Here is a 56,130-nt window from a genome sequence, read left to right as displayed (position 1 = left end):
CAACGTTTCCTTATAAATAGATCTCCAGAGGTTTTTCAGCACTTGCACCTTGCGTAGATATAAAAATAAGAAAGGAAAGTATTTAAAGCTTTTCTGTAAAGCTTATAAAAGCTAGGCTCGCCATCTTCTGTGGATAACTCGATTCAGCCCTTGTTTTACCTGCTGTACAGAGAATGACAACTACGGTGGAAAACAGTGTTCAGCCTGTGCTGCGCTGTCGGATAACCTGTGTGTGAAAGGTCGCTTTATCCACAGGCCGGTTATCCACCGAGTTTCGCCCCCACTTGTGCAGTGACCTTAACCCCGGTTATCCACAGAGCTTATGCACAGACCACTGGTCGCCTTTTTTGCGTATGAAACGGTGATTCTTCTTGGTCGATGAACCACCTTCGTGTGGATAAGTCGGCGTCTGGTCGCTACAATGGCCGCTTGTTTTTGCCTCACCGGCTTTCAACTTAGGGGATATCCGTGTCAGTGGAACTTTGGCAGCAGTGCGTGGAGCTTCTGCGCGATGAGCTGCCTGCCCAACAATTCAACACTTGGATCCGTCCACTACAGGTCGAAGCCGAAGGCGACGAGTTGCGTGTGTATGCACCCAATCGTTTTGTTCTGGACTGGGTCAACGAAAAGTACCTGGGGCGTGTTCTCGAATTGCTCGATGAGCACGGCAATGGCATGGCGCCTGCGCTTTCCTTATTAATAGGCAGCAAACGCAGTTCGGCACCCCGTGCCGCGCCAAACGCTCCCCTGGCTGCTGCGGCTTCCCAGGCCCAGGCTGCTCAAGCACCCGTCAGTCCGCCGCCGGCACCTGCCGCCGTGTCGACCAAGCGTGCGACGCAAAAAGTGGCTGAAGTCTCCGAGGAAGAACCTTCCCGTGACAGCTTCGACCCGATGGCCGGAGCCAGTTCGCAACAGGCACCTGTGCGCGCCGAGCAACGTACCGTGCAGGTCGAAGGTGCGCTCAAGCACACCAGTTACCTGAACCGCACCTTTACCTTCGAGAATTTCGTTGAAGGTAAATCCAACCAGCTGGCGCGCGCCGCCGCCTGGCAGGTGGCAGACAACCCCAAGCACGGTTACAACCCACTCTTCCTTTATGGTGGTGTCGGCCTGGGTAAAACCCACTTGATGCACGCTGTGGGTAACCATCTATTAAAGAAGAACCCGAATGCCAAGGTGGTGTACCTGCATTCCGAGCGTTTCGTGGCGGACATGGTCAAGGCCCTGCAACTGAACGCGATCAACGAGTTCAAACGCTTCTACCGTTCGGTGGATGCGTTGCTGATCGATGACATTCAGTTCTTCGCCCGCAAGGAGCGTTCCCAGGAAGAGTTTTTCCACACCTTCAACGCCTTGCTCGAAGGTGGGCAGCAGGTCATTCTCACCAGTGACCGCTACCCGAAGGAAATCGAAGGCCTTGAAGAACGCCTCAAATCCCGTTTTGGCTGGGGCCTGACCGTAGCGGTCGAGCCGCCGGAGCTGGAAACCCGCGTGGCGATCCTGATGAAGAAGGCCGATCAGGCCAAAGTCGAGTTGCCTCACGACGCCGCGTTCTTCATTGCCCAACGCATTCGCTCCAACGTCCGTGAGCTGGAAGGCGCGCTCAAGCGCGTGATCGCCCACTCGCACTTCATGGGCCGCGATATCACCATCGAGCTGATTCGCGAATCCCTTAAGGACTTGTTGGCGTTGCAGGATAAACTGGTCTCTGTGGATAACATTCAGCGCACTGTCGCCGAGTACTACAAGATCAAGATCTCCGACTTGCTGTCCAAACGCCGTTCGCGTTCGGTCGCTCGTCCGCGTCAGGTCGCCATGGCGTTGTCCAAGGAACTGACCAACCACAGCCTGCCGGAAATCGGCGATGTGTTTGGCGGCCGCGACCATACGACGGTCTTGCACGCGTGCCGCAAGATCAACGAACTTAAGGAATCCGACGCGGACATCCGCGAGGACTACAAGAACCTGCTGCGTACACTGACCACTTGATGAACACCAGCGCAGCTAATTAAGGCAAGGGACTAGACCATGCATTTCACCATTCAACGCGAAGCCCTGTTGAAACCCCTGCAACTGGTCGCAGGCGTCGTCGAACGCCGACAGACCTTGCCGGTACTTTCCAACGTGCTGCTGGTTGTCGAAGGCCAGCAATTGTCGCTGACCGGTACCGACCTGGAAGTCGAGCTGGTCGGTCGTGTTCAACTCGAAGAGCCGGCGGATCCGGGCTCCATCACCGTGCCGGCGCGCAAGCTGATGGACATCTGCAAAAGCCTGCCGAACGATGCGCTGATCGACATCAAGGTCGACGAGCAGAAGCTTGTGGTCAAGGCTGGCCGTAGCCGCTTCACCCTGTCGACACTGCCGGCCAACGACTTCCCTACCGTTGAAGAAGGCCCGGGTTCGCTGACCTGCAGCCTGGAGCAAAGCAAGCTGCGTCGTCTGATCGAACGCACCAGCTTCGCCATGGCCCAGCAGGACGTGCGTTACTACCTCAACGGCATGCTGCTGGAAGTTTCCGCGGGTGTGATCCGCGCGGTAGCCACCGACGGCCACCGTCTGGCCATGTGCTCGATGCAGGCCGACATCGGCCAGCCGGATCGTCACCAGGTCATCGTGCCGCGCAAAGGTATCCTCGAACTGGCTCGCCTGCTCACCGAGCCGGACGGCAATGTCAGCATCGTGCTGGGTCAGCATCACATCCGCGCCACCACCGGTGAGTTCACCTTCACCTCGAAGCTGGTTGACGGAAAATTCCCGGACTACGAGCGAGTTCTGCCTAAGGGTGGCGACAAGCTGGTTCTTGGTGATCGTCAGGCTCTGCGCGAAGCGTTCAGCCGTACCGCCATTCTGTCCAACGAGAAGTACCGTGGTATCCGTCTGCAACTGGCCAGCGGTCAGCTGAAGATCCAGGCGAACAACCCGGAGCAGGAAGAAGCGGAAGAAGAAGTGGGCGTTGAATACAACGGCGGCTCTCTGGAAATCGGCTTCAACGTGAGCTACCTGCTCGACGTACTGGGCGTGATGACCACCGAGCAGGTTCGTCTGATCCTGTCCGACTCCAACAGCAGCGCGCTGGTGCAGGAATCGGATAACGACGACTCGGCCTACGTTGTCATGCCGATGCGTCTGTAATCATGTTCAGCAGAAGCTAGATGTCCTTAAGTCGCGTCTCGGTCACCGCGGTGCGCAATCTGCACCCGGTGACCTTCTCCCCCTCCCCCCGCATCAATATTCTTTACGGCGCCAACGGCAGCGGCAAAACCAGTGTTCTGGAAGCCATCCATCTGCTGGGGCTTGCCCGTTCGTTTCGCAGCACCCGTCTGTTGCCGGTCATTCAATACGAACAGCTTGCCTGTACGGTATTTGGCCAGGTTGAACTGGCGGAGGGCGGGCATAGCGCCTTGGGTATTTCCCGGGATCGCCAAGGGGAATTCCAGATCCGTATCGATGGGCAGAACGCTCGCAGCGCCGCGCAACTGGCCGAGATCTTGCCACTGCAACTGATCAATCCGGATAGCTTTCGATTGCTGGAAGGCGCGCCGAAGATTCGCCGACAGTTTCTCGACTGGGGTGTGTTCCACGTGGAACCGCGCTTCATGTCAACCTGGCAGCGCTTGCAGAAGGCCCTGCGCCAGAGAAACTCTTGGCTGCGGCATGGTACACTTGACGCCGTTTCGCAAGCGGTTTGGGACAGGGAACTGTGCCAGGCCAGCGCTGAAATCGATGAATACCGCCGCGCTTATATCAAAGCCTTGAAACCAGTCTTTGAACAAACCTTGAGCGAACTGGTTGAGCTTGAAGGCTTGACGCTCAGCTATTACCGCGGCTGGGACAAGGACCGTGAACTGAGTGCTGTGCTCGCCGGGTCTCTTCAGCGGGACCAGCAAATGGGACATACCCAGGCCGGACCACAACGCGCTGATTTGCGGCTCAGACTGGGCGCGCACAACGCCGCGGACATCTTGTCCCGAGGCCAGCAGAAGTTGGTGGTTTGCGCATTACGGATTGCCCAAGGGCACTTGGTCAGCCAGGCTCGACGCGGTCAGTGTATTTATCTGGTGGATGACTTGCCGTCCGAACTGGACGAGCACCACCGTCGCGCCCTTTGCCGCTTGTTGGAAGACTTACGCTGCCAGGTATTTATCACCTGTGTAGATCACGAATTATTGAGGGAAGGCTGGCAGACGGAAACGCCAGTCGCTCTGTTCCACGTGGAACAGGGCCGTATCACCCAGACCCACGACCATCGGGAGTGAAGGCATTGAGCGAAGAAAATACGTACGACTCAACGAGCATTAAAGTGCTGAAAGGCCTGGATGCCGTACGCAAACGTCCCGGTATGTATATTGGCGACACCGACGATGGCAGCGGTCTGCACCACATGGTGTTCGAGGTGGTCGACAACTCGATCGACGAAGCGCTCGCCGGCTACTGCGACGACATCAGCATCATCATCCACCCGGATGAGTCCATCACCGTTCGCGACAACGGCCGTGGCATCCCGGTAGACGTACACAAGGAAGAAGGCGTTTCGGCAGCCGAGGTCATCATGACCGTGCTGCACGCCGGCGGTAAATTCGACGACAACTCCTACAAGGTTTCCGGCGGTCTGCACGGTGTGGGTGTGTCGGTAGTTAACGCCCTGTCGGAAGAGCTGGTCCTGACCGTTCGCCGTAGCGGCAAGATCTGGGAACAGACTTACGTCCACGGTGTTCCGCAAGAGCCGATGAAAATCGTTGGCGACAGTGAAACCACCGGTACACAGATCCACTTCAAGGCTTCCAGCGAAACCTTCAAGAACATCCACTTCAGCTGGGACATCCTGGCCAAGCGGATTCGTGAACTGTCCTTCCTCAACTCCGGTGTCGGTATCGTCCTCAAGGACGAGCGCAGCGGCAAGGAAGAACTGTTCAAATACGAAGGCGGCCTGCGTGCGTTCGTTGAATACCTGAACACCAACAAGACCCCGGTCAATCAGGTGTTCCACTTCAACGTCCAGCGTGAAGACGGCATCGGTGTGGAAATTGCCCTGCAGTGGAACGACAGCTTCAACGAGAACCTGTTGTGCTTCACCAACAACATTCCACAGCGCGACGGCGGTACTCACCTGGTGGGTTTCCGTTCCGCATTGACGCGTAACCTGAACACCTACATCGAAGCAGAAGGCCTGGCGAAGAAGCACAAAGTCGCCACCACCGGTGACGATGCCCGTGAAGGCCTGACCGCGATCATTTCGGTGAAGGTGCCGGATCCGAAGTTCAGCTCCCAGACCAAAGACAAGTTGGTGTCTTCCGAAGTGAAGACCGCGGTCGAACAGGAAATGGGCAAGTACTTCTCCGACTTCCTGCTGGAAAACCCGAACGAAGCCAAGCTGGTCGTCGGCAAGATGATCGACGCGGCCCGTGCCCGTGAAGCGGCACGTAAAGCCCGTGAGATGACCCGCCGCAAAGGCGCGCTGGACATCGCCGGCCTGCCGGGCAAACTGGCCGACTGCCAGGAAAAAGACCCTGCCCTGTCTGAACTGTACCTCGTGGAAGGTGACTCCGCGGGCGGCTCTGCCAAGCAGGGACGTAACCGCAAGACCCAGGCGATTCTGCCCCTCAAGGGTAAAATCCTGAACGTCGAGAAGGCACGCTTCGACAAGATGATCTCTTCCCAGGAAGTGGGCACCTTGATCACTGCGCTGGGCTGCGGCATCGGTCGCGAAGAGTACAACATCGACAAGTTGCGCTATCACAACATCATCATCATGACCGATGCTGACGTCGACGGTTCGCACATCCGTACCCTGCTGCTGACCTTCTTCTTCCGTCAGCTGCCGGAGCTGATCGAGCGTGGCTACATCTACATCGCTCAGCCGCCGTTGTACAAAGTGAAGAAAGGCAAGCAAGAGCAATACATCAAAGACGACGACGCCATGGAAGAGTACATGACGCAGTCGGCCCTGGAAGATGCGAGCCTGCACTTGAACGAGGATGCACCGGGTATCTCCGGCGAAGCCCTCGAGCGTCTGGTGAATGACTTCCGTCTGGTGATGAAGACCCTCAAGCGTCTGTCGCGCCTGTACCCACAGGAACTGACCGAGCACTTCATCTACCTGCCGGCTGTCAGCATGGATCAGTTGTCCGATCATGCAGCGATGCAGGACTGGCTGGCCCAGTATGAAGTGCGTCTGCGTACTGTCGAGAAGTCGGGTCTGGTCTACAAGGCAAGCCTGCGTGAAGACCGTGAGCGTGGCGTGTGGCTGCCAGAGGTCGAACTGATCTCCCACGGCCTGTCGAACTACGTCACGTTCAACCGCGACTTCTTCGGCAGCAACGACTACAAGACCGTTGTTTCCCTGGGCGCTCAACTGAGCACCCTGCTCGACGATGGCGCGTACATCCAGCGTGGCGAACGCCGTAAGTCGGTCACCGAGTTCAAGGAAGCCCTGGACTGGCTGATGGCTGAAAGCACCAAGCGCCACACCATCCAGCGATACAAAGGTCTGGGCGAGATGAACCCGGATCAGCTGTGGGAAACCACCATGGACCCAAGCGTGCGTCGCATGCTGAAAGTGACCATCGAAGACGCCATTGGCGCGGACCAGATCTTCAACACCCTGATGGGTGATGCGGTCGAACCACGTCGTGACTTCATCGAAAGCAATGCCCTGGCGGTGTCCAACCTGGACTTCTGATCCCGGTCGACCCCAACGAAAAGGCCAATGCATTTGCATTGGCCTTTTTTTGCCCGCGTTTTACTCGCTCGCCGGTGCCACACTCTCCAACCGATACCCATAAATCGTCAGCAACTGCCAACCGCGATCCGCCGTCAGCCCAAGCTTGTTGCGCAGGCGATAGATGTGAGTATCGAGCGGCCGGGACGAGGACACTTCTTCATCGGGCCAGAATCGTTCGTACAGGTAATCCCGCGACCAGGCGCTGCCCATCGCGCAGCTGAAGATCGAACTGTTCAGCCAATACCGACGCTTTTCTTCCGCCCAAGGTATCGATGGCGTGGGGTTGGGATTATCGATGGTCAAAGCCGTTGTGGATGGGCATAAAAAAACCGGCTATATCCGCCGGTTTTTTTACGTCCAAAAAAAACTTATGCACGTTTTTATGGTTTTTATCATTCTAAGAAATATGTAAAAAAATCATAATGTTACGTACAAAAAACGACGCTTTTCAATGAAACGGTACACAGGTTATCCACAGAATCTCAGACAACCACCTGATCGTTTGAAACCGGCGCTTGCGGAGCCGGTGGCAGTGAGCCCATTTCCCGTTGCATCTGCTCGTTCCACGCCTGGACCCGGTCGTTCAATTCAGCAATGGCTCGTGGTCCGGTGCCTGCGGCATACATTGGCTCACCAATGATCACAGTGATGACGCCCTGCTTCTTCGCCCAACCGGTTTTCGGCCAGAACTTGCCTGCGTTGTGCGCAATCGGCAGCACCGGCAATTCGGCGTTGACCGCCAAGGCACTGCCACCGCGCGAGAACTTTCCGACGGTGCCGAAAGGAACGCGCGTGCCTTCGGGGAAGATCAGCACCCAGACATTGTCCTTGAGCAACTCATCACCTTTTTGAGCCACATGCTTGAGTGCTGCTTTCGGGTTGTCGCGATCGATGGCGATCGGTCGCAGCATGGCCATGGCCCAACCGAAGAACGGCACATAGAGCAACTCACGTTTGAGCACCTGGCTCAGCGGTGAGAAGTAGGCGGAGAGAAAAAACGTCTCCCAGGTACTCTGATGGTTCGATTGAATCACGCACGGCCGTTCAGGTACGTTCTCGGCGCCCTTCACTTCGTAGCGAATACCAAGGAACACTTTGCTCAGCCACAGGGCACAACGGCACCAATACACGTTGATGAAGCGATAACGTGCCTTGAAGGGCAGAAACGGTGCGATAAAAAAACTCAGGCTGCACCACAGCAATGAGCTGGTGCCCAGCAGCAGGTAAAAGAGGAAGGTTCTGATGGCCTGCAATATCGACATGGTGACGTTTACCGTTGCGGGAATTGCCCGCCTGTATAAAGCGCACTCCTGATGGGTCCTTTATCAGGAATTTCAGAAGCACTCTAATTGTGGATAAGTTCTGCGGCAATCGCCGCCAGATCGTCAAAAATCAATGTGCCAACCGGAAGGGTCTTGCCCAAAGTCTTTTCGCCTTTCCCGGTCTTTACCAAAACTGGCTGTGAATCGACGGCTTTGGCGGCTTCCAGGTCACCAAGGCTGTCGCCGACGAACCAGAGATCGGTCAGCGACACGTTGTAATGAGCGGCGATGCTTTTCAACATCCCGGGTTTCGGCTTGCGGCAATCGCAGCCTTCGTCCGGCCCATGCGGGCAGTAGACGATCAGGCCGACTTCACCACCCTGCTCCGCCACCAACGCGCGCAAGCGCTCGTGCATGGCATTGAGGGTGGAAAGGTCGTAGTAGCCGCGAGCGATGCCCGACTGGTTGGTAGCGACGGCTACCGTCCAGCCAGCCTTGCTCAACTGCGCGATGGCTTCGATCGAACCGGGGAGCGGAATCCACTCCTCCACCGACTTGATGTAAGCGTCGGAGTCGTAATTGATCACTCCGTCCCGATCGAGAATCAGCAGTTTCAACAGCAGTCCCTCAACCCAGCAGCGAAATGTCGGCGACGCCGAGGAACAACCCACGCAGACGTGCCAGCAACGCATAACGGTTGGCGCGGACCTTTGCGTCCTCCGCATTGACCATCACGGCTTCGAAGAACGCATCCACCGGCTCGCGCAAGGCGGCCAGACGTGCCAGCGATTCGCTGTACTGACGGGTCGCAGCCATTGGCTGCACCGCTTGATCCGCTTGCTGGATCGCCGAGTACAGGGAGAACTCGGCGGCGTTGTCGAAGTACTTGGCTTCGACGGTGGTCGGCATGCTGCCTTCGAGTTTGCTCAGCAGGTTCGATACGCGCTTGTTCACCGCGGCCAGTGCAGCGGCTTCCGGCAATTTGCGGAACGCTTCCACCGCTTGTACGCGCTGATCGAAATCCAGGGCCGAACCCGGTTTCAGGGCACGTACCGACAGGTAGGTGGCAACATCCACGCCTTCGTCTTCGTAACGGGCACGCAGACGGTCGAAGATGAACTCCAGCACCGAATCAGCCAGGCCGGCAGCCTTGACCTTGCTGCCGAACGAGTTGACGGCGAAGGCCACGGCGTCGGTCAGGTCGAGGTCGAGCTTCTTGTCGATCAGGATCCGCAGCACGCCGAGCGCGGCACGGCGCAGAGCATACGGGTCTTTGCTACCGGTGGGCAGCATGCCGACACCGAAGATCCCGACCAGGGTGTCGAGCTTGTCGGCGATCGCCACGGCCGCACCGGTCAGGGTGGTCGGCAGTTCAGCGCCGGCACCGCGCGGCATGTATTGCTCATTCAGCGCCAGCGCGACATCTTCCGGCTCGCCATCGTTGAGGGCGTAGTAGTAACCGGCGACACCTTGCATCTCCGGGAACTCACCGACCATCTCGGTCGCCAGATCACACTTGGACAGCAGGCCGGCACGCGCCGCCCATTGAGCGTTACCACCAATGTGTGGAGCGATGAACGCGGCCAGCCTGGATACGCGTTCGGCCTTGTCGTAGACGCTGCCGAGTTTTTCCTGGAACACCACGTTTTGCAGGCGCAGGTTGAAGTCTTCGAGCTTTTGCTTCTTGTCTTGCTTGAAGAAGAACTCGGCGTCGGTCAGGCGTGGGCGAACCACTTTCTCGTTACCGGCGATGATCTGCTGTGGGTCCTTGCTCTCGATGTTGGCCACGGTAATGAAACGTGGCAGCAACTTGCCGTCGGCGTCCAGCAGGCAGAAGTACTTCTGGTTGTCCTGCATGGTGGTGATCAGGGCTTCCTGCGGCACGTCGAGGAAGCGCTCCTCGAACGAGCACACCAGCGGCACCGGCCATTCGACCAGCGCGGTCACTTCATCGAGCAGCGCTGGAGGAACGATTGCCGTGCCTTCCTGACGGGTGGCCAGCTCTTCGGTGCGCTTGCTGATGATCTCGCGACGCTCGTTGGCGTCGGCCAAAACGTAGGCGGCACGCAGGTCGGCCAGGTAGCTGGACGGCGAACCGATGCGCACGTTTTCCGGGTGATGGAAGCGGTGGCCACGGGAGTCACGGCCGGCCTTCTGGGCGAGGATGGTGCAGTCGATGACCTGGTCACCGAGCAGCATCACCAGCCATTGGGTCGGACGAACGAATTCTTCCTTGCGCGCGCCCCAACGCATGCGTTTCGGGATCGGCAGGTCGTTCAGCGAATCTTCGACGATGGTCGGCAGCAGGCTCGCAGTCGCCTTGCCGGCGATGCTCTGGCTGTAGCGCAGTTTCGGGCCGCTCTGATCGATTTCGCTCAGCTCGACGCCGCACTTCTTGGCGAAGCCCAATGCTGCCTGGGTCGGGTTGCCTTCAGCATCGAACGCGGCCTGACGCGGCGGGCCGTCGAGGTTGATGCTGCGATCCGGCTGCTGGGTGGCCAGTGCGGTGATCAGCACGGCCAGGCGGCGCGGAGCGGCATAAACGGTTTTGCTCTCGTAGTTCAGGCCGGCAGCTTGCAGGCCCTTGTCGATACCGGCGAGGAACGCCTCGGCCAGGGTGTTCAGGGCTTTGGGTGGCAGTTCTTCAGTGCCCAGTTCAACCAGAAAATCCAGAGCACTCATTGTGCAGCCTCCAGCTTGGCCAGTACTTCATCACGCAGGTCCGGGGTCGCCATCGGGAAGCCCAGCTTGGCGCGAGCCAGCAGGTAGGCTTGCGCAACGGAACGCGCCAGGGTGCGTACACGCAGGATGTATTGCTGACGCGCGGTCACCGAGATCGCCCGGCGCGCATCCAGCAGGTTGAAGGTGTGAGAAGCCTTCAACACCATTTCGTAGCTCGGCAACGGCAGCGGCTGGTCGAGTTCGATCAGGCGCTTGGCTTCGCTTTCGTAGAAATCGAACAGTTCGAACAGCTTGTCGACATTGGCGTGTTCGAAGTTGTAGGTGGACTGCTCCACTTCATTCTGGTGGAACACGTCGCCGTAGGTCACTTTGCCGAACGGACCGTCAGCCCACACCAGGTCGTAGACCGAGTCCACGCCTTGCAGGTACATGGCCAGACGTTCGAGGCCGTAGGTGATCTCGCCGGTCACTGGGTAGCACTCGATGCCGCCCGCTTGCTGGAAGTAGGTGAACTGGGTCACTTCCATGCCGTTGAGCCAGACTTCCCAGCCCAGACCCCAGGCGCCGAGGGTCGGCGATTCCCAGTTGTCTTCGACGAAGCGAATGTCGTGGACCAGCGGGTCCAGGCCAACGTGCTTGAGAGAGCCCAGGTACAGTTCCTGGAAGTTGTCCGGGTTCGGCTTCAGGACCACCTGGAACTGGTAGTAGTGCTGCAGACGGTTCGGGTTTTCACCGTAACGGCCGTCAGTCGGACGGCGGCTTGGCTGCACGTAGGCGGCGTTCCAGGTTTCCGGGCCGATGGCGCGCAGGAATGTTGCGGTGTGGAAAGTGCCGGCGCCTACTTCCATATCGTAGGGCTGAAGTACCACACAACCTTGCTCGGCCCAGTATTGCTGGAGGGCGAGGATCAAGTCTTGGAAGGTACGCACGGCTGGCGTAGGCTGGCTCACGAAATTCACCTGTTTCTTGGGCTGCGATTTAAAGAGCGGGAGTATACCCGATTCATTGCTGCGCACGCCCCCTGGAGCCTTATGCCACGCTGCTTTTGGTGTTCCGAAGATCCGCTGTACATGGCTTATCACGATCAGGAGTGGGGCACGCCGCTACGGGATGCGCAGGGATTGTTCGAGTTGCTTTTGCTCGAAGGGTTCCAGGCCGGGCTTTCCTGGATCACCGTGCTGCGCAAGCGCGAGCGTTATCGCGAAGTTTTGTTCGGCTTCGACGTGCAGCGCGTGGCGCAGATGAGCGATGCCGAAATCGACGAGCTGATGCTCGATCCCGGCATCATCCGCAACCGACTCAAGCTCAACGCGGCCCGGCGCAATGCCCAGGCCTGGCTGGCGCTGGAGGATCCGGTGGCGTTTCTGTGGTCATTCGTCGGCGGCACGCCTGTGATCAATCATTTCAAGGATCGCAGTGAAGTCCCGGCCGTGACGCCGACTGCCGTGGAAATGAGCAAAGGCTTGAAAAAGGCCGGTTTCACGTTCGTCGGGCCGACCATCTGCTACGCGCTGATGCAGGCCTCGGGCATGGTCATGGATCACACCCGCGATTGCGACCGCTACGCGCAGCTGGCGAACGGCGGTTAGAATGGCCGCCTCGCGCACAGCACAAGATCAGGAGTGACCTGTGGATAAGTTTAAAGGCGCCTTGCTGGTAGGCGCTCTGCGGCTGTTTGCCCTGCTTCCGTGGTGGGCCGTGCAGGCCGTGGGCTCGGCGATTGGCTGGGTCATGTGGAAAACCCCGAACCGTTCCCGCGACGTGGTACGGATCAATCTGTCCAAGTGCTTTCCGGACATGGACCCCGCCGAGCGTGAACGCCTGGTGGGCCAGAGCCTGAAAGACATCGGCAAGTCCCTGACCGAGAGTGCTTGCGCCTGGATATGGCCGGCCCAGCGCTCCATCGACCTGGTGCGCGAAGTCGAAGGCCTCGACGTATTGAAGGACGCCCTTGCCTCCGGCAAAGGCGTGGTCGGCATTACCAGCCACCTGGGCAACTGGGAAGTGCTCAATCACTTCTATTGCAGCCAGTGCAAACCGATCATTTTCTACCGTCCGCCGAAATTGAAGGCAGTGGATGAATTGCTGCAAAAGCAGCGGGTGCAGTTGGGTAACAAGGTCGCTGCTTCCACCAAGGAAGGCATCCTCAGTGTCATCAAGGAAGTGCGCAAAGGTGGTGCAGTGGGCATTCCCGCTGACCCGGAACCGTCCGAATCCGCCGGGATCTTCGTGCCGTTCTTCGCCACTCAGGCACTGACCAGCAAGTTCGTACCGAACATGTTGGCCGGCGGCAAAGCAGTTGGCGTATTCCTGCACGCCCTGCGCCTGCCGGACGGTTCGGGCTACAAAGTGATCCTTGAAGCCGCGCCAGAGGCCATGTACAGCACCGATACGGCAGAGTCCTGTGCGGCCATGAGCCAAGTGGTCGAGCGCTATGTGCGGGCGTACCCGAGCCAGTACATGTGGAGCATGAAGCGCTTCAAGAAGCGCCCACCAGGTGAAGAGCGTTGGTACTGACTTACTTGGCACACTCTGTGGATAACCTGTAGGAGCGAGCTTGCTCGCGATGGACGTTAACGATGATGTGGGCTGCCAGGTTGAACGCGGCGCCCTGGCATCCATCGCGAGCAAGCTCGCTCCTACACGTATCCACAACCGTTCATCAGGGCGCAAAAAGATGTCCGAACACCGCAAATCATTTCGCATCAAGATCAGTCACGAAAGCATCGGCGATTGCCTGGGCCAGACGCGCAACCTGTCGACCACCGGCGTCTACGTCAAGCATCCGAAACTGTCGGCGCTGCCCAGGGGGGCGGTGGTTTACGGACAGGTGCAGGATTTACCCACAGGCGCGCCGCGGGTGCGCATGGAAGTGGTGCAGGTGGACGCCGAGGGCATCGGTTTGCGTTATCTCTGAGTCAGTGCGCCTGACGCTCGAGCTTCTTCAGGAACACCGTCATTTCCTTCTCGGCCTGCTTGTCGCCATGGGCGCGAGCGGCTTCCAGGCCTTGCTCCCAGGCTTGGCGCGCGGCCGTAACGTCCGCCAGTGCCAGATGGGCCTTGCCCAGTAGTTTCCACGCCGCCGAATACTTCGGATCGAATTCGACGCAGCGCTGGAAATGCTCCGCCGCCTTGGCGTTTTCCCCCAGATCCAGATAGCCCTTGCCCAGGCCGAAGCGCAGCAAAGCGTTATCCACACCCTTGGCGAGCATTTTTTCCAGGGATTCGATCATCGTTGGATTCCTTGCCTGAGGCATGTCAGGGGTTGATTTACTGTAGGGGCGAGCTTGCTCGCGATGAACCTGAAAGCGACGCGGGGTGTCTGGTTTCCAGCATTATCGTTGACGACCATCGCGAGCAGGGCTCGCTCCTACTAAAGGCAGGCCCCGGATCAGAAGAAGCTCAGCCCCACATGGAACAACTTCTCTACATCGCGAATATGCTTTTTATCCACAAGGAACAGAATCACATGGTCGCCCGCTTCGATCACGGTGTCGTCGTGGGCGATGATTACCTCTTCGTCGCGGATGATTGCACCGATGGTGGTGCCCGGCGGCAGGCCAATGTTCTCGATGGACTTGCCGATCACCTTGCTCGATTTCGCATCGCCATGGGCAATCGCCTCGATGGCCTCCGCCGCACCCCGGCGCAGTGAATGCACGCTGACGATGTCGCCCCGGCGCACGTGGGCCAGCAATGTGCCGATGGTCGCCAGTTGCGGGCTGATGGCGATGTCGATGTCGCCGCCCTGGATCAGATCGACATAAGCCGGGTTGTTGATGATGGACATCACCTTCTTCGCGCCCAGGCGCTTGGCCAGCAACGACGACATGATGTTGGCTTCGTCGTCGTTGGTCAGGGCCAGGAAAAGGTCAGCGTCGGCGATGTTCTCTTCCATCAGCAGGTCGCGGTCCGAAGCGCTGCCCTGCAACACCACCGTGCTGTCCAGTGTGTCGGAGAGATGACGGCAGCGTACAGGGTTCATCTCGATGATTTTCACCTGATAACGGCTTTCGATGGCCTCGGCCAGACGCTCGCCAATCTGCCCGCCACCGGCGATGACGATGCGTTTATAGGTTTCGTCGAGACGGCGCATTTCGCTCATCACCGCACGAATGTTCGCCTTGGCGGCGATAAAAAATACTTCGTCGTCGGCTTCGATCACCGTGTCGCCCTGGGGCAGGATCGGCCGGTCACGACGGAAAATCGCCGCAACGCGGGTTTCCACGTTCGGCATGTGTTCACGCAACTGCCGCAGTTGCTGGCCCACCAGCGGCCCGCCGTAGTACGCCCGCACCGCCACCAATTGCGCCTTGCCTTCGGCGAAGTCGATCACCTGCAAGGCACCGGGGTGCTGGATCAGGCGCTTGATGTAGTTGGTGACCACTTGTTCCGGGCTGATCAGCACGTCCACCGGAATCGCTTCGTTCTGGAACAACTGCTCTTCGCGGGTCAGGTACGCGGCTTCGCGAACCCGGGCGATCTTGGTCGGGGTGTGGAACAGGGTATGGGCGACCTGACAGGCGACCATGTTGGTTTCGTCGCTGTTGGTCACCGCGACCAGCATGTCGGCGTCATCGGCTCCAGCCTGGCGCAACACGGTCGGGAACGAGCCACGACCTTGTACCGTGCGGATGTCCAGGCGGTCACCAAGGTCGCGCAGGCGCTCGCCATCGGTGTCGACCACAGTAATATCGTTGGCTTCGCTGGCCAGGTGTTCCGCCAGCGAACCGCCGACCTGCCCTGCACCAAGGATGATGATTTTCATCCAGTCACTCCATTGAATCCATTTAACCGCGCGCGGCGGCGATCTTGATCAGCTTGGCGTAGTAGAAGCCATCGTGGCCACCTTCCTGGGCCAGCAACTGGCGACCATGGGGCTGCTTGATGCCGGCCGCCGTGGCGAGGTCCAGTTCACGAGCACCCGACGTGCGGGCGAGGAAGGCTTCGATGACCTCGGTGTTCTCGGTCGGCAGCGTGGAACAGGTGGCGTACAGCAGGATGCCGCCGACCTCCAGGGTTTTCCACATGGCATCGAGCAACTCGCCCTGCAGCAGCGCCAGCGCGGCGATGTCGTCGGGTTGGCGGGTCAGTTTGATATCCGGGTGACGACGAATCACACCGGTGGCCGAACATGGCGCGTCCAGCAGGATGCGCTGGAACGGCTTGCCGTCCCACCACGCCTGAGTGTCGCGGCCGTCGGCGGCAATCAGTTCGGCGCTCAGTTTCAGGCGTTCGAGGTTTTCCCGCACCCGCACCAGCCGCTTGGCTTCCAGGTCTACCGCCACGACGCCGGCCAGTTTTGGCTCGGCTTCGAGGATGTGGCAGGTCTTGCCACCTGGTGCACAGCAAGCGTCGAGCACCCGTTGGCCCGGCGCGAGGTCGAGCAGATCGGCAGCCAGTTGCGCGGCTTCGTCCTGCACGCTGATCCAGCCGTCGGCGAAACCCGGCAGGCTGCGCACATCGGCGGCGGCGTCGAGCACGATGCCGTCGCGGCTGTAGACACACGGCGTGGCGGCAATTCCCGCGTCAGTCAGCAAACCGAGGTAGGCATCACGGGTGTGATGGCGACGGTTGACCCGCAGGATCATAGGCGGATGCGCATTGTTCGCCGCACAAATGGCTTCCCATTGATCTGGCCAGAACGCTTTCAAAGATTTCTGCAGCCAGCGTGGGTGAGCGGTGCGCACCACCGGATCACGTTCCAACTCGGCGAAAATCGTTTCGCTTTCGCGCTGAGCATTACGCAGCACAGCGTTGAGCAGCGCCTTGGCCCAGGGTTTTTTCAGCTTGTCGGCACAACCGACGGTTTCACCAATGGCGGCATGGGCCGGGACACGGGTGTAGAGCAACTGATAGAGACCGACCAGCAACAGCGCCTCGACATCGGCGTCGGCAGCCTTGAACGGCTTCTGCAGCAGCTTGGCCGCCAACGCCGACAAACGTGGCTGCCAGCGCGCGGTGCCGAACGCCAGGTCCTGGGTAAAGCCGCGATCACGGTCCTCGACCTTGTCCAACTGCGTAGGCAGCGAACTGTTGAGCGAGGCTTTTCCGTTCAGGACGGCAGCGAGTGCCTTGGCGGCGGCCAGACGCGGATTCATTGAGCGTCCGCCACTTGGCCGAGGACAGTGCCGGTGGCGAATTTCTCGCGACGGCTGTTGAACAGATCGCTGAAGTTCAGCGCCTTGCCGCCGGGCAATTGCAGACGGGTCAGGCACAAGGCCTGCTCGCCGCACGCGACGATAAGACCGTCTTTGCTGGCGCCGAGGATTTCACCCGGGGTGCCTTTGCCTTCGGCGAGGTTTGCGGCCAGTACTTTCAGGGCTTCGCCGTTCAAGGTGCTGTGGGTAATCGGCCACGGGTTGAAGGCACGGACCAGACGCTCCAGCTCAACCGCCGGGCGACTCCAGTCGATGCGTGCTTCGTCCTTGTTCAATTTGTGCGCATAGGTAGCGAGGCTGTCGTCCTGCACTTCGCCCTCCAGGGTTCCGGCGGCGAGGCCGGCAATCGCCTGGACCACGGCCGGCGGGCCCATTTCGGCCAGGCGATCGTGCAGGCTGCCGCCGGTATCTTCGGCGCTGATCGGCGTGGCGACTTTCAGCAACATCGGCCCGGTGTCGAGGCCGGCTTCCATGCGCATCACGGTCACGCCACTTTCGGCGTCGCCCGCCTCCACGGCGCGCTGGATCGGCGCCGCGCCCCGCCAGCGTGGCAGCAGCGAGGCGTGACTGTTGATGCAACCCAGAAGCGGAATATCCAGCACCACTTGCGGCAGGATCAGGCCATAGGCGACCACCACCATCAAGTCCGGCTTCAGTGCAGCCAGTTCAGTCTGAGCATCTTCGTTGCGCAGAGTGGGCGGTTGCAGCACCGGGATATTGTTCTCCAGAGCAAGCTGCTTGACCGGGCTCGGCATCAGTTTTTGCCCGCGACCGGCCGGACGATCCGGTTGGGTGTAGACCGCGACGATCTCGTAAGGGCTGCTCAGCAGGGCCTTGAGGTGTTCGGCGGCGAATTCCGGGGTGCCGGCAAAGACGATGCGCAGTGGCTCAGTCATGGGTGACGTCTCTTGAAAAGAAAAAGGCTTGCCGCAGCAAGCCTTTGAAGGAGGGCATCAGGCGTTCTGGCGATGAAGCTTTTCCAGTTTCTTCTTGATGCGGTCGCGTTTGAGCGTCGACAGGTAATCGACGAACAATTTGCCGTTGAGGTGGTCGCATTCATGTTGGATGCACACCGCGAGCAGGCCTTCGGCGATCAGTTCGTAGGGTTGGCCATCGCGGTCCAGCGCCTTGACCTTGACCCTTTGCGGGCGATCGACATTTTCATAGAAGCCGGGTACCGAAAGGCAGCCTTCCTGGTATTGCTCCATCTCGTCGGTCAGGGGTTCGAACTCGGGGTTGATGAACACTCGCGGTTCGGTGCGGTCTTCGGAGAGGTCCATCACGACGATACGTTTGTGCACGTTGACCTGGGTAGCGGCGAGGCCGATGCCAGGCGCTTCATACATTGTTTCAAACATGTCGTCGACCAACTGACGCACTTCGTCGTCCACTACGGCCACTGGCTTGGCGATAGTGCGCAGACGCGGATCAGGGAATTCGAGGATGTTTAAAATGGCCATAAGCTTGATAAGTGCACGTGTGAAGTAAGGTCGGGTCGATGGCCTGGCGGTCCGAAGATGCAGGCTACCGTTGTAAAACGTAGCTCCCTTTTGTTGACAAGCAAGCCGGGAGCGAGCCACTGACGGCTCTGGCGTTTCACGCGAATGCACATAATAAAGGGATTCACCGCATGAGGAAATCACTACTCGCCCTGCTGCTCCTGGCTTCGGCAGGTTGGGCGTACGGGCAAGGGCAGCTTCGGGAAGAGATTCCCACCATAAAGCTGTCGCCTCAGGTTCGCAGCAGCCCGGTGACCGAGGCTATCCCCAGCATTGCTCTGAAGTCGATCAACAGCTTTCTGCTGAGCAACCGCATCGTCGACAAGGCCGAGGAATTCGACAAGGCGCCTTACATCGTCGCTGGTGATTCCGAACGGGTGCTCAGCGGCGCGGGTGACCGCATCTTTGCCCGCGGCCATTTCGATCCGGCGCAACCGGCGTACGGTATCTTCCGCCAAGGCAAGGTCTACACCGATCCGCAGAGCAAGGCAATTCTGGGGATCAACGCCGACGATATCGGCGGCGGCGATGTCGTGGCCATCGAAGGTGACGTTGCCACCCTGGAGTTGCTACGCACGACTCAGGAGGTCCGCCTCGGCGATCGCTTGTTCAGCGGTGAAGAGCGCGCGATCAACTCGACCTTCACGCCCAGCGCACCGAGCCACGAAATCAACGGTTTGATCATCGATGTACCGCGTGGGGTCACGCAGATTGGCGAGTTGGATGTGGTAACGCTGAACAAGGGTCAGCGCGACGGTCTGGCCGAAGGCAATCTGCTGGCGGTAATGAAAACCGGTGAAACCGTAAGGGACCGGATCACTGGCCAGCCATTGAAAATTCCCGATGAGCGCGCCGGTTTGCTGATGGTTTTCCGTACCTACGACAAACTCAGTTATGGGCTGGTGCTCAGCGCCTCGCGCTCACTGTCGGTGATGGACAAGGTACGAAATCCGTAAGAGTGCTTCACAAGTTACCAACAGAGTTATCCACAGCTTATTCCCGTTTGTACGGGTGCTCATAACGATCAAGGATGATCCATGTCGATGCCTACTGTTACACCGGTTTCCCCCGCGGAACTGGAAGCTCGATTACGTCTGCACCGTTTGCCGGAACTCGGTCCTGCGCGTTTCAAGAAACTGCTCGAAGCCTTCGGTTCGGCATCCAAAGCCATCAGCGCGCCAGCCAGTGCCTGGCGCGCGCTGGGTTTGCCACTGGTCTGTTCCGAGGCCAGGCGTAGCACTGAGATCCGTGACGGCGCCAGTCATGCATTGGCCTGGCTGGAGCGCCCGGCCCAGCATTTACTGATGTGGGACCAACCGGACTACCCGGCACTGCTGGCACAAATCAGCGATGCACCACCGCTGTTATTTGTCGCGGGCGATCCGGGCATTCTGGAAAAACCACAACTGGCGATGGTCGGCAGCCGTCGCGCTTCCCGGCCAGGAATGGACACCGCTGCCGCGTTTTCCCGCAGCCTGGCGGGTGCCGGTTTTGTCATTACCAGCGGCCTGGCCCTGGGCATTGACGCCGCCGCGCACCAGGCCGCGCTCGACGTCGGCGGGCAAACGGTCGGTGTGCTCGGCACGGGGCTCGAGAAGTTTTATCCACAGCGAAATAGACGCCTGGCGGACGCCATGATCGCTTCGGGCAGCGCAGTGCTTTCGGAGTTTCCGCTGGATGCAGGTCCCAGCGCCAGCAACTTCCCTCGGCGCAATCGGATCATCAGTGGTTTGTCCCTCGGAGTGCTGGTGGTTGAAGCCAGTGTCGCAAGCGGTTCACTGATCACCGCGAGGCTGGCGGCGGAACAGGGGCGCGAGGTGTTTGCGATGCCCGGGTCGATCCATCACCCCGGCGCGCGCGGCTGTCATCAGTTGATTCGGGACGGTGCGGTGCTGGTGGAAACCATCGAACATATCCTCGAAGCCTTGCGCGGTTGGCAACGACTGTCGTTATCCACAGAAACCTGCACCCCTACGACGACTCACCCACTGCTGAAACTGCTGCATGCCGCACCTCACACCAGTGAAGCGCTGGCCGACGCAAGCGGCTGGGCCTTGCCGAAAGTGCTGGCGGCGTTGACGGAACTGGAAATGGATGGCCACGCCGTGTGCGAAAACGGGCGCTGGTTTGCACGGGTGAGCTAGGTTTTATAAACAAGATCGGTAAACTGCGCAGAGCCTTAGTCTGGAGTGTTTTTCATGGTCAACAGTTGGCGTGTGCAACAAGCCGCGCAAGCAATTCGCGCCGGGGCGGTGATTGCCTACCCAACCGAAGCAGTCTGGGGCCTGGGTTGCGACCCGTGGGACATCGATGCGGTGGAACGTCTGCTGCTGATCAAGGGCCGGTCTGTGGAAAAGGGGCTGATTCTGGTCGCCGACAACATCCGTCAGTTCGATTTCCTCTTCGAAGACTTCCCCGAGTTGTGGATGGACCGCATGGCCAGTACCTGGCCGGGTCCGAACACCTGGTTGGTGCCGCACCAGAACCTGCTGCCGGAGTGGATTACCGGCGTGCATGAAACCGTGGCGCTGCGGGTCAGCGATCACCCGCTGGTGCGGGATTTGTGCGCGCTGGTCGGGCCGCTGGTGTCGACGTCGGCCAATCCGCAGGGGCGCCCGGCGGCACGTACGCGAATTCGCGTCGAACAGTATTTCCGTGGCCAGGTGGATCTGGTGCTGGGCGGAAACCTGGGCGGACGCAAGAACCCGAGCGTGATTCGCGATCTGGCGACCGGCAGGGTTGTGCGCCCGGACTGATACCCAGGTGCGCCCATCGCGAGCAAGCCCGCTCCCACAGGGGATTTGTATTCGACACAGAAACCTTGTGGGAGCGAGCTTGCTCGCGATGGTGTCAGTCAGGGCAACAAAACAACCGAGCCCGTCGTGCGCCGCGCCGACAACTCGGTCTGCGCCTTCGCCGCGTCAGCCAGTGGATAACGCTGGCTGACGTCCACGGTCAGCTTGCCGCCGATGATCATCTCGAACAACTCGTCGGCCATGCGTTGCAGGTTTTCGGCGTTGTTCGCATAAGTGCCCAGGGTTGGCCGGGTCACGTACAACGAGCCTTTCCCCGCCAGGATCCCCAGGTTCACGCCGTCGACCGCGCCGGACGCATTGCCGAAACTCACCACCAGCCCACGCGGCGCGACGCTGTCGAGTGAAGTCAGCCAGGTGTCCTTGCCAACTCCGTCGTACACCACCGGGACTTTTTTGCCGTCGGTCAATTCCAGTACACGTTGCGCGACATTTTCATGGCTGTAATCGATGGTCGCCCAGGCACCGTTGGCCTTGGCCAGCGCGGCTTTCTCCGCCGAGCTGACAGTACCGATCAGCTTCACGCCCAAGGCCCTGGCCCATTGGCAGGCCAGGGAACCGACACCGCCCGCCGCGGCATGGAACAGGATGGTTTCGCCACCCTTGAGTTCATAAGTCTGACGCAGCAGGTATTGCACGGTCAGGCCCTTGAGCATGACGCCGGCGGCCTGTTCGAAGCTGATGGCGTCCGGCAGTTTCACCAGATTGGCTTCGGGCAAGACGTGAACATCGCTGTAGGCGCCCAGCGGCCCGCTGCCATAGGCCACGCGATCGCCGATCTTGAAGCGGGTCACGTCGCTGCCCACTGCCTCGACCACGCCCGCACCCTCTGAACCGACACCCGACGGCAGGGACGGCGGTGGATACAAACCGCTGCGGTAGTAGGTATCGATGAAGTTCAGGCCGATGGCCTTGTTGGTCACGCGTACTTCCTTCGGACCTGGCTCGGCGGGTTGGTAATCCACATATTCGAGCACTTCGGGGCCGCCATGGGCGCGGAACTGGATACGCTTTGCCATCAGAACTCTCCATAGGTCGTTTTACCAAGCTCCCTATCGGACTCCTAAGCTTGATCTTCGTCAACTGCGGCGGGGTGACTTGCGATGGTATGCTACGCGCCCATTTGCGCAGGCTGAGCTCCAATGGAGCGCCGCGTTGTTTTGCCCGATTCAAGGTGATGACATGACGACCCGCACCGAGGCCGTAAAAGCCTACCTGCTCGACCTGCAAGACCGTATTTGCGCCGCCCTGGAAGCCGAAGACGGTGGCACGCAATTCGTCGAAGACGCCTGGACCAGGCCGGCGGGCGGTGGCGGTCGCACCCGTGTGATAGAAAACGGCGCGGTGATTGAAAAGGGTGGCGTCAACTTTTCCCATGTCTTCGGCAGTGGTCTTCCACCGTCTGCCAGCGCCCATCGACCGGAGCTGGCCGGCCGCGGCTTCGAAGCCCTCGGCGTGTCGCTGGTCATCCACCCGCACAATCCGCATGTGCCGACTTCCCACGCCAACGTGCGTTTTTTCATCGCCGAAAAGGAAGGTGAAGAGCCGGTCTGGTGGTTCGGTGGCGGCTTCGACCTGACCCCGTATTACGGCAACGAAGAAGACTGCATCCACTGGCACCGCGTCGCTGAGCAGGCCTGCGCGCCGTTCGGTCCGGACGTCTACCCGCGTTACAAGGCCTGGTGCGACAGCTACTTCCACATCAAGCATCGTCACGAGCCGCGTGGCATCGGCGGCCTGTTTTTCGACGACCTGAACGAGTGGGACTTCGACACCAGCTTCGCCTTCATGCGTGCTATCGGTGACGCGTACATCGACGCCTATCTGCCGATCGTGCAGCGCCGCAAGAACGATGCGTTCACCGCCAAGCAGCGTGAGTTCCAGGAGTTCCGCCGTGGCCGCTACGTTGAATTCAACCTGGTCTACGACCGTGGCACGTTGTTCGGCCTGCAATCGGGTGGGCGTACCGAGTCGATCTTGATGTCGCTGCCGCCGCAAGTGCGCTGGGGCTACGACTGGAAAGCCGAGCCTGGCAGTGAAGAAGCGCGTCTGACCGAGTATTTCCTGCAAGACCGCGATTGGTTGGCCGAAGCCTGAACGAGGAATCCTGATGGACCGTTATGTCGTATTCGGTAACCCGATTGGCCACAGCAAGTCGCCGCTGATCCATCGCCTGTTCGCCGAGCAGACCGCGCAGAAACTGGATTACAACACGCTGCTGGCGCCACTCGACGACTTTTCCACCTGTGCCCGGAGGTTTTTCCTCGAAGGACGCGGCGCCAACGTGACGGTGCCGTTCAAGGAAGAAGCCTATCGGCTGGCGAACAGCCTGACGGCGCGGGCGCAACGGGCCGGAGCGGTGAACACCCTGAGCAAACTGGCCGATGGCAGTCTGCTGGGCGACAACACCGACGGTGCTGGACTGGTGCGGGACCTGACGGTCAACGCCGGGTTCAGCCTCAAGGGCAAACGCATCCTGTTGCTCGGTGCTGGCGGTGCGGTGCGCGGTGCTTTGGAGCCGTTGCTGGCCGAGCAGCCAGCCTCGGTGATCATCGCCAATCGCACGGTGGACAAGGCCGAACTGCTGGCGGAACTGTTCTGCGATCTGGGGCCGATCTCGGCCAGCGGCTACGACTGGTTGCAGGAGTCGGTGGACTTGATCATCAACGCGACCTCGGCGAGCCTGACCGGTGATGTGCCGCCTATTGCCCCCAGCTTGATTGAGCCTGGCAAAACGGTGTGCTACGACATGATGTACGGCAAGGAACCGACCTCGTTCTGCCGCTGGGCCAGCGAACACGGGGCGGCGGTGTCGATGGATGGCTTGGGCATGCTGGCCGAGCAAGCGGCGGAAGCGTTTTTCCTGTGGCGCGGCGTGCGCCCGGATACGGCGCCGGTGCTGGCTGAACTCCGCCGGCAATTGGCCTTGTAACCTACTTGTAGGAGCGAGCTTGCTCGCGAAAAACCTGAGGGCGCTGTTGGGTATCTGGTTTTGCGCGTAATCGTTCACGACCTTCGCGAGCTAGCTCGCTCCTACAGAGAGCGGTGTTTCAGTCCTCAAACCGGATCGGGCATTTCTCCGCCCCTTCCAGCTTCCTCAACTCTTCCACCACCTGCGGTCGGGCCCGACGCAAGGTGAGGCTGCGATCTTGACGCAGTAGCCGCCTCGCTTCCTGGTGCAGCATTTCCACCCCAGAGTAATCGATGAAGTTGATCTGCTGCGCCTCGATCACCACACGCACGCCGTGCATGCGTTGCAGGCGCACTTGCAGGTAATGGCTGGCGCCGAAAAAAATCGAGCCCCCCACCCGCAGAATGTCTTCCTCGCCATCTCGCACATGCTGCACCCGTGGTTGCGATGTGCGTTTGAGGTAGAAAAAAAGCGAGGCCAACACGCCGGCGTAGATCGCCGTCTGCAACTCCAGCAGCAGCGTGGCGACGCAGGTCAGCGCCATGACTACAAATTCGGCGCGGCTGACCCGCAACAACGCGCGAATGCCGCGATGGTCCACCAGTCCCCAGGCGATCAACAGAATGCTGCCGGCCATGGCTGGAATCGGGATGTGCGCGATCAGGCTCGCGCCGAAGATCGCAAACAGCGCCACCCACAATGCCGAAAAAATCCCGGCCAGCGGCGAACAGGCCCCCGCTTCGTAGCTCAGGCCTGAGCGAGTGAAGGAGCCGGCCGACAGCGATCCGGAAAAAAACGCACCGACGATATTCGACAAGCCCTGGGCGCGGACTTCCTGATTCGCGTCGAGTAATTGCTGCGAACGTGCCGAGATCGAGCGGGCGATCGACAGGCTGGTTACTAGCCCGAGCATTCCGACCGCCACCGCGCTGGGCAGCAGGCGCAGGATCAGATCCAGGTCCAGGGGCAACGGGCTGAAGGGCGGCAGTTTGCCGGTGAAGGCGCTTACCAGTTGCACATGGCCGAACATTGATGGCCAGAGCCAAACCAGCAAGCCGCCGAGAATCAGGGTGATCAAGAGCGTCGGCCAGCGTGGCAGCAGCAGTTTGAGGATCACGCCGACCACCACGGTCGCCAGACCCAGCGCCAGCGAAGGTTTGTCCATTTCGCCGAGATGGCGCAACAACGTGATGAAACTATCCAGCGCAGTGGCCTGGCTGGGCAAGTCCAGCCCCAGCAGGTTAGGCAATTGACCGATGGCAATCACCACGGCAGCACCCAGGGTGAAACCGAGTACCACCGAGTGCGAGACGAAATTCACCAGCGCGCCGAACCGCAGCAAACCCAGCAGCCACTGAAAGATACCGGCAAGAAACGTCAGCAACAGGATCAACATGACGTAGTCCTGCGACGCTGGAACGGCCAGAGGACTGACGCTGGCATACAGGACAATGGAGATGGCGGCCGTAGGACCGCAGATCAAATGCCACGACGAACCCCAGAGGCAGGCGATCAGAACGGGAATGATTGCGGCGTACAGGCCGTATTCCGGTGGCAGGCCGGCGATCAGTGCGTAGGCAATGGATTGCGGCAACGCGAGGATCGCGCCGCTGAGGCCGACGATCAGGTCGCGCCCGACACTGGCGCGGGTTTGCCGGGGTAGCCAGGTGAGGAAGGGAAAGAGTGAATGGCGGCTTGGCAGGGCCATGGGGGCTCTCGGTGAATGACTGTAAATGCGTCAGGGTGGTGTGTCAGATGTAAGGGCGCAAGGGCATAAATCGATTCGCGAGCAGGCTCGCTCCCACAGGGACTGCGCGGACCTGTGGGAGCGAGCCTGCTCGCGAAGGCGTCCTTGAACCTTAAAGCTTGGCTTTGACCGCTGGCAAAGCATCCTTGCCATCCACTGTCTTCACCCCATCGAGCCATTTATCCAGCACTGCCGGGTTGGCCTTGATCCACGCCTTGGCCGCGTCGGCATTGCTGACCTTCTTGTTCACCACCTCGGCCATGATGCTGTTTTCCATATCCTGAGTGAAACTCAGGTTGGTCAGCAGTTTGCCGACGTTCGGGCAGGCCTGTGCATAACCTTTTCGGGTCAGGGTATGCACGCTGCCGGTGTCACCGAAGTATTTCTCGCCACCCTTCAGATAGTGCATCTTCAACTGCACGTTCATCGGGTGCGGGGTCCAGCCGAGGAAGGTCACGAATTTCTGTTTTTTCACCGCACGGGACACTTCCGCCAGCATCGCCTGCTCGCTGGACTCGACCAGTTTCCACTGGCCCATGTCGAAATCGTTTTTCTTGATGATCTCTTGCAGCGAGATGTTTGCCGGTGCACCGGAGCCGATGCCATAGATCTTGTGGTCGAACTTGTCGGCGTACTTGTTCAGGTCGGCAAAGTTATGCACACCCGCGTCCCACACGTAGTCCGGGACAGCGAGGGTGAATTCGGTGCCGTCGAGGTTCTTCGCCAGTTGCGTGACATCGCCGCTTGCGACGAATTTGTCGTAGAAGCCCTGCTGCGCCGGCATCCAGTTACCCAGGAACACATCGACCTGGCCATCCTTGAGCCCGCCAAAGGTGATCGGCACCGCGAGGGTGTCGACCTTGGCCTTGTAGCCCATGCCGTCCAGCAGAAACCCGGTGATGGCGTTGGTCGCGGCGATGTCGCTCCAGCCCGGGTCGGCCATTTTCACCGTCTCGCAACTCTGATCGGCAAACGCCGAGGCACTGCCCAGAGCCAGAAGCCCGACCGTCAGTACTGTGGATAACCTTTGCATGGACTTCCCCTTAACATTATTGGTTTTGGCAGGGTTGTGGATAACGTGCTTTACGTTCCAGATCGTCGAGGTCGATGTGGTTGCGCATGTACTGCTGACTGGCGTCCACCAGCGGCTGGTGATCCCAGCTCTTCAGCTTGCCGAGGGTCAGCGCCTCGGCCACGAAGCGTCGGCGCCGCTGGCTTGCGAGCACCTGCTGGTGAATCGCCGGGATGTTCCATTTGGCCCGCGCTTCGGCGAGAAAATCGTCGAACAACTGGCGATGTTGCGGCGAATGACTGAGTTCTTCCAGTTCGCGAGGGTCATTCTGTACGTCGAAGAGTAGGCAAGGGTCGTCTTCGCTATAGATGAATTTGTAGGCACCGCGACGGATCATCATCAACGGGCTGACGGTGCCTTCGGCCATGTATTCACCGAACACTTCATCGTGGCCGCCCTGCCCTTGCAGGTGCGGAATCAGCGAGCGGCCGTCCAGCGGCAAGCCCGGTTCCAGCGAGCCGCCGGCCAGTTCGACGAATGTCGGCAACAGGTCCGCTGTGGAAACACTGGCGCTGACCCGGCCGGCGCCAAACTGCCCCGGTGCGCTGACCAACAGCGGCACCCGTGCGGCCATCTCATACCAGTGCATTTTGTACCAGAGGCCGCGCTCGCCGAGCATGTCGCCGTGGTCACCGGAAAACACGATGATGGTGTCATCGATCAGCCCGGTATCTTCGAGGGTTTGCAGGAGCTTGCCGACATTGCTGTCGATATAGCTGCACGCGCCGAAATAGGCACGACGGGCATCGCGGATCTTATCCACAGGCAGTGGCTTGTCCCACAGGTCGTAGACCTTGAGCAAACGTTGCGAGTGCGGATCGAGGTCATGCGGGTCCGGGGTTGTAGGCAGCGGGATATCGGCATCGTCGTACAAATCCCAGAAAGCCTTGGGAATGGTGTACGGATCGTGCGGGTGAGTCATCGAAACGGTCAGGCAGAACGGCTGGTCGCCATCCTCGCGGATATGGTCGAACAGGTACTGCTGGGCCTTGAACACCACCTCTTCGTCGAAATCCAGTTGATTGGTGCGTACGCACGGGCCGGCTTGCAGCACCGATGACATGTTGTGATACCAGGTCGGGCGCACGTCCGGTTCATCCCAGTTTACCGCCCAGCCGTAGTCGGCCGGGTAAATGTCACTGGTCAGGCGTTCTTCGTAGCCGTGCAACTGGTCTGGCCCGCAGAAATGCATCTTGCCCGACAGGGCGGTGCGGTATCCGAGACGGCGCAGGTAATGGGCGTAGGTCGGTACGTCAGCGGGGAAATCGGCGGCGTTGTCGTAGGCGCCGATCTTGCTCGGCAACTGGCCGCTGACCAGTGTGAAACGCGATGGCGCGCACAATGGGCTGTTGCAATAGGCGGAGTCAAACACCACGCCTTGTGCGGCAAGGCGACTGAGATTGGGCAGTTTGATGGGCGATGGGCCGTAGAACGGCAACATTGGCGCGGCCATTTGATCGGCCATGATGAAAAGAATGTTCTTGCGCTTCATGTGATCGCGGCATTCCATAGTGGATGTTTATGCGAGAGTGCTGGCGTTGAGAATGAAACCCTCGCACCTTGTGGTAAAGCCCATACGCGGCAATGACTAGGATAAGCACAGCTTATGTATGACGCCCTTGGTGACCTGTCACTGGATCTGCTTCGCGCCTTCGAAGCGGCGGCCCGTCAGCGCAGCTTCACAGCGGCGGCTGTTGAACTGGGCACCACGCAACCGGCCATCAGCCAGCAGATCAAGCGCCTGGAAGAACAACTGGCAACACGGTTGTTCGACCGCATTTATCGCGGAATCGAACTGACAGAGGCAGGGCAGATCCTTTTTGAGCAGGTTCAGCTCGGTTTGCAGAATATCGACGCAGGATTGAGCGCAATCAGCGCACAGCAACAGCATGAAGTGCTGCAGGTGGCCACGGATTTTGCCTTCGCCGCCTATTGGTTGATGCCGCGTCTGCACCGCTTTCACGCGGCCAATCCGCAGGTGGATGTCAGCCTGGTCACCAGTGAACGCAGCCATAACATGCTACGTACCGATATCGATGTGGCGGTGCTGTTCGGCGATGGCCGCTTCAAGCAGGGTGAAAGCCATTGGCTGTTCAGCGAGGAAGTGTTTCCGGTGTGCAGCCCGCAGTTGTTGAGCGAGCGTCCACTGCCCTTGCCAGCCCAGGCATTGCTGGAGTTTCCTTTGTTGCACCTGCGTGGGGAACACAGCAGTAACTGGTTCGACTGGAGTGGTGTGTTCCGCGAGCTGGGCATTACCTCGCCCCCGGCGCCCGGGCAGTTGCGCTTCGATAATTACACCTTGCTGATTCAGGCGGCGATTGGCGGCCAGGGCGTGGCCATCGGCTGGCGCCACCTTGTGGATAACTTGCTGGCGCAAGGGTTGTTGTGTCGCCCGATCGGCGAAACGGTGATGTCGAGGCTGGGTTACTACGTGGTTCTGCCCCAGCGCAAAAGACGCGGAGCATTGATTCAGCAGTTTGTGGATTGGTTGATGGCTGAACAGGCCTGCAGTGCGCAATCGCTCAACGGCCTGACGCTGCCGTCCATTGCGGTTTAACTGTCGGTTGCGATGAAGTTGACGTGCTCGCCGATGTGCAGGTTCAGGTGCAATTCATCGGCAATGCCCACGGCAGTGCGGGCCAGCCGTTTGAGCGGTTCAGCCAACCCCGGTTCGGGGTTGCCACCGATGTTGGCAAAGTGTTCGATGGTCAGCCCTGGTACCCCGCGCGGTTCGTTAACCAGCGTCCACTTCAAAGGACTGCTTTGCAGTGCCTCGCGGATTTCCTCGGCGGCGTGACGTTGCAAGCTATCCTCGGTTTCCGGGTCGTCCAGCACGTCGAAATCACCTACCAGAAACAATCGGGCGATGTTTGCTGCCTGCATGCCGTCGATGAGCGCATCCACTGCCAGCACCTGCTCGACCGGGCCGGGCACGATGGTTTTTTCCACGTGTTCGCTATTGAACGGTAACCCTGGTGCGTCCAGTAAGCAGATAACCACTGAACTGCCGGCCACACTCTGCTTGACCCGTTGCGCGTCGAACAGGTCGCCAGTCTTGGTGCGCAGCCCCGGACGGGGTGCCAGCGCCGTCAGGTCATCGAGAATCGCGATCACTTCATGCTGGCGTCGCAGCATTTCAGCCATCAGCGCACTGCCCAGGCTACTCATGGCACCATAAAGCACCACTTTCACGACGGGGGTTTCGGCATTTTTCATGGCTGGGCTTCCTGTTTTCCAGCGTCTATATAACGTATGACCCGCAGGAAACGGCGAGGGTTCGAACAGCTTTCAGAGGGGTTCAGATGCAGCAGATAACGGGCTACCACGCCCACGTTTATTTCGATGCCAGCACGATCGGGCAGGCGCGGGCCTTGTGTGAACAGGCGGCGCAATTGTTTCCATTGAAAATGGGCCGCGTGCACGAGCGCCCGGTCGGTCCACACCCGGACTGGAGCTGCCAGTTGGCGTTCGAACCGCAGGTGCTGGGCGACGTTCTGCCGTGGCTGGCGCTGAACCGCAAGGGGCTGGTGGTGTTCCTGCACCCGGACACCGGCGACGATTTGCTTGACCACACCGAGCACGCGATCTGGATGGGCGCGATTCGGCCGCTGGACCTGTCTGTTTTTTGATCAGAGTGTTTCTCCAGCCTCGCCGGGCAAATGTTCGTCCAGATGCAGCCACGGCAAGCGGCTGTCGGTCCAGATGTGCCGCTCGGCTGGTGCTTGCTCAGGATGGTCGAGGGTGGCGATGGTCAAGTCGATGCTTTCCGGACTTAGTTGCGTCGCTAGTGCCAGTTGCGCCCCACAGTGGCCGCAGAAATATCGTGCACAGGTGGATGAAGAATCGTACCGCGACGGCGTCCCGGCCAGCCATTGAAAGGTGGATGCCGGCACGGTTATCCAGGTAGTCACGATGCCGCCGCTGACCCGTCGGCAAATCGAACAATGACAGTGGGCGATATCGTGCAGTGGCCCGCTGAATTGATAGCGCAGTTGCCCGCAATGGCAGCCGCCGGTGTGAAGCTCGCCCATGTTCAACCTCCCGCCCTGTGTTCAGGGACTTGAAACCCAATCCGACGATCGGTTGCACATCCGGTCCTTGCTTTCATTGGCGAAAGCTGGCTGAAAGCTTCCCCGATTAGGATCGCCCCCACTACCGGCAACAGACCGGTTGGCCAATGCCAGCGTTTTATCGCTCGCACAGCCCATTTAACAACAACAATGGTGATTCTGATGTCCTCTTCCATCCGCCGCTTCGCTGCAACTCCGCCCGTACGTCTCGTGCTTCCCGTTCTGCGCTGATCCCGCCTGATCCGCCCATTCCCTAGCCGCGCTACGCCTGGAGTATTCCCATGCTGACTTTCCTTGGCTTCGCCATGGTCATCACGTTCATGTTCCTGATCATGACCAAGCGCCTGTCCGCGCTGATCGCCCTGATCATCATTCCAATCATCTTTGCCCTGTTCGGCGGTTTTTCGCCGAAGATCGGTCCGATGATGCTCGAAGGCATTACCAAGCTTGCGCCAACCGGCGTGATGCTGATGTTCGCTATCTTGTACTTCGCCCTGATGATCGACTCCGGCCTGTTCGACCCGGCCGTGCGCAAGATCCTCAAACTGGTCAAGGGCGACCCGCTGAAAGTTTCGGTCGGCACCGCCGTTCTGGCGCTCGTTGTCTCCCTCGATGGTGACGGCGCGACCACTTACATGATCTGCGTGGCCGCCATGCTGCCGCTCTACAGCCGTATCGGCATGAGCCCGCGAATCATGGCCGGCCTGATCATCCTCGCCGGTGGCGTGATGAACATGACCCCATGGGGTGGCCCGACCGCTCGCGCCGCCAGTGCGTTGCATGTGGATCCGTCCGACATCTTCGTACCGATGATTCCTGCGATGCTGGCTGGTGTGGTGGCGATCCTGGTCATTGCCTACTTCTACGGCAAGCGTGAACGTGCGCGTCTGGGTGAACTGCACCTGGTGGGCGATGAAATCGACCACAGTGAAATCAGCGTTTCGCAGTTCCCGGATGCCCGTCGTCCGAAGCTGATCTGGTTCAACGGCGCCCTGACCCTGGCCTTGATGTGCACCCTGATCGCCGGCCTGCTGCCGTTGCCGGTACTGTTCATGGTGGCGTTCAGTATCGCCATGATCGTCAACTACCCTTGCCTGCAACAGCAGAAGGATCGCGTCGCGGCTCACGCCGGTAGCGTACTGGCGGTGGTCGGGTTGATCTTTGCGGCCGGTATCTTCACCGGTATCCTGACCGGCACCGGGATGGTCGACGCCATGTCGAAGAGCCTGTTGGCGGTGATTCCGGACTTCCTCGGCCCGTACCTGGCAGTGATCACGGCGTTGGTAAGCATGCCGTTCACTTTCTTCATGTCGAACGATGCATTTTATTACGGTGTGTTACCGGTACTTGCCGAAGCCGCCAGCCATTACGGTATAACCGCAGTGGAAATGGCACGTGCCTCGATCGTCGGTCAGCCCGTCCACCTGTTGAGCCCGCTGGTTCCATCGACCTACCTGTTGGTGGCCCTGGCTGGCATCGACTTCGGTGACCACCAGCGCTTCACCCTGAAGTGGGCAGTGCTGGTTTGTATCTGCATACTGATTGCTGCACTGCTGTTGGGGACTTTCCCGGTGTTCAGCACTCTATAAGCCCAAGACTCACCACTTCGGGTCCAGGCTTCGCTGTTTGAAGCCCGGGCCCGTTGTGGTTTAACAATCGCTCAAAGGAATACACATGGAATGGCTGACCAACCCTGAAATCTGGGTTGCCTTCTTCACCCTGACCGCCCTGGAAATCGTCCTGGGTATCGATAACATCATCATGATTTCGATCCTGGTCAGCCGCATGCCCAAACACATGCAGGCGCGCACCCGGATTTTCGGTCTGGCGCTGGCCATGATCACGCGAATCCTGCTGCTGCTGTCGATCACCTGGGTCATGCGCCTGACGGCTGACCTGTTCGTAGTATTCGGCCAGGGTATTTCCGGACGCGACCTGATCCTGTTCTTCGGTGGTCTGTTCCTGCTGTGGAAGAGCTCGCAAGAGATGTACCACGCGCTGGAAGGTGAAGACGAAACCAACGAAGAGCCTTCGGGCAAGGGCGGCAACTTCCTCTACACCATCGTCCAGATTGCGATCATCGACATCGTATTCTCCCTGGACTCGGTGATCACTGCGGTCGGCATGGTGTCCCACGTACCGGTCATGGTCGCGGCAATCATCGTGGCCGTACTGGTGATGATGTGGGCATCTGGCACCATCAGTGAGTTCATCGACAAGCACCCATCGCTGAAGATGCTGGCGCTGTCGTTCCTGCTGATCGTCGGTACGGTGCTGATTGCGGAATCCCTGGACGTGCACGTGCCAAAAGGCTACGTCTACTTCGCCATGGCGTTCTCGCTGGCGGTGGAAGCGATCAACATCAGGATGCGCACTGCCATCGCGAAAAAGAAGAAACAGCAGGATCCGGTAAAGCTGCGCAAGGACATTCCGGGCCAGTAACCCGGTAGCGGTAAATACGCAAAACCTGTGGGAGCGAGCTTGCTTGCGATGGTGGTCTGTCAGTCAACGTCAAAGTTGAATCTGATGGCCTCATCGCGAGCAAGCTCGCTCCCACAGTGTTTTGTGTGGCTGGAAGATCGCTCTTTTCATGACAGTTTTGTTTCAATCGCGTCTTTGGCTATGCGATGCTGGCGCGCAGACCGTTAGCCAACTACAGCTTAAGTACAGAACGTAGAACGTCGCGCGGTACCGTCAACTTGCTCCTTTGGGGCGCTACACCACAGGGGGTCATTATGCTCACCCTGCTCAATTTGCTTTCTGCCGTGGCCCTGCTGATCTGGGGCACGCACATCGTCCGAACCGGCATCCTGCGGGTCTACGGCACCAACTTGCGCCATGTCATCAGCCATAACATGTCCAACCGCTGGCTGGCTTTCCTCTCCGGGATCGCCGTGACGGCGATGGTCCAGAGCAGCAACGCCACCGCGATGCTGGTCACCTCCTTTGTCGGCCAGGGCCTGATGGCGCTTACGCCAGCGTTGGTCACCATGCTCGGTGCCGATGTCGGTACGGCCCTGATGGCGCGGGTGCTGACGTTCGATCTGTCGTGGTTGTCGCCGTTGCTGATTTTTGCCGGGGTGATCTTCTTTCTGTCGCGCAAGCAGACCCGACTCGGACAGATGGGCCGTGTCGCCATTGGCTTGGGGTTGATCATTCTGGCGCTGCAACTGATTGTTGAAGCCGCGCACCCGATTACCCATGCCAAAGGGGTGAAGGTGATTTTCGCCTCGCTCACCGGCGATATCCTGCTCGACGCCCTGGTCGGCGCGCTGTTCGCGATGCTTTCCTATTCCAGCCTGGCCGCTGTATTGCTCACCGCGACCCTGGCGGGCGCCAACGTGATCAGCCTGCCGGTGGCCATCGGGCTCGTGATCGGCGCCAATATCGGCAGCGGCATACTCGCGTTCCTCAGCACCAGCATGCAGAACGCCGCCGGGCGCCAAGTGGCGCTGGGCAGCCTGCTGTACAAACTGATTGGTCTTTTACTGATCATTCCAGTGCTCGATCCGCTGGTGCACTGGCTCGATGGCCTGGATTTCAGCCCTCAGGAAATGGTCATTGGCTTTCACCTGCTCTACAACATCGCGCGTTGCCTGATCTTGCTGCCCAGTGTTGGGCCGATGGCCAGGTTTTGTGCCTGGGTGCTGCCGGAGCGCCCGCTAGTCAACGGTACGGCCAAGCCCCGACACCTTGACCCCACGGCGTTGGTCACCCCCGGTTTGGCGCTGGCCAACGCAGCCCGGGAAACCCTGCGCATGGGCGACCTGATCGACAACATGCTCGAAGCCATGCTCGACGTGTTGCGCGGAAAGCAAACCGCCGTCACCCAGGAAATGCGGCGCCTGACCGACGATGTCGAAGCGCTCTACAGCGCGATCAAGTTGTATCTGGCGCAAATGCCCCGGGAAGATCTCAGCGATCAGGACAGCCGGCGTTGGGCGGAAATCATCGAACTGGCGATCAACCTGAAACTGGCCAGTGACTTGATCGAACGCATGCTGCGCAAGGTCCAGCAGCAGAAAACCTCGCAGCGCCGGTCGTTTTCCGAAGTGGGGCTGGACGAATTGACCGGGCTGCAAACTCAGTTGATTTCCAACCTGCGGCTCGGGATGTCGGTGTTTCTCAGTGGCGACCCGGAAAGTGCCCGCCAGCTGGTGCGTGAAAAACGTCGTTTCCGTGCACAGGAACGGCGCCTGGCTCACGCTCATGTCAGCCGCTTGCAACGTAAAATCGTGCAAAGTATCGAAACCAGTTCGTTGCACCTGGAGCTGATCGCCGACATGAAACGTCTTAATTCGCTGTTTTGCAGCAGTGCCTACGTGGTGCTGGAAACATCGGACACAGGTGCGCTGGTGGTCGACGATTTGAGTGACATCACTCATTCACCCTGAACGTCCACAGTTGCCTGAAGTCTGTTGAACTTACGCTAGCCGTACGGAAGCTCGTTATGCGTTGTCTGTTGTTCGCCTGCCTGTTGCTTGGTTCATTCCCGTCATTCGCCCTGGATCGCTTCCAGGTCGAGGGCTACACCCTGCGCAACGGTTTGCAGTTGCTGCTCAAGCCCGGCACTGACCACGGGCATGTGGCGATCCGGCTGGTGGTCGGCGTTGGCCTGGACGATTTCAAGTGCGAAGAAAAGGAGTTGCCGCATCTGCTGGAACACTTGTTGTTCAGCGGTATCGACGCCAGCGGCGAAGGCGGCCTGGAAGAAAGCATGCAGGCTCTGGGCGGCGAGTGGAACGCGTTCACCAGTAATGCCGATACGACTTTCGTCATCGAAGCCCCGGCGAAAAACCAGCGCAAGGTTCTCGACCTGTTGCTGGCGCTGCTGACCCAGACCCGCTTCGACGACAGTGCCATCAACGCGGCCAAGCAAGTGGTCGAGCGTGAAGACGGCGGCCATTACTCGCACCTGCAACGCTGGCTCGATCGTCAGGACCTCGGCCACACGGCCAGCAAACAACTGGCCGTGGAATTGGGCCTCAAATGCCCGGAGCGTGCGCAAGTCGATGACCTGACCCGTGAACAACTGGAGCAGGTGCGCAAGGACTGGTATGCGCCGAACAACATGACCCTGATCGTGGTCGGCGACCTCGACAAGTTGCTGCCAGCCTATCTGGAGCGGGCGTATGGCGCGTTGGAAGCGATCACCCCTGGCGAGCATCCGCCGCTGCCGCAAATCCAGGCCAGCGCCACCCATGAGCGCACCTTGACCCACAGTCTGGTCGGCAACGGCGCCAAGTTGCACTGGCTGGTGCCGGAGCCGGTACTGGAGGATGGGCACGATGAAACCTTCGATTTGCTCAAGGACTATCTGGATTGGGCGCTTTATCGCCAGTTACGCCTGGCTCACGGTTTGTCCTACGGCCCGTGGGCGGAGCGCGAGGTGTTCGGCGGCGTAGGTTTCATGAGCCTCAACGCCGACCTTGAGCGCGACGCCGTGGCCGATGCCGAACAAGTACTCGAGGACCTGAAGGCCGGCCTGCTCAAGGACGGCCTCAATGCCGACACCTTCAACCGCCTCAAGCAGGCCGCGATTGCCCGCCAGGCCTGGGCCGTACAAGGCAACAGCGCGTTGGCCGACTACTACTGGAGCGCCATCGGTAACTACGAGGACGGTCACTTCACCAACCCGGCCCGGGAGCTGCAAGGGGTGACCCTGGAAGAAGCGAACAAGGCCGTGCGCGAATTGCTCCTGCAACCAGGGTATTTGCGGATCGAGAAGCCTTTGTTCAGTTATGACCAGTTGATGTGGCTGGTGGTCGGTGGGGTGGGCTTGATCGTGTTGATGTTGGTGGGCTGGCGTTTGCACCGCAGGAAGTAACCATTCCATGTGACAACGGACTGAGAGGCCTTGCCGGTTCCCTGTGGGAGCGAGCTTGCTCGCGATAGCGGATTGTCAGCCGCCGAAAATGTTGGATGTGCCGGCCTCATCGCGAGCAGGCTCGCTCCTACAGGTTGCGTGGTGTAACTGATCGTGAACCCTCGCCACAGCGCCGCACCAGCGGTACCCTGTCGAGGTTTTTTCCTACGACGACTGTGAAACCACCGAATGCAAAACCTATCCCTTTTCGTACAGCGCATCCTTGATTTGATGAAGCGGTACCCTGGGGTCATTGCGCTCTTTGGTTTCATCTCCGGGGTGGGCAGTTTCATTCTGGTCGATCGCCAGCAAGGCCTGGCGAGCTGGATCACCACCATCATGCTGATCAGCTGGATCTGGCTGATGCTGGAAAACAGCCTGACCAAGCTGTTCACGCGCATCTTCAAGCGCGAAATACCGGAACCGTTGTTGCGTTACGCAACGCAGATGATCCATCAGGAAAGCCTGTTCTTTGTCCTGCCGTTCTTCTTCATCACCACGACGTGGAACAGCGGCCAGTTGTTTTTCACCGGGTTGCTGGGCGTCGCGGCGCTGATTTCGATCGTCGACCCGCTCTACTACAAGTGGCTGGCTCCACGGCGTTGGGCGTTTCTGGCCCTGCACACCCTGACCCTGTTCGCCGCGCTGCTCACCGCATTGCCGGTGATCATGCACCTGACCACCGCGCAAAGTTTCAAATGGGCACTGGGTATCTCGGTGCTGCTGTCGTTCCCGAGCCTGGCGTCGATCTTCCCGATTCGTACCCTGCGCAATGCGCTGGCGATCTTGAGTATCACCCTGGGCATCGGCGCCGTTGGTTGGGAGCTGCGCTCGTGGGTGCCGCCGGCGACGCTGTGGATGACCGACGTGGCCATCAGTACGCAAATGCAGGATCGCACACCTGGCGCCAGTCTCGACGAAGTCAGCGCCGAACAGATCCGTAATGGCGGGCTTTATGCGTACACCGCGATCAACGCCCCGCGTGGCCTGGACGAGCGGATTTATCACGTCTGGCAGTTCAACGGTAAAGAGGTCGACCGCATCCCCCTGGATATTCGTGGCGGGCGCAAGGAAGGTTACCGGGCCTGGACCCACAAGCAGAACTTCCCGGGCAACCCGGCCGGCAAATGGCAGGTTCGGGTCCTGACCGAAGATGGCCAGGTCATTGGCGTGCTGCGCTTCAAAGTCACGGACAGCACAGCGATCAAAGAAAAGTAGTCCGGTTCGTGCTATTACGTAGAGCTGCGTAATCACTGAACAAGCACGGAGCTTATGATCAGCAGCACGATGGCCGGCAACGCCCGATTGGACTCGTCGATTACCCCTGCGCGGTTGCGGGTGACGGGCGACTGGACGCTTGCCCATTACGCTGACCTCAAGCTGTTGAGCGAAAAACTCCACGGCCAGTACGACGCCAACACCCCCATCGACCTCAATGGTCTCGGCGCCCTCGACACCGCCGGTGCCTCGCTGTTGGTCGAGCTGCTCGGCTCCGAGCGCCTCGGTCGCTCTGCCGAACATCCTGATTGCACACTCCCTGCCGCGGATCGGGCGTTGCTGCAAACCGTCTACTGCTCGTTGACCGATTTCTGCGTACCGATCAAGGAGCCGGAAGTCAGCGTTTCCATTCAGTTGCTGACCCGCATTGGCCGCGCGGTGGACACTGTCTGGCAGGACACCCTGCAACTGCTGGGTTTCGTCGGCCTGATCATCGAAACCATCGTCCGCGGCCTGTTCCGTCCCAAGCGCTGGCGCGTCACGCCGATGATCGCCCATATCGAACAGACCGGTCTCGACGCCGCCCCCATCGTTGCGTTGCTGACTTTTCTGGTGGGCGCCGTGGTGGCGTTTCTCGGGTCGACGGTGCTGGCCACTTTCGGCGCCACCGTCTTCACCGTGGACCTGGTGGGGTTTGCCTTCTTGCGCGAATTCGGTGTGCTGCTGACCGCGATCCTGATGGCCGGGCGCACCGCCAGTGCGTTCACGGCGCAAATCGGTTCGATGAAGGCCAACGAGGAAATCGACGCTATCCGCACCCTGGGCCTCGACCCCGTAGAGTTGCTGGTGGTGCCGCGGGTCCTGGCGTTGCTGATCGCCCTGCCGATGCTGACTTTCCTGGCGATGCTGTCAGGGATTATCGGCGGTGCCGTGGTCTGCGCGGTGGCGCTGGATATCTCGCCAGCGATGTTCCTGTCGCTGCTGCAAACGGACATCGGCGTTCAGCACTTTCTGGTGGGGATCGTCAAAGCGCCGGTGTTCGCCTTCCTCATCGCCGCCATCGGTTGCCTCGAAGGCTTCAAGGTCAGTGGCAGCGCTGAGTCTGTGGGCGCGCACACCACGTCGAGTGTGGTGCAGTCGATTTTCGTGGTGATCGTGATGGATGCGATCGCCGCGATGTTTTTCATGGAGATGGGTTGGTGAGTCGTATCCCCAGAGCGCACTCCGAGGCGGTGATTGAAGTCCGTGGGTTGTGCAACCGTTTTGGAAGCCAGAGCGTGCACGAGAACCTCGACCTGGACTTGTACAAGGGCGAGATCCTCGCCGTGGTCGGCGGCTCCGGCAGCGGCAAGTCGGTGCTGCTGCGCAGCATTGTCGGGTTGCGCCAGCCCAGCGAAGGCGTGGTGAAAGTTTTCGGGAAAAACCTGCCGACCTTGTCCGAGCACGAGCGTTCGCTGGTGGAGCGGCGATTCGGCGTGCTGTTCCAGAAAGGCGCGCTGTTCTCTTCACTGACGGTGACCGAGAACGTCGCCCTGCCGCTGATCGAACACGCCGGCTTGAGCCGCAACGACGCCGAGCACCTGGCGGCGGTGAAAATGGCCTTGGCCGGGTTACCGCTGTCGGCCGCAGAGAAGTACCCCTCGTCGCTGTCCGGCGGCATGATCAAGCGCGCCGCGCTGGCTCGGGCATTGGCGCTGGACCCGGACATCCTGTTTCTCGACGAACCCACCGCCGGTCTCGACCCGATCGGCGCCGCCGCGTTCGACCAATTGATCCTGACCCTGCGCGATGCTTTGGGCCTGAGTGTCTTTCTGGTGACCCACGACCTCGACACGCTCTACACCATCACTGACCGGGTGGCGGTGCTGGCGCAGAAAAAAGTGCTGGTGGTGGACGCCATCGACAAGGTTTCGGAAACCAACGATGCGTGGATTCACGAATACTTCCATGGCCCTCGTGGCCGCGCGGCATTGACGGCCGCCCAACAGCTCAACGAGGTCTGACATGGAAACCCGAGCCCATCATGTATTGATCGGCCTGTTCACCGTGATTGTGGTGACGGCCGCGCTGCTGTTCGGCCTGTGGCTGGCCAAGTCCAGTGTCGACACCGAGTTCAAGGACTACGAAGTCGTGTTCAACGAGGCGGTCAGCGGTTTGTCCCAAGGTAGTTCGGTACAGTACAGCGGGATCAAGGTCGGCGACGTGATCTCGCTGCGCCTGGACCCGAAAGACCCGCGCCGGGTGCTGGCGCGAATTCGCTTGGCCGGCGATACCCCGGTAAAGGAGGACACCCAGGCCAAACTGGCCCTGACCGGCGTCACCGGGACTTCGATCATCCAACTCAGCGGCGGCACACCACAGAGTCCGACGCTCAAGGGCAAGGACGGTAACCTGCCGACCATCGTCGCCTCGCCCTCGCCCATCGCCCGGCTGCTCAATGACAGCGAAGACCTGATGGCCGGGGTGAGTACGCTGATGCATAACGCCAATCTGATGTTCTCCACGGAAAACATCGAGCGCATCAGCAACACCCTGGAGCACCTGGAGCAAACCACCGGGGCCATTGCCGAACAGCGCGGCGATATCCGCCAGACCATGCAGCAACTGGCCTCGGTGGGTAAGCAGGCCAACACCATGCTGGAGCAGACGACGGCGTTGATGCGCAATGCCAACGGGCTGCTCAACGAGCATGGCAAGGAAGCGCTGGGCAGCGCCGAGCAGGCGATGAAGTCGCTGCAGGAGAGCAGCGCCACCCTCAACAAACTGATCACCACCAATCAGGATTCGCTCAACAGCGGCATGCAAGGCCTTAATGGCCTAGGGCCGGCGGTCCGTGAGATGCGCGAAACCCTGAGTTCGTTGCGCACCATTACCACACGCCTGGAAGCCAACCCCAGTGGTTACCTGCTGGGCAGTGACAAGACCAAGGAATTTACGCCATGAAGCTGATTCGGATTGCCCTCCTCGCTGGCTTCACATTGATCAGTTCGTGCTCGATCCTGCCCAAGCCCGAGCCCTTCGAGGTCTATCGATTGCCGTCGGCCCAGAGCGCATCGGCCAGCCATGGCGCGCCGCAACGCTGGTCGCTGCGCCTGAGCAAATTCCAGTCCAGCGAAGCGTTGAACAGTCCGAACATTGCCGTAATTCCCCAGGGCGATGTGATCAGCCATTACAAGGGTTCACGCTGGAGCGACCCGGCGCCGGTGCTGGTGCGCAATCGTCTGCTGGAAGGTTTCCAGCATGACGGGCGGGTGCCGCTGCTGAGCACCGATGACAGCATTTTCCAGACCGATCTTGAATTGGGCGGTAGCCTGCAGGCGTTCCAGACTGAATACCAGGGCACGAATGCCAGCGCGGTCGTGCGTCTGGATGCATTGCTGGTGCGCAGTTACGACCAGCGCATCCTCGCCAGCCGCCGTTTTGAAGTGCGCCAGCCACTCAGTGAAGTGCAGGTCCCGGCGGTGGTGGCCGGGTTCGGTCAGGCGAGTGATCAGTTGACTGTGCTGGTGGTGAGCTGGGCGGTTGAGCAAGGACAGAAACTCGCCCCGCCGCCCAGACCTTGAGGACTTGCGCAGTCCTGTGGGAGCGAGCTTGCTCGCGATGACTGAGGCACCTTCACAATCAATGTGCCTGACACACCGCTATCGCGAGCAAGCTCGCTCCCACAGTTGACTTGTGTCGGCCTGATCAGCTCGGCAAAAACGCCTGATGCAACTCTTCCAGCGTCTCAAAGTGATACGCCGGCGCTTCGGCGCTCAACTCTTCATGGCTGCCGAACCCGTAACCTACCGCCGCCGCGTCCAGGCCATTGCTGCGTGCGCCGATCAGGTCGTGCTTGCGGTCGCCGATCATCAAAGTGTTGGCCGGGTCCAGGTTTTCTTCGGCCATCAGGTGAGCGATCAGCTCGACCTTGTTGGTCCGGGTGCCGTCCAGTTCGCTGCCGTAAATCACCTTGAAGTGTTTGGCAAAATCGAAATGCCGGGCGATTTCCCGGGCGAACACCCACGGTTTCGAGGTCGCGATGTACAGCTGTCGTCCTTGTCCGCCCAGGGTTTCCAGTAGTGGCGTGACACCATCGAACACCCGGTTTTCGTAGAGGCCGGTGACCTTGAAGCGCTCGCGGTAGAAATTCACCGCTTCCCAGGCCTTGGCTTCATCGAAGTCGTAGAACTGCATGAATGCCTGCAACAGCGGCGGCCCGATGAAGTGTTCGAGTCTGGCCAGGTCCGGCTCATCGATACCCAGTTTGCTCAGGGCGAACTGGATCGAACGAGTAATGCCCTCACGTGGGTCGGTCAGGGTGCCATCGAGGTCGAACAAAACGGTTTGGTAATGCATGTCGAATCCTGATTAAGGGGCCGGGTCAAAGCTGGTCGTAGCCTTCGGCCAGATGCAGGTCCTTGAGCTTCACGTAGTTCGCCGCGCTGTAGGTGAAAAACGCGCGTTCCTTGTCGGTCAGCGGGCGGATCTGCTTCACCGGGCTGCCCACATACAGGAAGCCGCTTTGCAGATGCTTGCCCGGCGGTACCAGGCTGCCGGCACCGATGATCACCTCATCGTCGACCACCGCACCGTCCATGACGATGCTGCCCATGCCGATCAACACCCGGCTGCCCACCGAACAGCCATGCAGCATGACCTTGTGGGCGATAGTCACGTCATCGCCGATCAGCAGCGGGAAGCCATCCGGGTTGAACGGCCCGGCGTGGGTGATGTGCAACACGCAGCCATCCTGCACGCTGGTGCGCGCGCCGATGCGGATTCGATGCATGTCGCCACGGATCACTGTCAGCGGCCAGACCGAGCTGTCTTCGCCGATTTCAACGTCGCCGATCACCACTGCCGAGCCGTCGACAAAAGCGCCTTTACCCAGCAGCGGCGTGTGGTTCTGATACTTGCGAAGGTTCACGATAGGGTTTCTCTCTGTTGCTGATAGCTGCGGTGAACGTCGATTGTAATTAAGATGGCTGCATGTTTCTCCAGCCAAGGTATCAACCGTGAGCGTGAACAACCCTCTTTTGCAGTCCTATGACCTGCCGCCGTTCTCCGCCATCCGCGCCGAACACGTACAACCGGCCATTGAACAGATCCTGGCTGACAACCGTGCCGCTATCGTCGAGATCCTCAAGACCCAGGTCAAACAGCCAACGTGGGCTGGCCTGGTGCTGGCGATGGACGAACTCAACGACCGTCTGGGCGCCGCCTGGAGCCCGGTCAGCCACCTCAATGCCGTGTGCAACAGTGCCGAACTGCGTGAAGCCTACGAGTCGTGCCTGCCTGCCTTGAGCGCCTATTCCACTGAAATGGGTCAGAACCGCGAACTGTTCCAGGCTTTCGAAGCCCTGGCCAGCAGCCCGGAGGCCGCCGGCTTCGACGTGGCGCAGAAAACTATCCTGGAACACTCCCTGCGTGACTTCCGTCTGTCGGGTATCGACCTGCCGGAAGCCGAACAAAAGCGTTACGCCGAAGTGCAGAGCAAGCTGTCCGAATTGGGCAGCCGTTTTTCCAACCAGTTGCTCGATGCCACTCAGGCCTGGACCAAGCACATCACCGATGAAGCCGCCCTCGCCGGCCTGACTGATTCGGCCAAAGCGCAAATGGCCGCCGCGGCTCAGGCCAAGGATCTGGACGGCTGGCTGATCACTCTGGAATTCCCGAGCTATTACGCGGTGATGACCTACGCCCAGGACCGCGCGCTGCGTGAAGAAGTCTACGCCGCGTACTGCACCCGGGCGTCGGACCAGGGGCCGAATGCCGGCCAGAACGACAACGGCCCGGTCATGGAAGAAATCCTCGACCTGCGTCAGGAACTGGCAAAACTCTTGGGGTTCAGCAGTTTCTCCGAGTTGAGCCTGGCGACCAAAATGGCCGAGTCCAGCGATCAGGTGCTGAGTTTCCTGCGCGACCTGGCCAAGCGCAGCAAACCGTTCGCTGCCCAGGATCTGGAACAGCTCAAGGCTTATGCCGCCGAACAGGGCTGCCCGGATCTGCAAAGCTGGGACAGCGGTTTCTACGGCGAAAAACTCCGTGAACAGCGTTACAGCGTCGCCCAGGAAGCCCTGCGCGCCTACTTCCCGATCGACAAGGTACTCAGCGGTCTGTTCGCCATCGTCCAGCGCCTGTACGGCATCGAGATTGCCGAGCAGAAAGGCTTCGACACCTGGCACCCGGATGTCCGCCTGTTTGAAATCAAGGAAAACGGCCAGCACGTCGGCCGCTTCTTCTTCGACCTCTATGCTCGCGCCAACAAGCGTGGCGGCGCCTGGATGGATGGCGCCCGCGACCGTCGTCGCACCGCTGGTGGTGTATTGCAAAGCCCGGTGGCCAACCTGGTGTGCAACTTCACCCCGGCCGACAGCGGCAAGCCTGCGCTGCTCACCCACGACGAAGTCACCACCCTGTTCCACGAGTTCGGTCACGGCCTGCATCACCTGTTGACCCGCGTCGAGCATGCTGGCGTGTCCGGCATCAACGGCGTGGCTTGGGATGCGGTCGAGCTGCCGAGCCAGTTCATGGAAAACTGGTGCTGGGAGCCGGAAGGCCTGGCGCTGATTTCCGGTCATTATGAAACCGGCGAACCGCTGCCTCAGGACCTGCTTGGGAAGATGCTTGCGGCGAAAAACTTCCAGTCCGGCCTGATGATGGTGCGCCAACTGGAGTTCTCGCTGTTCGACTTCGAACTGCACGCCACCCACGGCGACGGCCGCAGCGTGCTGCAAGTGCTTGAAGGCGTGCGTGACGAGGTTTCGGTGATGCGTCCGCCGGCCTACAACCGCTTCCCCAACAGTTTTGCGCACATCTTCGCTGGCGGTTACGCCGCGGGTTACTACAGCTATAAGTGGGCTGAAGTGCTGTCGGCCGATGCGTTCTCGAAGTTCGAAGAAGAAGGCGTGCTCAACGCCGACACCGGTCGTGCGTTCCGCGAAGCAATCCTGGCCCGTGGCGGCTCCCAGGAGCCGATGGTGCTGTTCGTCGACTTCCGTGGTCGTGAGCCATCAATTGACGCACTCTTGCGCCACAGCGGCCTGAGTGAGGGCGCGGCAGCATGAGTGAGGGACCTGTGATTACGAAAAAACGCTTTATCGCCGGGGCGGTCTGCCCGGCATGCAGCGAGCCGGATAAATTGATGATGTGGAATGAAGACCAGGTCCCGCACCGAGAGTGCGTGGCCTGCGGTTACTCCGACACACTCAATGAGCAAGGGCTGTCGGTGCCCAAGGAGTTGGGTACGCGGGTGAACACCAGCGCCCCCAAACCTGCCGACACCAAGGTTCAGCCGGTTCAGTTCTTCCCGAATCCGAAGCTGAAGAAAAAGCCTGACGAACAAAACTGAGTGAAAAAAGCCCCCGTTGCGCAATGCAACGGGGGCTTTTTTACTCGATATGAGCGGACTTGAACCAGCTCTTCATTGAACATGCAGCGAACGGGCTGGTACTGCAATCGCCATTGGCCAGGGCCGTGCGCAGTTTTTCCACGTCGGCCTGCATCATGTAGCGAATTCCGTCCTTGAAGTGGGTGCTGTCGCCAAAGCCGCCCTGGGTCATTTCGTTCAGGGCCTCCTCCTTGGTCCAGCCCTGGATGACAGCCCGGTACATGGCGGCCATCAGGCCGGTACGGTCGGAACCGTGTTTGCAGTGCATCAGCACCGGGCCTTTGGCTTCGGCGGACCGAATGGCGCGCAAGGCCTTGAGCACATCGGCGTCATCCACATGGTTGGTGCGATAAGGCAGTTGTACTTGCGTGATGCCTGGCGCGGACAACCAACTGGAGTCTGCTTCGGGCAGGAAATTGATCACAGTACCCACCTTGAGTTTCTCCAGCAGCGGCACCGCGCCCTTGTCCGGCAAGGCGCTGCGATAGAGCGTCGGCGACATCTGGAAGAGGTTGTATTGCTTCTCTATCTGTTGAGCCCAGTCTGCTGGACGCTGCATCACACTGTCGTCAGCAAGTGCCGGTGTCAGGTTAGCGAGCACAACCAGCGACAAGCATATTGCAGATAAAAAACGTGGAAAAAGCATGCTTGAGCGACCGTTCAGAAAGGGACGGGAAGATGGTGGCAAGGATCAGCCATGCACGGTCAAAGGCCTGTGAGCTGACTGTCAAAGAATCGTGAAGTCCGCGCTCAGGTTATAGTTTCAGTTTGATGAAGGATTTGAGCAGCTCGTTCAGTCCGACCCCATAGTTAAACACCTGTCCAGTTAAAGGGTTGCGCTTGCGGCCTTCAAAAGACGAGCCGGCATTCGCAGATTTGGTTTCGTACACACCGAGGCTATACAGTTGATGATCATCTTCGTCAATTTCAAATTCCTCAACGTCTACTCGAAGCTCGGGTGATTCAGCGGGAAGACGATAAAGGTACGCTATGCCCTCTGGGGCAATTATTTGTTGATGATAAAAAGCGAGTGCAAGTTGTGTAAGGGCGGCAATGTCCTTTTCGTCGATGCTATTGTCTGGAGTGACATTGATATCGGACCAAGGATCAAAATCGAGCTTTGAAGTCTTGCCTTCGTCTTTTATATGGAGTGTCACTGAGGGAGCGCTTGCGAGAATATCAGCGAATTGCTCCATTGTTTTGTTCGGATACTCGCCTGCCCTTATTAGCTTGATAATTACCTGCACACCTTTCGTCGTTTCTTTTTGTTGTAGATAAGCACCAGTTTTTATGAGCATTGACATTTTTATCCTCCAGGCTGTCTGGAATGCATGCGGGAGCCCGCATGCATTCGGCAATAGCACTTTCCAGTGATCGGAAAGTCAGGGCTCAGGGATTGACGATACTGGCATAAGCCTTTGCCAGCGCCTGTAACTTGGCTTTGTCGTCGGCATCGATGGTCCCGTCTCCATCGACATCCTTGCCCACGGTCCGGATGCTGAAAGAGTTGCCAAGGTCGGTGGAAGTGGCGGTGTAGTAAGTTGAGTCGACCAGCTTTTCAACTTGCATTTCATTTTCCGCATCCCAACTCAACTCTTTGCGAGCCAGTTGCAAAGAAACCAAGGTGTTGGGTTCCGAAGGGCCTGGTTTCATGAGTTGAAGGAAAATACCGCGTTGATTAAAGAAAGACATTAATAAATCCTTTTATTTGATTGCTGTTGAGGGTATTGCCTGTTGGGTTGAATATACGGTTGGGTATTGAGTCTAACCACTGACTATATGTTTCCTGAGTTTTCTGATTATCAATGAACAAGTAAGCATCATGATGCCCCTTTGTCAGATGAAGGGCTGAGCGGTACTGGTCGACAGGCAGTGAGTCGGTTACTGTATGGATATACAGATCAAGGAGTCCGCTGATGGTTAGCTCTCTGCCTCCCCGCGGCCGCGGCACCGCAACCAACCCGCACAACCGCTTTGCCCCCAGCCATTCGGTGGTTGAGGACGACGGCTGGTATCAGGAAGTACCGCTCACCCAGGGCACCGAGGTGAGCATTGAAACGGCGAAAACCATCATTACCCGCAATACGTCGCCGGACTTGCCCTTCGATCGATCGATCAATCCCTATCGCGGTTGCGAGCATGGCTGCATCTACTGCTACGCGAGGCCAAGCCATGCCTATTGGGACATGTCGCCCGGGCTGGATTTCGAGACAAAGCTGATCGCCAAGATCAACGCTGTGGATGTGTTGGAGCAACAACTGTCCAAACGCGGCTATCAATGTGCGCCGATCAACCTCGGCTCCAACACCGACCCCTATCAGCCGATCGAGCGTGAATACAGGATCACCCGGCATACCCTCGAAGTACTGCTGCGATATCGCCATCCCGTGACCATCGTCACCAAAGGCTCGCTGATCCTTCGCGATTTGGACCTGCTGACCGAACTTGCACAGCAAAACCTGGTGGCGGTGATGATCAGCCTGACCACCCTGGACGACGATCTCAAACGCATCCTTGAACCCCGCGCCGCAGCGCCCAAGGCCCGGTTGCGGGCGATCAGGGTCATGCGCGAGGCGGGCATTCCGGTGGGCGTCCTGTGTTCACCGATGATTCCGATGATCAACGACAGCGAACTCGAAAGCCTGCTCGCCGAGGCTCACGGCGCCGGAGCACAAAGCGCCGCCTACATGATGCTGCGTCTGCCGCTGGAAGTGGCGCCGCTGTTCGAAGAATGGCTGGGCGCCCACTATCCGCAACGGGCGGCGCATGTGCTGAGCCTGATTCGCCAGAGCCGTGGCGGTGAACTCTACGACAGCCGCTTTGGTGCTCGAATGCGCGGCGAAGGTCCCTTCGCCGACCTGCTGGCACAGCGTTTTGCCAAAGCCATCAAGCGCCTGGGGCTCAATCGCCGGGAAGGCTTTGACCTAGACTGCAATGCCTTTTGTCCGCCTGGTCGCCAAATGTCGTTGATTTGAGGACAATTGGCCTATGGTTGAGTACTGAAGATCGCGCTCGCGTCTTAGGCTGGTCACGTTTTTTGTGACCTGTAACACGCATTCTAGAGCGTTTTATTCAGTTTCAATTAAGATTCGGCCGCTACCTTGTTCATCGAGTGACTGATGGGTCGAGATGTTTGGCCTGGATGTTTTTTAACCAGCCACTGGCTTCACACCGGACCACACGGGATGACTCCCTGAGCCCGCCAATGAGGATGAATTGATGAGTGACAAGGATAAACAGTCGTTGGCTGCGTCGGCTTCAGCCCAACCCGAGGCCGAAACCGCCGATGCAGCGTTGCAGCATATCGTTGACGGCTTTTTGCATTTTCATCATGAGATCTTTCCTCAACAGGAAGAGCTCTTCAAGAAACTCGCCACGGCCCAGCGGCCACGAGCGATGTTCATCGCCTGCGCCGATTCGCGCATCGTTCCCGAGCTGATTACCCAGAGCTCCCCCGGCGACCTGTTCGTGACCCGTAACGTCGGCAACGTCGTGCCGCCTTACGGGCAAATGAACGGTGGTGTTTCCACGGCCATCGAGTACGCCGTACTGGCTCTTGGGGTGCATCACATCATCATTTGCGGGCATTCCGACTGCGGCGCCATGCGCGCGGTGCTCAACCCGGACAGTCTGGAAAAAATGCCCACGGTCAAAGCCTGGCTGCGTCATGCCGAAGTGGCCAAAACCATGGTGCAAGAGAACTGCAACTGCTCCAGCGAAAGCGAAAGCATGCACATCCTCACTGAAGAGAATGTGATCGCCCAGTTGCAGCATCTGCGCACCCATCCGTCGGTGGCTTCGCGCATGGCCAACGGTCAGCTATTTATTCACGGCTGGGTCTACAACATCGAAACCAGCGAAATCAAAGCGTACGACGCAGATCAAGGCTGTTTCCTGCCGCTCAATGGCAGCCTGCCAATTCCCGTGGCGACGCCCAAAGCGCGCTTCTAAATCCTCCTAAATCGTTGTGTGGTTCAGCCGAGGCTGCCGTTCAGGCAGCCTGGCTTTGCCATGCCTGAAGAAAAATTTCGGGAGACTCACCATGCGTGCTGCTCGACTCAAAGCTGTTCTGCCACGGGAGCTGCTGGCTTCGGTGGTTGTGTTTCTGGTCGCCCTGCCTCTGTGCATGGGCATCGCGATTGCTTCGGGGCTGCCGCCGGCCAAAGGCCTGATCACCGGCATCATCGGTGGTCTGGTGGTCGGCTGGTTGGCCGGTTCGCCACTGCAAGTCAGCGGCCCGGCGGCGGGCCTGGCCGTTCTGGTGTTCGAGTTGGTCCGCCAGCACGGCATCGCCATGCTCGGGCCGATACTGTTGTTGGCGGGTTTGCTGCAACTGGTGGCTGGCCGATTGAAGCTGGGCTGCTGGTTTCGAGTGAAGGCACCCGCGGTGGTGTACGGCATGCTGGCCGGGATTGGCGTGCTGATAATCCTGTCTCAGGTGCATGTGATGCTGGATGCCGTGCCCAAACCTTCGGGTCTGGATAACCTGGCGGCCTTCCCGGCGGCGCTGTCTCTGGCGTTGCCCACGTTTGGCTGGCAAGCCGGGTTGCTCGGTTTGTCGACAATCGCCGTCATGTGGCTGTGGGATAAATTCCGTCCGCAATCCCTGCGCTTCGTTCCTGGCGCGCTACTTGGGGTCGGTCTGGCCACGCTTGCCAGCCTGATGCTGGCGTTGCAGGTCAAACGGGTTGAGGTTCCGGCCAACCTGACGGAGGCCATCGACTGGCTCAAGCCAGAGGATCTGCTCAACCTGGCTGATCCGACCTTGCTGATCGCGGCGTTTGCCGTGGCTTTCATCGCGAGCGCCGAAACCTTGCTCTCAGCCGCCGCGGTTGATCGCATGCACAGTGGTCAGCGCTCGGACTTCGACCGGGAATTGTCGGCGCAAGGTATCGGCAACATGCTGTGTGGCCTGCTTGGAGCGTTGCCGATGACCGGCGTTATCGTACGCAGTTCGGCGAATGTTCAGGCTGGCGCAACCACGCGGTTTTCGACCATTTTCCACGGCCTGTGGTTGTTGGCGTTCGTACTGTTGCTGTCCAGCGTGCTGCAAAGCATTCCGGTGGCGAGCCTGGCGGGCGTGCTGGTGTACACCGGTTTCAAGCTGGTGGATCTCAAGGTATTCCGTAGTTTGGGCCGGTATGGTCGGGCGCCGATGTTCACCTATGCGGCAACCGCGCTCGCCATCGTTTTCACGGACCTGCTGACTGGCGTATTGATTGGCTTCGGCCTGACGCTGGTGAAACTTGCGCTGAAAGCTTCGCGGTTGAAAATCAGCCTGATCGACCTGCCTCAGGAAGGGGAAATGGAATTGCGCCTGGTGGGTGCGGCGACCTTCCTCAAAGTGCCGGCGCTGACCCAGGTGCTGGGTAGTATTCCACCAGGCGCGACGGTGCATGTGCCGCTTAACAACCTGAGCTACATCGATCACTCGTGTCTGGAGCTTCTGGAGGAGTGGGGTCGGGCGAATGCGGCCAAGGGTTCGAAGTTGTTGATTGAATCGCGGGGGCTGAAGCGCAGACTTGAAGGCAGGGTTCGTACCAACACGGGCATAGGTGCGGCTGGCTGAGGCCCGATGTGGGAGCGAGCTTGCTCGCGATGGCGGTAGATCAGTCAACTTTGATGTTGAATGACATAGCCTCATCGCGAGCAAGCTCGCTCCCACAGGGGATTGTGTTTACCGGTGAATCAAGCCGCCGGCTGATCCAGTTCCAGGCCTACGCCCAAACGGCGGGACATGCACGGCCAGCGTTTCCACGCGGCGCCGGTGTCCGGGCTGTTGAGCTTCTCGCGGTAGGCTTCCACGGACTCCAGTGCGAAGGTTTCGTCGTTGAGCATCTCGTCGATGGCGTGATGCACCACTTCGTCCAGTTGGTTGGCGAACGTCTCACCGATCAATTGGTGAGCAATCAGGTTGGCGACAGTCATGTCCAAGGGGATCAGTGGCTGGCCAAGATGCTTGATGTACAGGTCGTTGACCTCTTCGACAAACCGATGCGCCAGATAGGCTTCATCCAGCAGACTGTCGAGCCCGGCATGGCCGGCCATGATGGCTGGCGGCTGGAGGAAGTATTGCTCGGCGATTTTCAGCACCGGTTTGATCTGTGACTCAATGCCCGCTTCCCTGGCGACTTCATTGGCTGCATCCAGCAGATCAGGCACTTCTTCGATGTAGGCGGCGACAAATCGCGTCAGTACGCCTTTGGTATCGGCCTCCGGCAATTGGATCGCCGGGTGCAGATGAGCCAGTTTGCTTTCCAGTTGGCGCGTCAGCAGACCGGTCTCGGCTTCGTGTTGTTGGGCTGTTTGGATCTGCTCGCGCAATGCGGCGGTGTTCATGAAAACTCCAGGAAACAAGGCAATGAAATAGGGAAGACATAACTTAGCTGGCTTACGAAAAATGCTAAGACGCATTTGTCATAATTATTTCATCCTTGAGACGGTCCCGTTATATCGATTTGCCACCACTCGTCTGCATCCTTCTCCATTCGTGCCCTGCAACGCAAGTTAATGCTGTTTCAGATCATTTACGCCTTCGCATTGCGAGGTGAGAGTCGCTGTCTATACTCGGGGTGGAATGGAGTTAGCTGATGACGCCCGACTGCATATGCAGCAAGGCCCGGTGCTCAAGTTCGTAGTCTGATGCAGCCGCTCCCTTGCCGCAGGTGAAAGCCGGCGGGATAACAAGAACGATAAGGGGAACCCGCAATGATGCGACATCCACATGTCTGGATGGGCCTCCTGTTGTGGTCGATTTTCAGTCAGGCGCAAGCGGCCTGGACTGTGAATATGGCGCCTGGAGCGACTGAAATCAGTCACGCAGTATTCGACCTGCACATGATCATTTTCTGGATCTGTGTGGTGATCGGCATCATCGTATTTGGTGCCATGTTCTGGTCGATGATTCTCCACCGACGCTCGACCGGGCAGGTGGCCGCCAAATTTCATGAAAGCACCACCGTCGAAATCCTCTGGACCATCGTGCCCTTCCTGATCCTGGTGGCCATGGCGGTTCCCGCTACCGCGACCCTGATCAAAATGTACGACGCCAGTGAGCCGGAGATCGACATCCAGATCACCGGTTACCAGTGGAAGTGGCACTACAAATACCTGGGCCAGGACGTCGAGTTTTTCAGCAACCTGACCACCCCCCAGGATCAGATCAACAACAAGGAAGCCAAGGGCGAGCACTATCTGCTCGAAGTCGACAAGCCATTGGTGCTGCCAGTCGGTGCCAAGGTGCGCTTCCTTGTGACCTCCGCCGACGTGATCCACTCCTGGTGGGTGCCGGCTTTCGCGGTCAAGCGCGATGCGATTCCCGGGTTCGTCAATGAAGCCTGGACCCGTATCGACAAGCCCGGCATCTACCGTGGCCAGTGCGCCGAGTTGTGCGGCAAGGATCACGGCTTCATGCCGACCGTGGTCGAGGTCAAGGAAAAGCCCGATTACGAAAAATGGCTGGCCGATCGCAAGGCCGAGGCCGCGCAGCTCAAAGAGCTGACCAGCAAGGAATGGACGCTCGAGGAGCTCAAGGAACGCGGCGACAAGGTCTATCACACTACCTGCGTGGCCTGTCACCAGGCCGAAGGCCAGGGTCTGCCGCCGATGTTCCCGGCACTCAAGGGCTCGAAAATCGCCACCGGACCGAAAGACGCTCACCTGAGCATTGTCTTCCACGGCAAGCCTGGCACTTCCATGGCCGCATTCGGCAAGCAACTCTCGGAGGTCGATATCGCGGCGGTCGTGACCTATGAACGTAACGCCTGGGGCAACAACAAGGGCGACATGGTCACGCCTAAAGAAGTGCTGGAGCTGAAACAGGCGGAAAGCAAATGACGCGGTCTATTGCGCACGTAAGGAACCGGTCGGGGCTACGCACCCCGGCCTGCCCAGTCCATCTGTTTGCAGGAGACAGGACATGACTGCTGTAATCGATGAGCATGTTCATACCGCCACCGACCACGCCCATGGCCCCGCAAAAGGCCTGATGCGCTGGGTGCTGACCACCAACCACAAGGACATCGGTACGTTGTACCTGTGGTTTGCGTTCTCCATGTTCCTGCTTGGCGGTTCGTTCGCGATGGTGATTCGCGCCGAGCTGTTCCAGCCGGGGCTGCAGATCGTCCAGCCGGAATTTTTCAACCAGATGACCACCATGCACGGTCTGGTGATGGTCTTCGGTGCGGTGATGCCGGCCTTCGTCGGCCTCGCCAACTGGATGATCCCGCTGATGATCGGCGCGCCGGACATGGCCCTGCCGCGCATGAACAACTTCAGCTTCTGGCTCTTGCCGGCAGCGTTCCTGATGCTGGTGTCGACCCTGTTCACTGCCGGTGGCGGGCCGAACTTCGGCTGGACGTTCTATGCGCCGCTGTCGACGACCTACGCGCCGGAAAGCGTGACCTTCTTCATTTTCGCCATCCACTTGATGGGGATCAGTTCGATCATGGGCGCGATCAACGTGATCGCCACCATCCTCAACCTGCGCGCCCCCGGCATGACGCTGATGAAAATGCCGTTGTTCGTCTGGACCTGGCTGATCACCGCGTTCCTGCTGATTGCGGTGATGCCGGTACTGGCCGGTTGCGTGACGATGATGCTGATGGACATCCACTTCGGCACCAGTTTCTTCAGTGCCGCCGGTGGCGGAGACCCGGTGCTGTTCCAGCATGTGTTCTGGTTCTTCGGTCACCCCGAGGTGTACATCATGATCCTGCCGGCGTTCGGCGCCGTCAGCTCGATCATTCCGGCCTTTTCGCGCAAGCCATTGTTCGGCTACACCTCGATGGTCTACGCCACGGCGAGTATCGCGTTCCTGTCGTTCATCGTCTGGGCGCACCACATGTTCGTGGTCGGCATTCCGCTGGTGGGCGAGTTGTTCTTCATGTACGCCACGTTGCTGATTGCGGTGCCGACGGGCGTGAAGGTGTTCAACTGGGCCAGCACCATGTGGCAGGGCTCGCTGACGTTCGAGACGCCGATGCTGTTTGCCGTGGCGTTCGTGATCCTGTTCTCCATCGGCGGTTTCTCCGGGTTGATGCTGGCCATCGCCCCGGCGGACTTCCAGTACCAGGACACCTACTTCGTGGTCGCGCACTTCCATTACGTGCTGGTGCCGGGGGCGATCTTCGGGATCTTCGCCTCGGCCTACTACTGGCTGCCGAAATGGACCGGCCACATGTATGACGAAACCCTCGGCAAGCTGCATTTCTGGCTGTCGTTCATCGGCATGAACCTGGCCTTCTTCCCGATGCACTTTGTGGGGCTGGCGGGCATGCCACGACGGATTCCGGACTACAACCTGCAGTTCGCCGACTTCAACATGGTGTCGTCGATCGGCGCATTCATGTTCGGCGCCACGCAGATCTTTTTCCTGTTCATCGTGATCAAGACCATTCGCGGCGGCGCGCCGGCACCGGCCAAGCCGTGGGATGGGGCTGAAGGTCTGGAGTGGAGCATCCCGTCGCCGGCGCCGTATCACACCTTCACCACGCCGCCGGAAGTGAAATGAACGCCTGGCCCTTTGTAGGAGCGAGCTCGCTCGCGATGGTCGTCAACGATGACGCTGGAAGCCTGACACACCACGGCGCTCTCAAGTTTTTCGCGAGCAAGCTCGCTCCTGCAGGGTTGTGCGGAAATCATGGCTGACTCGATTTCGATGAAGAAACTGGTCACGCGCCTGCTGACCGTGGTGGTGGCAATGTTTGTGTTCGGCTTTGCCCTGGTGCCGATCTACGACGTGATGTGCAAGGCCTTCGGCATTAATGGCAAGACCGGCGGGCAGTACGAGGGTGAGCAAACGGTCGACACCTCGCGGCAGGTGCGCGTGCAGTTTCTGTCGACCAACACCGCCGACATGCCGTGGGACTTTTACCCCAAACATGACGAATTGACCGCGAACCCGGGGGCGGTGAACGAGATGATCTTCATCGCCCACAACCCCACCGATAAACCGATGAGCGCCCAAGCCGTGCCGAGCATCGCGCCCAGCAATGCGGCGGCGTACTTCCACAAGACCGAATGTTTCTGCTTTACCCAGCAAGTGCTGCAGCCCGGTCAGCGGATCGAGATGCCGGTACGTTTCATCGTTGACCGTGATATGCCCAAGGATGTGAAGCACCTGACGCTGTCCTACACGCTGTTCGATATCACCGCCCGACATCCACCGGTAGCTGTAAACACTGGCGGCTGAGCGTGCCCGATAAGGAGAACAATAAATGGCAACTCATGAACATTATTACGTCCCGGCCCAGAGCAAATGGCCGATCATCGCCACGGTCGGGATGTTCGTCACGGTGTTTGGCCTGGCCACCTGGTTCAATGATCTGAAAGCAGCGCGTCCGGAATCCCACGGGCCGCTAATCTTTTTCGTCGGCGGGCTGTTGCTGGCCTACATGCTGTTTGGCTGGTTCGGCACGGTGATCAAGGAAAGTCGCGGCGGCTTGTACAGCGCACAGATGGATCGCTCGTTCCGCTGGGGCATGAGCTGGTTCATTTTCTCGGAGGTGATGTTCTTCATCGCCTTTTTTGGCGCGCTGTTTTATGTGCGTCAAATCTCCGGACCGGCGCTCGGTGGTGAAGGCGCCAAAGGTATGGCGCATATGCTGTGGCCGAACTTCCAGTTCACCTGGCCGCTGCTGAGCAACCCCGACTCGAAACTGTTTCCGCCGCCCAAGGAAGTCATTAGCCCCTGGGGCCTGCCGCTGCTCAATACCGTGTTGCTGGTCAGTTCCAGC

At 59.4% G+C, this 56,130-nt stretch carries 52 protein-coding genes and 3 pseudogenes (1 of these 55 running past the window's edge); 33 read left to right on the top strand and 22 right to left on the bottom strand.

Translation table 11 applies throughout. From position 1 onward, the window contains the following. Positions 1-468 precede the first annotated feature (468 nt). The 4 genes from dnaA to gyrB are packed head-to-tail and all read left to right on the top strand — an operon-like array spanning position 469 to position 6,679. Entirely contained in the window at positions 469-1,989 is a 1,521-nt protein-coding gene (gene dnaA / locus KW840_RS04515) for a chromosomal replication initiator protein DnaA (RefSeq protein ID WP_057712654.1), read from the top strand. Between the two features lie 39 nt (positions 1,990-2,028). Then, positions 2,029-3,132 (top strand): DNA polymerase III subunit beta, encoded by a 1,104-nt coding sequence (gene dnaN, locus KW840_RS04510; protein WP_007969885.1) that lies wholly within the window; start codon positions 2,029-2,031, stop codon positions 3,130-3,132. 20 nt (positions 3,133-3,152) lie between these two features. Next, positions 3,153-4,256: a DNA replication/repair protein RecF gene (gene recF / locus KW840_RS04505; protein WP_007969883.1), complete on the top strand. Its 1,104-nt coding sequence runs from the start codon at positions 3,153-3,155 to the stop codon at positions 4,254-4,256. 5 nt (positions 4,257-4,261) lie between these two features. After that, positions 4,262-6,679, top strand: a complete 2,418-nt coding sequence (gene gyrB, locus KW840_RS04500) for a DNA topoisomerase (ATP-hydrolyzing) subunit B (protein WP_057716535.1) — start codon at positions 4,262-4,264, stop codon at positions 6,677-6,679. A gap of 60 nt (positions 6,680-6,739) precedes the next feature. Here gyrB and KW840_RS04495 read toward each other — a convergent pair. The 5 genes and pseudogenes from KW840_RS04495 to glyQ all read right to left on the bottom strand — a co-directional run. Continuing rightward, positions 6,740-6,922, bottom strand: a pseudogene (locus KW840_RS04495) (helix-turn-helix domain-containing protein); the annotation flags it as partial. A gap of 281 nt (positions 6,923-7,203) precedes the next feature. Further along, positions 7,204-7,983 (bottom strand): 1-acyl-sn-glycerol-3-phosphate acyltransferase, encoded by a 780-nt coding sequence (locus tag KW840_RS04490; protein ID WP_057712652.1) that lies wholly within the window; start codon positions 7,981-7,983, stop codon positions 7,204-7,206. A gap of 83 nt (positions 7,984-8,066) precedes the next feature. Continuing rightward, on the bottom strand, positions 8,067-8,606 hold the full coding sequence (gene gmhB / locus KW840_RS04485) for a D-glycero-beta-D-manno-heptose 1,7-bisphosphate 7-phosphatase (RefSeq protein ID WP_218494801.1): 540 nt from the start codon (positions 8,604-8,606) through the stop codon (positions 8,067-8,069). A 4-nt stretch (positions 8,607-8,610) separates the two neighbouring features. Next, a complete protein-coding gene (glyS, locus tag KW840_RS04480; RefSeq protein WP_057712650.1) occupies positions 8,611-10,665 on the bottom strand; it encodes a glycine--tRNA ligase subunit beta in 2,055 nt (684 codons plus the stop codon). Further along, on the bottom strand, positions 10,662-11,615 hold the full coding sequence (gene glyQ, locus KW840_RS04475; protein WP_003187265.1) for a glycine--tRNA ligase subunit alpha: 954 nt from the start codon (positions 11,613-11,615) through the stop codon (positions 10,662-10,664). The genes glyS and glyQ overlap by 4 nt, the downstream gene beginning before the upstream one ends. Before the next feature lie 81 nt (positions 11,616-11,696). On the opposite strand from glyQ, the gene tag reads away from it, so the two are divergent. The 3 genes from tag to KW840_RS04460 all read left to right on the top strand — a co-directional run bounded on the left by tag (position 11,697) and on the right by KW840_RS04460 (position 13,582). Beyond that, positions 11,697-12,254: a DNA-3-methyladenine glycosylase I gene (gene tag, locus KW840_RS04470; RefSeq protein WP_057712649.1), complete on the top strand. Its 558-nt coding sequence runs from the start codon at positions 11,697-11,699 to the stop codon at positions 12,252-12,254. 40 nt (positions 12,255-12,294) lie between these two features. Next, positions 12,295-13,182: a lysophospholipid acyltransferase gene (locus KW840_RS04465; RefSeq protein ID WP_057712648.1), complete on the top strand. Its 888-nt coding sequence runs from the start codon at positions 12,295-12,297 to the stop codon at positions 13,180-13,182. A gap of 160 nt (positions 13,183-13,342) precedes the next feature. Next, positions 13,343-13,582 carry a PilZ domain-containing protein gene (locus tag KW840_RS04460; protein ID WP_057712647.1) on the top strand — a complete coding sequence of 80 codons (240 nt, stop codon included), beginning with the start codon at positions 13,343-13,345 and terminating at the stop codon, positions 13,580-13,582. 1 nt (position 13,583) lies between these two features. Here KW840_RS04460 and KW840_RS04455 read toward each other — a convergent pair whose 3' ends face one another. The 5 genes from KW840_RS04455 to def all read right to left on the bottom strand — a co-directional run bounded on the left by KW840_RS04455 (position 13,584) and on the right by def (position 18,286). After that, positions 13,584-13,898, bottom strand: coding sequence for a tetratricopeptide repeat protein (locus KW840_RS04455; protein WP_218494551.1), 315 nt, complete (start codon positions 13,896-13,898; stop codon positions 13,584-13,586). 158 nt (positions 13,899-14,056) lie between these two features. Beyond that, positions 14,057-15,433, bottom strand: coding sequence for a Trk system potassium transporter TrkA (gene trkA / locus KW840_RS04450; protein ID WP_218494550.1), 1,377 nt, complete (start codon positions 15,431-15,433; stop codon positions 14,057-14,059). A 22-nt stretch (positions 15,434-15,455) separates the two neighbouring features. Beyond that, positions 15,456-16,766 (bottom strand): 16S rRNA (cytosine(967)-C(5))-methyltransferase RsmB, encoded by a 1,311-nt coding sequence (gene rsmB / locus KW840_RS04445; RefSeq protein ID WP_218494549.1) that lies wholly within the window; start codon positions 16,764-16,766, stop codon positions 15,456-15,458. After that, complete coding sequence (gene fmt / locus KW840_RS04440) at positions 16,763-17,722, bottom strand: methionyl-tRNA formyltransferase (protein WP_218494548.1); 960 nt, start codon at positions 17,720-17,722, stop codon at positions 16,763-16,765. Before fmt ends, rsmB begins: the two co-directional genes overlap by 4 nt. 57 nt (positions 17,723-17,779) lie before the next feature. Then, on the bottom strand, positions 17,780-18,286 hold the full coding sequence (def, locus tag KW840_RS04435; protein ID WP_057712643.1) for a peptide deformylase: 507 nt from the start codon (positions 18,284-18,286) through the stop codon (positions 17,780-17,782). Positions 18,287-18,534: 248 nt separating this feature from the next. Here def and KW840_RS04430 point away from each other — a divergent pair. From KW840_RS04430 to KW840_RS04420, 3 genes and pseudogenes are all read left to right on the top strand, one after another. Beyond that, positions 18,535-19,281: pseudogene (locus KW840_RS04430) on the top strand (peptidoglycan-binding protein); the annotation flags it as partial. An 81-nt stretch (positions 19,282-19,362) separates the two neighbouring features. Then, positions 19,363-20,469, top strand: a complete 1,107-nt coding sequence (gene dprA / locus KW840_RS04425) for a DNA-processing protein DprA (protein ID WP_218494546.1) — start codon at positions 19,363-19,365, stop codon at positions 20,467-20,469. Positions 20,470-20,523: 54 nt separating this feature from the next. Further along, the gene (locus KW840_RS04420; RefSeq protein WP_057712640.1) at positions 20,524-21,081 is read left to right on the top strand and encodes an L-threonylcarbamoyladenylate synthase; all 558 of its coding nucleotides are present in this window, start codon (positions 20,524-20,526) and stop codon (positions 21,079-21,081) included. Between the two features lie 98 nt (positions 21,082-21,179). Here KW840_RS04420 and KW840_RS04415 read toward each other — a convergent pair whose 3' ends face one another. Next, positions 21,180-22,157 (bottom strand): NADPH:quinone reductase, encoded by a 978-nt coding sequence (locus tag KW840_RS04415; RefSeq protein WP_218494545.1) that lies wholly within the window; start codon positions 22,155-22,157, stop codon positions 21,180-21,182. Between the two features lie 163 nt (positions 22,158-22,320). Here KW840_RS04415 and hemF point away from each other — a divergent pair, with 163 nt between their 5' ends. Next, positions 22,321-23,235: an oxygen-dependent coproporphyrinogen oxidase gene (gene hemF / locus KW840_RS04410; protein WP_057716534.1), complete on the top strand. Its 915-nt coding sequence runs from the start codon at positions 22,321-22,323 to the stop codon at positions 23,233-23,235. Between the two features lie 13 nt (positions 23,236-23,248). Then, positions 23,249-24,070, top strand: a complete 822-nt coding sequence (gene aroE, locus KW840_RS04405; protein WP_090452288.1) for a shikimate dehydrogenase — start codon at positions 23,249-23,251, stop codon at positions 24,068-24,070. A gap of 118 nt (positions 24,071-24,188) precedes the next feature. Here the strand turns inward: aroE and KW840_RS04400 are convergent, their stop codons facing one another. From KW840_RS04400 to betC, 3 genes are all read right to left on the bottom strand, one after another. Next, positions 24,189-25,757 (bottom strand): SulP family inorganic anion transporter, encoded by a 1,569-nt coding sequence (locus tag KW840_RS04400; RefSeq protein WP_090452290.1) that lies wholly within the window; start codon positions 25,755-25,757, stop codon positions 24,189-24,191. Positions 25,758-25,908: 151 nt separating this feature from the next. Further along, entirely contained in the window at positions 25,909-26,829 is a 921-nt protein-coding gene (choX, locus tag KW840_RS04395) for a choline ABC transporter substrate-binding protein (RefSeq protein ID WP_218494544.1), read from the bottom strand. Between the two features lie 16 nt (positions 26,830-26,845). Then, positions 26,846-28,360 carry a choline-sulfatase gene (gene betC / locus KW840_RS04390; protein WP_218494543.1) on the bottom strand — a complete coding sequence of 505 codons (1,515 nt, stop codon included), beginning with the start codon at positions 28,358-28,360 and terminating at the stop codon, positions 26,846-26,848. A gap of 114 nt (positions 28,361-28,474) precedes the next feature. On the opposite strand from betC, the gene KW840_RS04385 reads away from it, so the two are divergent. Further along, positions 28,475-29,425, top strand: a complete 951-nt coding sequence (locus tag KW840_RS04385; RefSeq protein ID WP_057712634.1) for a LysR family transcriptional regulator — start codon at positions 28,475-28,477, stop codon at positions 29,423-29,425. Here KW840_RS04385 and KW840_RS04380 read toward each other — a convergent pair. Continuing rightward, positions 29,422-30,084 (bottom strand): NAD(P)-dependent oxidoreductase, encoded by a 663-nt coding sequence (locus KW840_RS04380; RefSeq protein WP_090452294.1) that lies wholly within the window; start codon positions 30,082-30,084, stop codon positions 29,422-29,424. The two genes, KW840_RS04385 and KW840_RS04380, sit on opposite strands and share 4 nt — an antisense overlap. A gap of 86 nt (positions 30,085-30,170) precedes the next feature. On the opposite strand from KW840_RS04380, the gene KW840_RS04375 reads away from it, so the two are divergent. Then, positions 30,171-30,497 (top strand): DOPA 4,5-dioxygenase family protein, encoded by a 327-nt coding sequence (locus tag KW840_RS04375; RefSeq protein ID WP_057397350.1) that lies wholly within the window; start codon positions 30,171-30,173, stop codon positions 30,495-30,497. On the opposite strand, the gene KW840_RS04370 is transcribed toward KW840_RS04375, so the two are convergent. Beyond that, positions 30,498-30,899, bottom strand: a complete 402-nt coding sequence (locus KW840_RS04370; protein WP_218494542.1) for a GFA family protein — start codon at positions 30,897-30,899, stop codon at positions 30,498-30,500. Between the two features lie 320 nt (positions 30,900-31,219). Between KW840_RS04370 and KW840_RS04365 the strand changes: the two genes are divergently transcribed. The 9 genes from KW840_RS04365 to KW840_RS04325 all read left to right on the top strand — a co-directional run bounded on the left by KW840_RS04365 (position 31,220) and on the right by KW840_RS04325 (position 41,585). Further along, entirely contained in the window at positions 31,220-32,527 is a 1,308-nt protein-coding gene (locus KW840_RS04365; RefSeq protein WP_008045759.1) for a CitMHS family transporter, read from the top strand. A gap of 85 nt (positions 32,528-32,612) precedes the next feature. Continuing rightward, positions 32,613-33,380 (top strand): TerC family protein, encoded by a 768-nt coding sequence (locus KW840_RS04360; RefSeq protein ID WP_218494541.1) that lies wholly within the window; start codon positions 32,613-32,615, stop codon positions 33,378-33,380. A gap of 293 nt (positions 33,381-33,673) precedes the next feature. Further along, complete coding sequence (locus KW840_RS04355; protein WP_150812656.1) at positions 33,674-35,332, top strand: Na/Pi cotransporter family protein; 1,659 nt, start codon at positions 33,674-33,676, stop codon at positions 35,330-35,332. A 56-nt stretch (positions 35,333-35,388) separates the two neighbouring features. After that, positions 35,389-36,765 carry a pitrilysin family protein gene (locus KW840_RS04350; protein WP_218494540.1) on the top strand — a complete coding sequence of 459 codons (1,377 nt, stop codon included), beginning with the start codon at positions 35,389-35,391 and terminating at the stop codon, positions 36,763-36,765. Between the two features lie 228 nt (positions 36,766-36,993). Continuing rightward, entirely contained in the window at positions 36,994-38,022 is a 1,029-nt protein-coding gene (locus tag KW840_RS04345) for a DUF5924 family protein (protein WP_057712627.1), read from the top strand. A gap of 54 nt (positions 38,023-38,076) precedes the next feature. Next, the gene (locus tag KW840_RS04340; RefSeq protein WP_218494539.1) at positions 38,077-39,225 is read left to right on the top strand and encodes an ABC transporter permease; all 1,149 of its coding nucleotides are present in this window, start codon (positions 38,077-38,079) and stop codon (positions 39,223-39,225) included. Further along, on the top strand, positions 39,222-40,025 hold the full coding sequence (locus KW840_RS04335; RefSeq protein WP_371318442.1) for an ABC transporter ATP-binding protein: 804 nt from the start codon (positions 39,222-39,224) through the stop codon (positions 40,023-40,025). Before KW840_RS04340 ends, KW840_RS04335 begins: the two co-directional genes overlap by 4 nt. Before the next feature lies 1 nt (position 40,026). Continuing rightward, on the top strand, positions 40,027-40,965 hold the full coding sequence (locus tag KW840_RS04330) for an MlaD family protein (RefSeq protein ID WP_057712624.1): 939 nt from the start codon (positions 40,027-40,029) through the stop codon (positions 40,963-40,965). Then, positions 40,962-41,585: an ABC-type transport auxiliary lipoprotein family protein gene (locus tag KW840_RS04325; protein ID WP_218494538.1), complete on the top strand. Its 624-nt coding sequence runs from the start codon at positions 40,962-40,964 to the stop codon at positions 41,583-41,585. Before KW840_RS04330 ends, KW840_RS04325 begins: the two co-directional genes overlap by 4 nt. A gap of 124 nt (positions 41,586-41,709) precedes the next feature. Here KW840_RS04325 and KW840_RS04320 read toward each other — a convergent pair whose 3' ends face one another. Continuing rightward, positions 41,710-42,360 (bottom strand): HAD family hydrolase, encoded by a 651-nt coding sequence (locus KW840_RS04320; protein ID WP_218494537.1) that lies wholly within the window; start codon positions 42,358-42,360, stop codon positions 41,710-41,712. A 25-nt stretch (positions 42,361-42,385) separates the two neighbouring features. Continuing rightward, complete coding sequence (locus KW840_RS04315) at positions 42,386-42,931, bottom strand: gamma carbonic anhydrase family protein (RefSeq protein WP_150812651.1); 546 nt, start codon at positions 42,929-42,931, stop codon at positions 42,386-42,388. A gap of 88 nt (positions 42,932-43,019) precedes the next feature. Here KW840_RS04315 and prlC point away from each other — a divergent pair, with 88 nt between their 5' ends. Together prlC and KW840_RS04305 are read left to right on the top strand one after the other, a co-directional pair. Continuing rightward, positions 43,020-45,071 carry an oligopeptidase A gene (gene prlC / locus KW840_RS04310; RefSeq protein WP_102669514.1) on the top strand — a complete coding sequence of 684 codons (2,052 nt, stop codon included), beginning with the start codon at positions 43,020-43,022 and terminating at the stop codon, positions 45,069-45,071. Next, positions 45,068-45,355 carry a YheV family putative zinc ribbon protein gene (locus tag KW840_RS04305; protein ID WP_057712619.1) on the top strand — a complete coding sequence of 96 codons (288 nt, stop codon included), beginning with the start codon at positions 45,068-45,070 and terminating at the stop codon, positions 45,353-45,355. Before prlC ends, KW840_RS04305 begins: the two co-directional genes overlap by 4 nt. Before the next feature lie 40 nt (positions 45,356-45,395). Here KW840_RS04305 and KW840_RS04300 read toward each other — a convergent pair whose 3' ends face one another. From KW840_RS04300 to KW840_RS04290, 3 genes are all read right to left on the bottom strand, one after another. Next, a complete protein-coding gene (locus KW840_RS04300; protein WP_198530227.1) occupies positions 45,396-46,040 on the bottom strand; it encodes a tyrosine-protein phosphatase in 645 nt (214 codons plus the stop codon). A gap of 109 nt (positions 46,041-46,149) precedes the next feature. Next, positions 46,150-46,698: a hypothetical protein gene (locus KW840_RS04295; protein WP_218494536.1), complete on the bottom strand. Its 549-nt coding sequence runs from the start codon at positions 46,696-46,698 to the stop codon at positions 46,150-46,152. A gap of 85 nt (positions 46,699-46,783) precedes the next feature. Further along, positions 46,784-47,086 carry a hypothetical protein gene (locus KW840_RS04290; RefSeq protein ID WP_057712616.1) on the bottom strand — a complete coding sequence of 101 codons (303 nt, stop codon included), beginning with the start codon at positions 47,084-47,086 and terminating at the stop codon, positions 46,784-46,786. 224 nt (positions 47,087-47,310) lie between these two features. Between KW840_RS04290 and KW840_RS04285 the strand changes: the two genes are divergently transcribed. The 3 genes from KW840_RS04285 to KW840_RS04275 all read left to right on the top strand — a co-directional run bounded on the left by KW840_RS04285 (position 47,311) and on the right by KW840_RS04275 (position 50,963). After that, positions 47,311-48,369 carry a PA0069 family radical SAM protein gene (locus tag KW840_RS04285; RefSeq protein ID WP_218494535.1) on the top strand — a complete coding sequence of 353 codons (1,059 nt, stop codon included), beginning with the start codon at positions 47,311-47,313 and terminating at the stop codon, positions 48,367-48,369. A 244-nt stretch (positions 48,370-48,613) separates the two neighbouring features. Next, positions 48,614-49,345 carry a carbonic anhydrase gene (locus tag KW840_RS04280; protein WP_218494534.1) on the top strand — a complete coding sequence of 244 codons (732 nt, stop codon included), beginning with the start codon at positions 48,614-48,616 and terminating at the stop codon, positions 49,343-49,345. Positions 49,346-49,436: 91 nt separating this feature from the next. Continuing rightward, complete coding sequence (locus tag KW840_RS04275; RefSeq protein WP_218494533.1) at positions 49,437-50,963, top strand: SulP family inorganic anion transporter; 1,527 nt, start codon at positions 49,437-49,439, stop codon at positions 50,961-50,963. A gap of 119 nt (positions 50,964-51,082) precedes the next feature. On the opposite strand, the gene KW840_RS04270 is transcribed toward KW840_RS04275, so the two are convergent. Then, positions 51,083-51,733, bottom strand: coding sequence for a hypothetical protein (locus tag KW840_RS04270; RefSeq protein WP_057712613.1), 651 nt, complete (start codon positions 51,731-51,733; stop codon positions 51,083-51,085). Positions 51,734-52,102: 369 nt separating this feature from the next. On the opposite strand from KW840_RS04270, the gene coxB reads away from it, so the two are divergent. From coxB to KW840_RS04250, 5 genes and pseudogenes are all read left to right on the top strand, one after another. After that, positions 52,103-53,230 carry a cytochrome c oxidase subunit II gene (gene coxB / locus KW840_RS04265; protein WP_218494532.1) on the top strand — a complete coding sequence of 376 codons (1,128 nt, stop codon included), beginning with the start codon at positions 52,103-52,105 and terminating at the stop codon, positions 53,228-53,230. Positions 53,231-53,312: 82 nt separating this feature from the next. Further along, a complete protein-coding gene (gene ctaD / locus KW840_RS04260) occupies positions 53,313-54,905 on the top strand; it encodes a cytochrome c oxidase subunit I (RefSeq protein WP_057712611.1) in 1,593 nt (530 codons plus the stop codon). Next, positions 54,902-55,027 (top strand): annotated as a pseudogene (locus KW840_RS28910) (outer membrane lipoprotein carrier protein LolA); the annotation flags it as partial. The gene ctaD and the pseudogene KW840_RS28910, both read left to right, overlap by 4 nt. A 7-nt stretch (positions 55,028-55,034) precedes the next feature. Continuing rightward, a complete protein-coding gene (locus KW840_RS04255; RefSeq protein WP_056726726.1) occupies positions 55,035-55,586 on the top strand; it encodes a cytochrome c oxidase assembly protein in 552 nt (183 codons plus the stop codon). A gap of 25 nt (positions 55,587-55,611) precedes the next feature. Then, on the top strand, positions 55,612-56,130 hold the 5' portion of the coding sequence (locus KW840_RS04250) for a cytochrome c oxidase subunit 3 (protein WP_057712610.1). 369 nt of this gene lie beyond the right edge of the window; 519 of the gene's 888 nt are visible here — the first part of the coding sequence; it begins with the start codon at positions 55,612-55,614; the stop codon falls past the right edge of the window.

The organism is Pseudomonas sp. PDM30, assembly GCF_019218985.1.
GTDB classification, from domain to species: domain Bacteria; phylum Pseudomonadota; class Gammaproteobacteria; order Pseudomonadales; family Pseudomonadaceae; genus Aquipseudomonas; species Aquipseudomonas jessenii.
The sequence above is the reverse complement of the archived record's forward strand: the minus strand, read 5'-3'. Positions and strand labels throughout refer to the sequence as shown.

What these genes read in the sequence shown, in the direction of transcription:
- rsmB (WP_218494549.1), bottom strand. Translation starts at nt 16,766, where the DNA reads ATGAATCCGCGTCTGGCCGCCGCCAAGGCACTCGCTGCCGTCCTGAAC.
- KW840_RS04295 (WP_218494536.1), bottom strand. Translation starts at nt 46,698, where the DNA reads ATGTCAATGCTCATAAAAACTGGTGCTTATCTACAACAAAAAGAAACG.
- KW840_RS04415 (WP_218494545.1), bottom strand. Translation starts at nt 22,157, where the DNA reads ATGGCAAAGCGTATCCAGTTCCGCGCCCATGGCGGCCCCGAAGTGCTC.
- KW840_RS04325 (WP_218494538.1), top strand. Translation starts at nt 40,962, where the DNA reads ATGAAGCTGATTCGGATTGCCCTCCTCGCTGGCTTCACATTGATCAGT.
- aroE (WP_090452288.1), top strand. Translation starts at nt 23,249, where the DNA reads ATGGACCGTTATGTCGTATTCGGTAACCCGATTGGCCACAGCAAGTCG.
- KW840_RS04490 (WP_057712652.1), bottom strand. Translation starts at nt 7,983, where the DNA reads ATGTCGATATTGCAGGCCATCAGAACCTTCCTCTTTTACCTGCTGCTG.
- KW840_RS04385 (WP_057712634.1), top strand. Translation starts at nt 28,475, where the DNA reads ATGTATGACGCCCTTGGTGACCTGTCACTGGATCTGCTTCGCGCCTTC.
- KW840_RS04370 (WP_218494542.1), bottom strand. Translation starts at nt 30,899, where the DNA reads ATGGGCGAGCTTCACACCGGCGGCTGCCATTGCGGGCAACTGCGCTAT.
- betC (WP_218494543.1), bottom strand. Translation starts at nt 28,360, where the DNA reads ATGAAGCGCAAGAACATTCTTTTCATCATGGCCGATCAAATGGCCGCG.
- KW840_RS04365 (WP_008045759.1), top strand. Translation starts at nt 31,220, where the DNA reads ATGCTGACTTTCCTTGGCTTCGCCATGGTCATCACGTTCATGTTCCTG.
- KW840_RS04420 (WP_057712640.1), top strand. Translation starts at nt 20,524, where the DNA reads ATGGTCAACAGTTGGCGTGTGCAACAAGCCGCGCAAGCAATTCGCGCC.
- hemF (WP_057716534.1), top strand. Translation starts at nt 22,321, where the DNA reads ATGACGACCCGCACCGAGGCCGTAAAAGCCTACCTGCTCGACCTGCAA.
- coxB (WP_218494532.1), top strand. Translation starts at nt 52,103, where the DNA reads ATGATGCGACATCCACATGTCTGGATGGGCCTCCTGTTGTGGTCGATT.
- KW840_RS04270 (WP_057712613.1), bottom strand. Translation starts at nt 51,733, where the DNA reads ATGAACACCGCCGCATTGCGCGAGCAGATCCAAACAGCCCAACAACAC.
- KW840_RS04300 (WP_198530227.1), bottom strand. Translation starts at nt 46,040, where the DNA reads ATGCTTTTTCCACGTTTTTTATCTGCAATATGCTTGTCGCTGGTTGTG.
- KW840_RS04280 (WP_218494534.1), top strand. Translation starts at nt 48,614, where the DNA reads ATGAGTGACAAGGATAAACAGTCGTTGGCTGCGTCGGCTTCAGCCCAA.
- KW840_RS04290 (WP_057712616.1), bottom strand. Translation starts at nt 47,086, where the DNA reads ATGTCTTTCTTTAATCAACGCGGTATTTTCCTTCAACTCATGAAACCA.
- ctaD (WP_057712611.1), top strand. Translation starts at nt 53,313, where the DNA reads ATGACTGCTGTAATCGATGAGCATGTTCATACCGCCACCGACCACGCC.
- KW840_RS04350 (WP_218494540.1), top strand. Translation starts at nt 35,389, where the DNA reads ATGCGTTGTCTGTTGTTCGCCTGCCTGTTGCTTGGTTCATTCCCGTCA.
- KW840_RS04375 (WP_057397350.1), top strand. Translation starts at nt 30,171, where the DNA reads ATGCAGCAGATAACGGGCTACCACGCCCACGTTTATTTCGATGCCAGC.
- KW840_RS04400 (WP_090452290.1), bottom strand. Translation starts at nt 25,757, where the DNA reads ATGGCCCTGCCAAGCCGCCATTCACTCTTTCCCTTCCTCACCTGGCTA.
- dprA (WP_218494546.1), top strand. Translation starts at nt 19,363, where the DNA reads ATGTCGATGCCTACTGTTACACCGGTTTCCCCCGCGGAACTGGAAGCT.
- KW840_RS04340 (WP_218494539.1), top strand. Translation starts at nt 38,077, where the DNA reads ATGATCAGCAGCACGATGGCCGGCAACGCCCGATTGGACTCGTCGATT.
- glyS (WP_057712650.1), bottom strand. Translation starts at nt 10,665, where the DNA reads ATGAGTGCTCTGGATTTTCTGGTTGAACTGGGCACTGAAGAACTGCCA.
- KW840_RS04360 (WP_218494541.1), top strand. Translation starts at nt 32,613, where the DNA reads ATGGAATGGCTGACCAACCCTGAAATCTGGGTTGCCTTCTTCACCCTG.
- tag (WP_057712649.1), top strand. Translation starts at nt 11,697, where the DNA reads ATGCCACGCTGCTTTTGGTGTTCCGAAGATCCGCTGTACATGGCTTAT.
- KW840_RS04320 (WP_218494537.1), bottom strand. Translation starts at nt 42,360, where the DNA reads ATGCATTACCAAACCGTTTTGTTCGACCTCGATGGCACCCTGACCGAC.
- KW840_RS04355 (WP_150812656.1), top strand. Translation starts at nt 33,674, where the DNA reads ATGCTCACCCTGCTCAATTTGCTTTCTGCCGTGGCCCTGCTGATCTGG.
- fmt (WP_218494548.1), bottom strand. Translation starts at nt 17,722, where the DNA reads ATGACTGAGCCACTGCGCATCGTCTTTGCCGGCACCCCGGAATTCGCC.
- KW840_RS04380 (WP_090452294.1), bottom strand. Translation starts at nt 30,084, where the DNA reads ATGAAAAATGCCGAAACCCCCGTCGTGAAAGTGGTGCTTTATGGTGCC.
- KW840_RS04305 (WP_057712619.1), top strand. Translation starts at nt 45,068, where the DNA reads ATGAGTGAGGGACCTGTGATTACGAAAAAACGCTTTATCGCCGGGGCG.
- KW840_RS04455 (WP_218494551.1), bottom strand. Translation starts at nt 13,898, where the DNA reads ATGATCGAATCCCTGGAAAAAATGCTCGCCAAGGGTGTGGATAACGCT.
- recF (WP_007969883.1), top strand. Translation starts at nt 3,153, where the DNA reads ATGTCCTTAAGTCGCGTCTCGGTCACCGCGGTGCGCAATCTGCACCCG.
- trkA (WP_218494550.1), bottom strand. Translation starts at nt 15,433, where the DNA reads ATGAAAATCATCATCCTTGGTGCAGGGCAGGTCGGCGGTTCGCTGGCG.
- dnaN (WP_007969885.1), top strand. Translation starts at nt 2,029, where the DNA reads ATGCATTTCACCATTCAACGCGAAGCCCTGTTGAAACCCCTGCAACTG.
- KW840_RS04330 (WP_057712624.1), top strand. Translation starts at nt 40,027, where the DNA reads ATGGAAACCCGAGCCCATCATGTATTGATCGGCCTGTTCACCGTGATT.
- KW840_RS04285 (WP_218494535.1), top strand. Translation starts at nt 47,311, where the DNA reads ATGGTTAGCTCTCTGCCTCCCCGCGGCCGCGGCACCGCAACCAACCCG.
- def (WP_057712643.1), bottom strand. Translation starts at nt 18,286, where the DNA reads ATGGCCATTTTAAACATCCTCGAATTCCCTGATCCGCGTCTGCGCACT.
- KW840_RS04275 (WP_218494533.1), top strand. Translation starts at nt 49,437, where the DNA reads ATGCGTGCTGCTCGACTCAAAGCTGTTCTGCCACGGGAGCTGCTGGCT.
- KW840_RS04460 (WP_057712647.1), top strand. Translation starts at nt 13,343, where the DNA reads ATGTCCGAACACCGCAAATCATTTCGCATCAAGATCAGTCACGAAAGC.
- KW840_RS04345 (WP_057712627.1), top strand. Translation starts at nt 36,994, where the DNA reads ATGCAAAACCTATCCCTTTTCGTACAGCGCATCCTTGATTTGATGAAG.
- KW840_RS04255 (WP_056726726.1), top strand. Translation starts at nt 55,035, where the DNA reads ATGGCTGACTCGATTTCGATGAAGAAACTGGTCACGCGCCTGCTGACC.
- choX (WP_218494544.1), bottom strand. Translation starts at nt 26,829, where the DNA reads ATGCAAAGGTTATCCACAGTACTGACGGTCGGGCTTCTGGCTCTGGGC.